General features: G+C 64.3%; 49 protein-coding genes. 17 read left to right on the top strand and 32 right to left on the bottom strand.

Annotation, left to right across the window (positions count from 1 at the left end):
* The 8 genes from Q8Q83_RS05470 to Q8Q83_RS05435 all read right to left on the bottom strand — a co-directional run.
* A partial coding sequence (locus Q8Q83_RS05470) for an ABC transporter permease subunit (RefSeq protein ID WP_305621832.1) occupies window positions 1-557 on the bottom strand: 557 nt, incomplete at its 3' end.
* 82 nt (window positions 558-639) lie between these two features.
* On the bottom strand, window positions 640-1521 hold the full coding sequence (locus tag Q8Q83_RS05465) for an ABC transporter permease subunit (protein WP_305621834.1): 882 nt from the start codon (window positions 1519-1521) through the stop codon (window positions 640-642).
* Between the two features lie 26 nt (window positions 1522-1547).
* Window positions 1548-2690 (bottom strand): polyamine ABC transporter ATP-binding protein, encoded by a 1143-nt coding sequence (potA, locus tag Q8Q83_RS05460; RefSeq protein WP_305621830.1) that lies wholly within the window; start codon window positions 2688-2690, stop codon window positions 1548-1550.
* 53 nt (window positions 2691-2743) lie between these two features.
* On the bottom strand, window positions 2744-3835 hold the full coding sequence (locus tag Q8Q83_RS05455; protein ID WP_305621828.1) for a polyamine ABC transporter substrate-binding protein: 1092 nt from the start codon (window positions 3833-3835) through the stop codon (window positions 2744-2746).
* A 73-nt stretch (window positions 3836-3908) separates the two neighbouring features.
* Complete coding sequence (locus tag Q8Q83_RS05450; RefSeq protein ID WP_305621827.1) at window positions 3909-5003, bottom strand: polyamine ABC transporter substrate-binding protein; 1095 nt, start codon at window positions 5001-5003, stop codon at window positions 3909-3911.
* Between the two features lie 163 nt (window positions 5004-5166).
* Window positions 5167-6540, bottom strand: a complete 1374-nt coding sequence (locus tag Q8Q83_RS05445; RefSeq protein WP_305621826.1) for an aspartate aminotransferase family protein — start codon at window positions 6538-6540, stop codon at window positions 5167-5169.
* A 62-nt stretch (window positions 6541-6602) separates the two neighbouring features.
* Window positions 6603-7961, bottom strand: coding sequence for a glutamine synthetase family protein (locus tag Q8Q83_RS05440; RefSeq protein ID WP_305621824.1), 1359 nt, complete (start codon window positions 7959-7961; stop codon window positions 6603-6605).
* A 43-nt stretch (window positions 7962-8004) separates the two neighbouring features.
* A complete protein-coding gene (locus Q8Q83_RS05435; protein ID WP_305621823.1) occupies window positions 8005-8757 on the bottom strand; it encodes a gamma-glutamyl-gamma-aminobutyrate hydrolase family protein in 753 nt (250 codons plus the stop codon).
* Window positions 8758-9033: 276 nt separating this feature from the next.
* Between Q8Q83_RS05435 and Q8Q83_RS05430 the strand changes: the two genes are divergently transcribed.
* Both Q8Q83_RS05430 and Q8Q83_RS05425 read left to right on the top strand, forming a co-directional pair.
* Window positions 9034-10410 carry a glutamine synthetase family protein gene (locus Q8Q83_RS05430; protein ID WP_305621821.1) on the top strand — a complete coding sequence of 459 codons (1377 nt, stop codon included), beginning with the start codon at window positions 9034-9036 and terminating at the stop codon, window positions 10408-10410.
* Between the two features lie 174 nt (window positions 10411-10584).
* Window positions 10585-11679 (top strand): extracellular solute-binding protein, encoded by a 1095-nt coding sequence (locus tag Q8Q83_RS05425; RefSeq protein WP_305621820.1) that lies wholly within the window; start codon window positions 10585-10587, stop codon window positions 11677-11679.
* A 52-nt stretch (window positions 11680-11731) separates the two neighbouring features.
* Here the strand turns inward: Q8Q83_RS05425 and Q8Q83_RS05420 are convergent, their stop codons facing one another.
* Window positions 11732-13096 (bottom strand): inorganic triphosphatase, encoded by a 1365-nt coding sequence (locus Q8Q83_RS05420; protein WP_305621818.1) that lies wholly within the window; start codon window positions 13094-13096, stop codon window positions 11732-11734.
* Window positions 13097-13208: 112 nt separating this feature from the next.
* Between Q8Q83_RS05420 and Q8Q83_RS05415 the strand changes: the two genes are divergently transcribed.
* From Q8Q83_RS05415 to argA, 4 genes are all read left to right on the top strand, one after another.
* Window positions 13209-13886, top strand: coding sequence for a TIGR00153 family protein (locus Q8Q83_RS05415; RefSeq protein ID WP_305621816.1), 678 nt, complete (start codon window positions 13209-13211; stop codon window positions 13884-13886).
* 39 nt (window positions 13887-13925) lie between these two features.
* Window positions 13926-15191: an inorganic phosphate transporter gene (locus tag Q8Q83_RS05410; RefSeq protein ID WP_305621814.1), complete on the top strand. Its 1266-nt coding sequence runs from the start codon at window positions 13926-13928 to the stop codon at window positions 15189-15191.
* Window positions 15192-15263: 72 nt separating this feature from the next.
* Window positions 15264-16415: an acetylornithine deacetylase gene (gene argE / locus Q8Q83_RS05405; protein WP_305621812.1), complete on the top strand. Its 1152-nt coding sequence runs from the start codon at window positions 15264-15266 to the stop codon at window positions 16413-16415.
* A 139-nt stretch (window positions 16416-16554) separates the two neighbouring features.
* Window positions 16555-17853: an amino-acid N-acetyltransferase gene (gene argA, locus Q8Q83_RS05400; RefSeq protein ID WP_305621810.1), complete on the top strand. Its 1299-nt coding sequence runs from the start codon at window positions 16555-16557 to the stop codon at window positions 17851-17853.
* Between the two features lie 189 nt (window positions 17854-18042).
* Here the strand turns inward: argA and Q8Q83_RS05395 are convergent, their stop codons facing one another.
* The 3 genes from Q8Q83_RS05395 to trpB form a co-directional block, all read right to left on the bottom strand.
* The gene (locus Q8Q83_RS05395; RefSeq protein WP_305621808.1) at window positions 18043-18675 is read right to left on the bottom strand and encodes a TetR/AcrR family transcriptional regulator; all 633 of its coding nucleotides are present in this window, start codon (window positions 18673-18675) and stop codon (window positions 18043-18045) included.
* 179 nt (window positions 18676-18854) lie between these two features.
* Window positions 18855-19664 carry a tryptophan synthase subunit alpha gene (gene trpA, locus Q8Q83_RS05390; RefSeq protein ID WP_305621806.1) on the bottom strand — a complete coding sequence of 270 codons (810 nt, stop codon included), beginning with the start codon at window positions 19662-19664 and terminating at the stop codon, window positions 18855-18857.
* Entirely contained in the window at window positions 19661-20887 is a 1227-nt protein-coding gene (gene trpB / locus Q8Q83_RS05385) for a tryptophan synthase subunit beta (RefSeq protein ID WP_305621805.1), read from the bottom strand. Before trpB ends, trpA begins: the two co-directional genes overlap by 4 nt.
* A 107-nt stretch (window positions 20888-20994) precedes the next feature.
* Here trpB and Q8Q83_RS05380 point away from each other — a divergent pair, with 107 nt between their 5' ends.
* The 3 genes from Q8Q83_RS05380 to Q8Q83_RS05370 all read left to right on the top strand — a co-directional run bounded on the left by Q8Q83_RS05380 (window position 20995) and on the right by Q8Q83_RS05370 (window position 23564).
* On the top strand, window positions 20995-21885 hold the full coding sequence (locus tag Q8Q83_RS05380; RefSeq protein WP_305621803.1) for a LysR family transcriptional regulator: 891 nt from the start codon (window positions 20995-20997) through the stop codon (window positions 21883-21885).
* Window positions 21886-22009: 124 nt separating this feature from the next.
* Complete coding sequence (locus Q8Q83_RS05375) at window positions 22010-22225, top strand: dodecin (RefSeq protein WP_305621801.1); 216 nt, start codon at window positions 22010-22012, stop codon at window positions 22223-22225.
* Between the two features lie 343 nt (window positions 22226-22568).
* Entirely contained in the window at window positions 22569-23564 is a 996-nt protein-coding gene (locus tag Q8Q83_RS05370) for an LLM class flavin-dependent oxidoreductase (protein WP_305621799.1), read from the top strand.
* 22 nt (window positions 23565-23586) lie between these two features.
* On the opposite strand, the gene Q8Q83_RS05365 is transcribed toward Q8Q83_RS05370, so the two are convergent.
* Window positions 23587-24006: a hypothetical protein gene (locus Q8Q83_RS05365; protein WP_305621797.1), complete on the bottom strand. Its 420-nt coding sequence runs from the start codon at window positions 24004-24006 to the stop codon at window positions 23587-23589.
* A gap of 86 nt (window positions 24007-24092) precedes the next feature.
* Between Q8Q83_RS05365 and Q8Q83_RS05360 the strand changes: the two genes are divergently transcribed.
* The gene (locus tag Q8Q83_RS05360) at window positions 24093-25238 is read left to right on the top strand and encodes an aminopeptidase (protein ID WP_305621795.1); all 1146 of its coding nucleotides are present in this window, start codon (window positions 24093-24095) and stop codon (window positions 25236-25238) included.
* Window positions 25231-25461 carry a DUF1161 domain-containing protein gene (locus Q8Q83_RS05355; RefSeq protein ID WP_305621793.1) on the top strand — a complete coding sequence of 77 codons (231 nt, stop codon included), beginning with the start codon at window positions 25231-25233 and terminating at the stop codon, window positions 25459-25461. The genes Q8Q83_RS05360 and Q8Q83_RS05355 overlap by 8 nt, the downstream gene beginning before the upstream one ends.
* A gap of 83 nt (window positions 25462-25544) precedes the next feature.
* Here the strand turns inward: Q8Q83_RS05355 and Q8Q83_RS05350 are convergent, their stop codons facing one another.
* Window positions 25545-26522 carry an NADPH:quinone reductase gene (locus tag Q8Q83_RS05350; RefSeq protein ID WP_305621791.1) on the bottom strand — a complete coding sequence of 326 codons (978 nt, stop codon included), beginning with the start codon at window positions 26520-26522 and terminating at the stop codon, window positions 25545-25547.
* Window positions 26523-26739: 217 nt separating this feature from the next.
* Between Q8Q83_RS05350 and hemF the strand changes: the two genes are divergently transcribed.
* The 4 genes from hemF to Q8Q83_RS05330 all read left to right on the top strand — a co-directional run bounded on the left by hemF (window position 26740) and on the right by Q8Q83_RS05330 (window position 30139).
* Window positions 26740-27654 carry an oxygen-dependent coproporphyrinogen oxidase gene (gene hemF, locus Q8Q83_RS05345; RefSeq protein ID WP_305621789.1) on the top strand — a complete coding sequence of 305 codons (915 nt, stop codon included), beginning with the start codon at window positions 26740-26742 and terminating at the stop codon, window positions 27652-27654.
* Between the two features lie 155 nt (window positions 27655-27809).
* Window positions 27810-28634, top strand: a complete 825-nt coding sequence (gene aroE, locus Q8Q83_RS05340) for a shikimate dehydrogenase (RefSeq protein ID WP_305621788.1) — start codon at window positions 27810-27812, stop codon at window positions 28632-28634.
* A 5-nt stretch (window positions 28635-28639) separates the two neighbouring features.
* Entirely contained in the window at window positions 28640-29266 is a 627-nt protein-coding gene (locus Q8Q83_RS05335) for a bifunctional 2-polyprenyl-6-hydroxyphenol methylase/3-demethylubiquinol 3-O-methyltransferase UbiG (RefSeq protein ID WP_305621786.1), read from the top strand.
* A 129-nt stretch (window positions 29267-29395) separates the two neighbouring features.
* On the top strand, window positions 29396-30139 hold the full coding sequence (locus Q8Q83_RS05330) for a hypothetical protein (RefSeq protein WP_305621784.1): 744 nt from the start codon (window positions 29396-29398) through the stop codon (window positions 30137-30139).
* Between the two features lie 249 nt (window positions 30140-30388).
* Here Q8Q83_RS05330 and Q8Q83_RS05325 read toward each other — a convergent pair whose 3' ends face one another.
* The 3 genes from Q8Q83_RS05325 to Q8Q83_RS05315 all read right to left on the bottom strand — a co-directional run bounded on the left by Q8Q83_RS05325 (window position 30389) and on the right by Q8Q83_RS05315 (window position 32864).
* Window positions 30389-31297 carry an alpha/beta fold hydrolase gene (locus tag Q8Q83_RS05325; RefSeq protein WP_305621783.1) on the bottom strand — a complete coding sequence of 303 codons (909 nt, stop codon included), beginning with the start codon at window positions 31295-31297 and terminating at the stop codon, window positions 30389-30391.
* 119 nt (window positions 31298-31416) lie between these two features.
* Window positions 31417-32055, bottom strand: coding sequence for an NAD(P)-dependent oxidoreductase (locus tag Q8Q83_RS05320; RefSeq protein WP_305621781.1), 639 nt, complete (start codon window positions 32053-32055; stop codon window positions 31417-31419).
* Between the two features lie 284 nt (window positions 32056-32339).
* Window positions 32340-32864 (bottom strand): DUF962 domain-containing protein, encoded by a 525-nt coding sequence (locus Q8Q83_RS05315; protein ID WP_305621779.1) that lies wholly within the window; start codon window positions 32862-32864, stop codon window positions 32340-32342.
* 90 nt (window positions 32865-32954) lie between these two features.
* On the opposite strand from Q8Q83_RS05315, the gene Q8Q83_RS05310 reads away from it, so the two are divergent.
* Window positions 32955-33638, top strand: coding sequence for a Crp/Fnr family transcriptional regulator (locus Q8Q83_RS05310; protein ID WP_305621777.1), 684 nt, complete (start codon window positions 32955-32957; stop codon window positions 33636-33638).
* 160 nt (window positions 33639-33798) lie between these two features.
* On the opposite strand, the gene Q8Q83_RS05305 is transcribed toward Q8Q83_RS05310, so the two are convergent.
* From Q8Q83_RS05305 to speB, 11 genes are all read right to left on the bottom strand, one after another.
* A complete protein-coding gene (locus Q8Q83_RS05305) occupies window positions 33799-35112 on the bottom strand; it encodes an FAD-binding oxidoreductase (RefSeq protein ID WP_305621775.1) in 1314 nt (437 codons plus the stop codon).
* Window positions 35113-35205: 93 nt separating this feature from the next.
* Window positions 35206-36585 (bottom strand): glutamine synthetase family protein, encoded by a 1380-nt coding sequence (locus Q8Q83_RS05300; protein WP_305621773.1) that lies wholly within the window; start codon window positions 36583-36585, stop codon window positions 35206-35208.
* Window positions 36586-36956: 371 nt separating this feature from the next.
* Window positions 36957-37973: a hypothetical protein gene (locus Q8Q83_RS05295; RefSeq protein WP_305621771.1), complete on the bottom strand. Its 1017-nt coding sequence runs from the start codon at window positions 37971-37973 to the stop codon at window positions 36957-36959.
* A 199-nt stretch (window positions 37974-38172) separates the two neighbouring features.
* Window positions 38173-39678, bottom strand: a complete 1506-nt coding sequence (locus tag Q8Q83_RS05290; RefSeq protein ID WP_371132364.1) for a methyl-accepting chemotaxis protein — start codon at window positions 39676-39678, stop codon at window positions 38173-38175.
* 405 nt (window positions 39679-40083) lie between these two features.
* Window positions 40084-41157, bottom strand: coding sequence for an FAD-dependent oxidoreductase (locus Q8Q83_RS05285; protein WP_305621768.1), 1074 nt, complete (start codon window positions 41155-41157; stop codon window positions 40084-40086).
* Between the two features lie 122 nt (window positions 41158-41279).
* Window positions 41280-42011: an amino acid ABC transporter ATP-binding protein gene (locus tag Q8Q83_RS05280; RefSeq protein ID WP_305621766.1), complete on the bottom strand. Its 732-nt coding sequence runs from the start codon at window positions 42009-42011 to the stop codon at window positions 41280-41282.
* A gap of 9 nt (window positions 42012-42020) precedes the next feature.
* Window positions 42021-42755, bottom strand: coding sequence for an amino acid ABC transporter permease (locus tag Q8Q83_RS05275; RefSeq protein ID WP_305621764.1), 735 nt, complete (start codon window positions 42753-42755; stop codon window positions 42021-42023).
* A gap of 141 nt (window positions 42756-42896) precedes the next feature.
* Window positions 42897-43721 (bottom strand): transporter substrate-binding domain-containing protein, encoded by an 825-nt coding sequence (locus Q8Q83_RS05270; RefSeq protein WP_305621762.1) that lies wholly within the window; start codon window positions 43719-43721, stop codon window positions 42897-42899.
* Window positions 43722-43782: 61 nt separating this feature from the next.
* Window positions 43783-45306, bottom strand: a complete 1524-nt coding sequence (locus tag Q8Q83_RS05265) for a cytosine permease (protein WP_305621760.1) — start codon at window positions 45304-45306, stop codon at window positions 43783-43785.
* A gap of 35 nt (window positions 45307-45341) precedes the next feature.
* Window positions 45342-45737 carry a nuclear transport factor 2 family protein gene (locus tag Q8Q83_RS05260; RefSeq protein WP_305621758.1) on the bottom strand — a complete coding sequence of 132 codons (396 nt, stop codon included), beginning with the start codon at window positions 45735-45737 and terminating at the stop codon, window positions 45342-45344.
* Window positions 45734-46693, bottom strand: coding sequence for an agmatinase (speB, locus tag Q8Q83_RS05255; RefSeq protein ID WP_305621756.1), 960 nt, complete (start codon window positions 46691-46693; stop codon window positions 45734-45736). Before speB ends, Q8Q83_RS05260 begins: the two co-directional genes overlap by 4 nt.
* A gap of 304 nt (window positions 46694-46997) precedes the next feature.
* On the opposite strand from speB, the gene Q8Q83_RS05250 reads away from it, so the two are divergent.
* Window positions 46998-47891, top strand: coding sequence for a LysR family transcriptional regulator (locus Q8Q83_RS05250; RefSeq protein ID WP_305621754.1), 894 nt, complete (start codon window positions 46998-47000; stop codon window positions 47889-47891).
* Between the two features lie 176 nt (window positions 47892-48067).
* On the opposite strand, the gene Q8Q83_RS05245 is transcribed toward Q8Q83_RS05250, so the two are convergent.
* The 4 genes from Q8Q83_RS05245 to Q8Q83_RS05230 all read right to left on the bottom strand — a co-directional run.
* On the bottom strand, window positions 48068-48781 hold the full coding sequence (locus Q8Q83_RS05245; protein WP_305621752.1) for a DUF3047 domain-containing protein: 714 nt from the start codon (window positions 48779-48781) through the stop codon (window positions 48068-48070).
* 73 nt (window positions 48782-48854) lie between these two features.
* Entirely contained in the window at window positions 48855-50996 is a 2142-nt protein-coding gene (locus tag Q8Q83_RS05240; RefSeq protein WP_305621750.1) for an FAD-dependent oxidoreductase, read from the bottom strand.
* On the bottom strand, window positions 50989-51954 hold the full coding sequence (locus Q8Q83_RS05235) for a hypothetical protein (RefSeq protein WP_305621748.1): 966 nt from the start codon (window positions 51952-51954) through the stop codon (window positions 50989-50991). Before Q8Q83_RS05235 ends, Q8Q83_RS05240 begins: the two co-directional genes overlap by 8 nt.
* A gap of 75 nt (window positions 51955-52029) precedes the next feature.
* The coding region (locus Q8Q83_RS05230) for a DUF3641 domain-containing protein (RefSeq protein ID WP_305621747.1) at window positions 52030-52224 on the bottom strand (195 nt) is incomplete at its 5' end.

The raw sequence follows: 52224 nt of genomic DNA, 5'->3' as shown, positions 1-52224 counted from the left end.
GGGATGGTGATCAGGAAGAACACCTTCCAGGGTTTCGCGCCCAGGTCCATGGCCGCTTCCTCGATGGACATATCCAGCTCACGCAGACGCGACGACACCACCACCGCCACATAGGCGGAACAGAAGGTGGTGTGGGCGATCCAGATGGTCAGAATGCCACGCTCGGCTGGCCAGCCGATCAGTTGCGCCATGGCCACGAACAGCAGCAGCAGCGACAGACCGGTGATCACTTCGGGCATCACCAGCGGCGCGGTGACCAGGCCGCCGAACAGGGTGCGGCCCTTGAAGTGGGTGACCCGGGTCAGCACGAAGGCGGCCATGGTGCCCAGGATCACCGCGGCAATCGCGGTGTAGCAGGCGATTTCCAGGGAGCGCATCACCGAGCCCATCAGCTGGCTGTTGTCGAGCAGGCCGGCGTACCACTTGAACGACCAGCCGCCCCATACCGTTACCAGGCGCGAAGCGTTGAACGAGTAGATCACCAGGATCAGCATCGGCAGGTAGATAAAGCCCAGGCCGGCCCACAGCATAAAGTTGGAGAAACTAAAACGCTTCATGGACGGTTCTCCATCTCTTTCGCTCGGCTCTGGGTTATAAGCCGGTCAAACAGAATGATCGGCTTCATCTGGGGGAACTGCTTCATGGCCGACCCTCCATTTCCTTCGCTTGGTTACGGTTAAACAGAATGATCGGGATGATCAGGATCGCCAGCATCACCACCGCCAGGGCGGACGCCACCGGCCAGTCGCGGTTGTTGAAGAACTCCTGCCACAGCACCTTGCCGATCATCAGGGTTTCCGGGCCACCGAGCAGCTCAGGAATCACGAACTCGCCGACCACCGGGATAAACACCAGCATGCAGCCGGCGATGATGCCGTTTTTGGCCAGCGGCACGGTGATCTTCCAGAAGCTGTTGTAGGTGCTCGAACCCAGGTCGGCTGCGGCCTCCAGCAGGCTCGGGTCGTGCTTGACCAGGTTGGCGAACAGCGGCAGCACCATAAACGGCAGGTAGGAGTACACCACCCCTATATAGACCGCGATGTTGGTGTTGAGGATCTGCAGCGGCTCGTCGATCAGGCCGATGCCTTGCAGCACGCTGTTGAGCAGGCCGTTGTTGCTGAGAATGCCCATCCAGGCATACACGCGGATCAGGATCGCCGTCCAGGTCGGCATCATGATCAGCAGCAGCAAGACCATCTGCTTTTCCTTGTCGGCCCGGGCAATCGCATAGGCCATGGGGAAACCGACCACCAGGCAGATCAGCGTGCTGACGGTGGCCATCTTCAAGGAGCCGAGGTAGGCGGCCAGGTACAGCGCATCCTCACTGAGGAAGATGTAGTTGCTCAGGTTGATAAAGATCGCCAGCTTGTTTTCCGCCCAGGTGTACACGTCGGTGTACGGCGGGATGGCAACATCGGCTTCGGCGAAGCTGATCTTCAACACGATGATGAAGGGCAGCAGAAAGAACATAAACAGCCACAGGAAGGGCACGCCGATCACGACGTGACGGCCCCTGGGCAGGCGGCGATTGAGGCTTTGGAGAATGTTCATGAGCGCAATGCCACCCCGCTATCGTCCTCCCACCAGACGTAGACCTGGTCATCCCAGGTCGGCCGCGTGCCCCGCCGCTCGGCGTTGGCGACGAAGGACTGGACGATCTTGCCGCTGGGTAGCTCGACGTGGAACACCGAGTGGCCGCCCAGGTAGGCGATGTCGTGCACGGTGCCGCGCGACCAGTTGTAGTCGCAGGTCGGCTGCTCGGTGGTGACCAGGAGTTTTTCCGGGCGGATGGCGTAGGTGATGCTCTTGTCCTGCACCGAGGTGGTGACGCCGTGGCCGACGAAGATATTGCGCTCCAGGTCCGGGCTGTCGATCACCGCGTGGCCTTCGGCGTCATCCACCACCTGGCCGTCGAACAGGTTGACGTTGCCGATAAACTCGCAGACCAGGCGGCTGGTCGGGGTTTCATAGATGTCCACCGGGCTGCCTATCTGGGCGATCCAGCCCAGGTGCATGATGGCGATGCGCTGGGCCATGGTCATGGCCTCTTCCTGGTCGTGGGTCACCATGACGCAGGTCACGCCGACGCGCTCGATGATCTGTACCAGTTCCAGTTGCATCTCCGAACGCAGTTTCTTGTCCAATGCGCCCATGGGTTCATCGAGCAACAGCAGTTTCGGCCGCTTGGCCAGGGAGCGGGCCAGGGCCACGCGCTGACGCTGGCCACCGGAGAGCTGGTGCGGCTTGCGCTTGGCGTACTGGGTCATATGCACCAGCTTGAGCATCTCGGCCACTCGCGCATCGATGTCAGCGGCAGACATCTTGTCCTGCTTGAGGCCGAAGGCGATGTTCTGCGCCACGGTCATGTGCGGGAACAGGGCGTAGGACTGGAACATCATGTTGATCGGCCGCTCGTAGGGCGGCAGGTCGGTGATGTCCTCACCATCGAGCAGGATGCGCCCTTCGGTCGGCCGCTCGAACCCGGCGAGCATGCGCAGCAGGGTGGACTTGCCCGAACCGGAACCACCGAGCAGGGCGAAAATCTCACCCTTGTTGATGGTCAGGGAAACATCATCGACCGCGATGGTTTCATCGAACTTCTTCGTAACGCGCTCGATTTTGACCAGCACCTCTTTCGGTTGCTGATCACCCTCAAGGACCTTTTTATAGGCACTAGAAGCAACTGCCATTACCAAAACTCCCGCAAAAGTAGCGCCCGACCACAACGGCCTGGCGTTTGAAATTACTGGCCTGACTTGACCTTGGTCCAGCTTCGGGTCATCAGGCGTTGAACCTTTACCGGCAACTCCGCCGAGATAAACAGCTTGTCCAGAACCGCTTGCGGTGGGTAAACCGCATCGTCGTGGCGTATGCCCTGATCCATCAACTCACCAGCCTTTAGGTTGGGATTGGCATAGCCGACATAATCACTGACCCCGGCGATAGTGGCCGGCTCCAGCAGATAATTGATAAAGGCGTGGGCTTCCTGGGGGTTACTGGCATCGGCCGGAATGGCCAGCATGTCGAACCACAGGTTGCCGCCTTCTTTGGGGATGGCATAGGCGATTTCGACGCCCTTGCCGGCCTCTGCGGCGCGGTCGGCGGCTTGCAGCACGTCGCCGGAGAAACCGGCGGCCACGCAGATATTGCCGTTGGCCAGATCGCCGATGTACTTGGAGCTGTGGAAGTAACTCACGTAGGGACGCACGGCCAGCAGCTTGGCTTCGGCCTTGGCGTAATCCTCGGGGTGCTTGCTATTGGGGTCGAGGCCCAGGTAGGTGAGTACCGAGGGAATCATCTCGTCGCCCGAATCGAGAAAGCTCACGCCGCAGGTGGCGAGCTTTTTCATGTTTTCCGGTTCGAACAGCACGGCCCAGGAGTCGATCGAGTCGACGCCCAGCACCGCCTTGACCTTCTCGACGTTGTAGCCGATGCCGTTGGTGCCCCACAGGTAAGGCACGGCGTACTGGTTGCCCGGGTCGTTGGCTTCGAGCTGCTTGAGCAGCGCCGGGTCGAGGTTTGGCCAGTTCGGCAGCTGACTGCGGTCGAGCTTCTGGAACGCCCCCGCCTTGATCTGCTTGCCGAGAAAATGGTTGGACGGCACCACCAGGTCATAGCCGCTACGGCCAGCCAGCATCTTGCCTTCCAGGGTTTCGTTGGAATCGAAAACGTCGTAGACAACCTCGATGGCACTGGTTTTCTCGAACTTGGCCAAGGTGTCCGTGGCGATATAGTCCGACCAGTTGTAGACCTTGAGCGTGCGCTCAAGAGCCTGGGCTGTGGATAGAGCGCTAGCGGCAGCGAGCACGCCGGCCAGCACGGTGATACGACGCATAAAGCCTTCCTTATTATTGTGTGGTGTGGCGTGTGCCGGACCGGCCGGCACACGCCTGGTACTGCTTTAGAACTTAACGACCCGACTTGACCTTGGTCCAGCTGCGGGTGATGGCACGTTGTACCGACGGGCTCAGCTCGGAGAAGGTGTAGAGCTTCTTGCTGGCCTCCTCGGTCGGGTAGATGCCCGGGTTGTTGCGGATGGCCTCGTCCACCAGCGGCGTGGCGGCCGCGTTGCCGTTCGGGTAGGCGACGTAGTTGGAGATAGGCGCTATCACTTCCGGGGTCAGGATGTAGTTGAGGAACATGTGCGCGGCCTCGACGTTTTTGGCATCGGCCGGAATCGCCATCATGTCGAAGAAGGACGCGGCGCCTTCTTTCGGAATGGCGTAGGCCACCGGTACGTTGTTCTTGGCCTCCTCGGCACGCGCCTGCGCCTGGAAGATGTCGCCGGACCAGCCCAGGGCTACGCAGATGTCACCGTTGGCCAGGTCGGAGATGTACTTGGAGGAGTGGAAGTAGGTGATGTGAGGACGCACCTTCATCAGCAACTCTTCGGCCTTCTTCACGTCTTCGGCGCTTTTCGCATTCGGTGGCAGGCCTTGGTAATGCAAGGCGGCGGCATAGATCTCATCCGGTGCGTCGAGCATGGACACGCCGCAGGCTTTGAGCTTCGCCATGTTTTCTGGCTTGAAGATCACGTCCCAGGAGTCGATGGTGTCGACGCCCAGCGCGGCTTTGACTTTCGCCGGGTTGTAACCGATGCCGGTGGTGCCCCACAGGTAGGGGAAGGCGTACTGGTTGCCCGGGTCGGCGTTGTCCAGCGCCTTCATCAGGTCCGGGTTGAGGTTTTTCCAATTCGGCAACTTGGCCTTGTCGAGCTTCTGAAACACGCCCGCCTTGATCTGCTTGGCGAGGAACTGGTTGGACGGCACGACTATGTCGTAGCCCGAACCACCGGACAGGAGTTTGGCTTCCAGGGTTTCGTTGCTGTCGAAGACGTCGTAAACCACCTTGATGCCGGTTTCTTTCTCGAAGTTGGCGATGGTGTCTTCGGCGATATAGTCCGACCAGTTGTAAACGTGCAGCACTTTTTCCTCGGCCTGGGCCACGCCAATGAAGGCGCCTGCCAGGGACAACGCGAGAAGGGTTTTGCCGAATGTTTTCATGCTTACAGCTCCTGTTGTCGTAATGGTTTTCCAGCGGGTGGCGCAGCCCATCTGCAGCACCTTCCGGCGAGCCTGGCTAGCGCACTGGCGCAGTCTGGCAAGGACAGATCACTCTTTACAACTTTCCGACGTTACAACTTAAAGCCTTTAAACCCTGCCTGGCTCAGCCCAAGACCTCCTGGGCGGTCAAGTCCAGGCAGTGCCGCGCCTTGCTGATCAACTCGTCGATCTCCGCCTGGCTGATGACCAGGGGCGGGGCAATGATCATGGTGTCGCCCACCGCGCGCATGATCAGGCCGTTACTGAAACAGTGACTGCGGCAGATCATGCCCACGCCCACATCGCCGGGGAAACGCTCGCGGCTGGCCTTGTTCTGCACCAGTTCGATCGCACCGAGCAGGCCGACGCCGCGTACTTCGCCCACCAGCGGATGGTCCGCCAACTCGCGCAGACGCTTTTGCAAGTAGGGTGCCGTTTCTGCCTTGACCCGTTCGACAATCTTTTCTTCGCGCAAGATGCGCAGGTTTTCCAAGGCCACCGCCGCCGCTACCGGGTGCCCGGAGTAGGTGAAGCCGTGGTTGAAATCGCCGCCCTGGTTGAGCACTTCGACCACTTCGTCGCGCACTATCAGGCCCCCCATGGGGATATAGCCCGAGGTCAGGCCCTTGGCGATGGTCATCATGTCCGGCCGGAGGCCGTAGTAATCGCTGCCGAACCATTCGCCGGTGCGGCCGAAACCGCAGATCACTTCATCGGCGACAAACAGGATGTCGTACTTGGCGAGGATCTCGCGGATCTTCGGCCAGTAGCTGTCGGGCGGAATGATCACGCCGCCGGCGCCCTGGATCGGCTCGGCAATAAAGGCGGCGACATTGGCTTCGCCGACTTCGAGAATTTTCGCTTCCAACTGCTCCGCCGCCCAGATGCCAAAGGCTTCCGGGGTCATCTCGCCACCTTCACCGAACCAATATGGCTGGGGAATATGCACGATGCCGGGAATCGGCAGGTCGCCCTGTTCATGCATGTACTTCATGCCGCCCAGGCTGGCGCCGGCGACGGTGGAGCCGTGGTAGCCGTTGACCCGGCTGATGATCACCTTCTTGGCAGGCTGCCCCTTGATCGCCCAGTAATGGCGCACCATGCGCAGCATGGTGTCGTTGCCTTCCGAACCGGAACCGGTGAAGAACACGTGGTTCATGCCTTCCGGGGCCAGCTCGGCAATCGCCTTGGCCAGTTCCAACGGTGGTGGCGTGGCGGTCTGGAAGAACATGTTGTAGTAGGGCAGTTCCTGCATCTGCTTGAACGCCGCGTCAGCCAGCTCTTTGCGGCCGTAACCGACGGCGACGCACCAGAGACCCGCCATGCCATCGAGAATCTTGTTGCCTTCGCTGTCCCACAGGTAGACGCCGTCGGCCTTGGTAATAATGCGCGGCCCGGTTTCCGCCAGCTGCTTGAAGTCGCTGAACGGCGCAAGGTGATGGTCGCGGCTCATGGCCTGCCACTCGCGGGTTTTCGGGTTTTGCACGGGCTTACTCATATCCACCTCAACGGGGCACAATTGTCGGGTGCCGGGCGCATCGCGCGCCGGCACCCCTTGCATCAAACGGACAGCAGCAGGAACTCGCGTTCCCAGGAACTGATCACACGCTTGTAGTTCTCGTGCTCGGCGCGTTTCACCGCGACATAGCCACGGATAAACTTCTCGCCCAGGTACTTCTCCGCGTCCTTGCAGGCTTCCATGCGCTCCAGCGCGTGCTCGATGGTGATCGGCAGACGCAGGTTGCGCCGTTCATAGCCACGCCCCTTGACCGGTGCGCTGGGCTTGAGGTCCTCGACCATGCCCATATAGCCGCACAGCAGCGAGGCCGCCAGCACCAGGTAGGGGTTGGCATCGGCACCGGCCAGGCGGTTTTCCACGCGGCGGTTCTGCGGGTTGGCTTCCGGCACGCGCAGGCCCACGGTGCGGTTCTCTTCGCCCCACTCGACGTTCACCGGCGCCGAGGTATCCGGCAGGAAGCGGCGGAACGAGTTGACGTTGGGGGCGAACAGCGGCAACAGCTCGGGGATGTACTTCTGCAGGCCACCGATATGGTTGAGGAACAGCTGGCTCATGCTGCCATCGGCATTGGAGAACAGGTTCTTGCCGGTCTTGATGTCCACCACGCTCTGGTGGATGTGCATGGCGCTGCCCGGCTGATCGGTGATCGGCTTGGCCATAAAGGTCGCCGCCACATCGTGCTTGAGCGCCGCTTCGCGCATGGTGCGCTTGAACACTGTGATCTGGTCGGCCAGGTGCAGGGCCTCGCCATGCCGGAAGTTGATTTCCATCTGCGCCGGGCCGTCTTCGTGGATCAGCGTATCGAGGTCCAGGCCCTGGACTTCACACCAGTCGTAGACGTCTTCGAACAGCGGGTCGAATTCGTTGGCGGCGTCGATGGAGAACGACTGACGACCGACTTCCGGGCGACCGGAACGGCCCATGGGCGCGACCAGCGGGAAGTCCGGATCGCTGCAACGTTTGGTCAGGTAGAACTCCATTTCCGGCGCGACGATTGGCTTCCAACCCTTGTCGGCATACAGCTTGAGGATGTTCTTGAGGATGTTGCGCGGCGACAGCTCGATCGGGTTGCCCTGCTTGTCGAAGGTGTCGTGAATCACCATCGCGGTCGGCTCTACGGCCCAAGGCACCAGAAATACGGCGTTCTCGTCCGGGCGGCAGAACATGTCGATGTCCGCCTCGTCGAGCAGGTCGTAATAAATTTCGTCCTCGACGTAGTCGCCGGTCACGGTTTGCAGCAACACACTCTCGGGGAGGCGCATGCCTTTCTCGTCGAGGAACTTGTTGGTCGGCGAAATCTTACCGCGGGCAATCCCGGTAAGATCGCTGATCAGGCATTCAACTTCGGTGATTTTGCGTTCTTTCAGCCAGCTCGAAAGCTGGTCTAGTTTGGTGCTCATAGAGACCTCAGGGTTGGTAGAAGCCGCCTTATATATAGACGGCTCAGCGTTGCCCCGCCCTCTTCCTGCAAGCCTCACCAAAGGCCTGGAAGATGGCGAGATAATTCGGGTTGGATCTTACCTGCCACTCGGGATGCCATTGCACCCCCAGCGCGAAGCTTGGCACACCTTCGACGGAGAAGGCTTCGATCAACCCGTCAGGCGCCAGTGCTTCAACTCGAAGGCCCGGCGCCAGACGCTCAACGCCCTGGCCATGAATAGAATTGACTTGAATCTCGTCCGGCAAGCCGATGCCGGCGAGCAGCCCGCCCGGCTGCACATGCAGCGCGTGACGCAGGCCATATTGTTGCTGCGCGGGGGTGCCTTCGGGCTCGCGGTGATCCATATAACCCTCGAGCGCATGCACCTGCTGGTGCAGGGTGCCGCCGAAGGCCACATTCATTTCCTGAAAACCGCGGCAGATGCCGAGTACCGGCACGCCACTGGCAATAGCTGCTTTAATAAGAGGTAGGGTCGTGCTGTCACGCGCGGCATCATGGGCGGTGCCCGGCTCGCTGGCGACGCCACTATAATGATGGGGTTCGACATTCGACGGCGAGCCGGTGAAGACCAGCCCATCGAGCTGCTGCAGCAGGTAGGCCTGATCGACCTGAGCACCCAGCGCGGGAACGATCAACGGCATACCACCCGCGACATGCACTATGGCTTGCAGGTACTTGTCACCGGCGGTGTGGTAGATGTTGTGCCCGATCTGCTTGGTGCAGGCACTAACGCCGATTATCGGCTGGCGCGACATGAGACACCCGTTTTATTGCTGTTATGGGTTTGAGCCGAGCTTAGCCTTGTTCATTTTTTTTCACAATAGTCATGTAAAAAATTGAACACACCCCACTGAGCAGCCCGACAGCCAAGGGGTTCGGTAGCCTTATGCCGCCCCGTAACGCCCTAAAATTGGCCAAGAGCCCCCCTTTTAGGGCAATATGTCGTTCTCTTGACAGCACCGGGTGTTTAAGATTGACTCATACCTGTGCAGTTGCATGATTGATATTTTTAACAAAAAAGGTGTTGCATCATGTCGGTACCCCCGCGTGCCGTTCAGCTTAACGAAGCGAACGCGTTCCTTAAGGAACATCCTGAGGTCCTGTTCGTCGACCTTCTTATTGCAGATATGAATGGCGTGGTGCGCGGCAAGCGTATCGAGCGCGCAAGCCTCCACAAGGTTTACGAGCGCGGCATCAATCTGCCGGCTTCTCTATTCGCCCTGGATATCAACGGTGCGACGGTGGAAAGCACCGGCCTGGGTCTGGATATCGGCGATTCCGACCGGATCTGCTTCCCCATCCCCAACACCCTGAGCAATGAACCCTGGCAGAAGCGCCCGACCGCGCAACTGCTGATGACCATGCACGAAATGGAAGGCGAGCCCTTCTTCGCCGACCCGCGGGAAGTGCTGCGCCAGGTCGTGGCGAAGTTCGACGAGCTGGGCCTGACTATTTGCGCCGCTTTCGAGCTGGAGTTCTACCTGATCGACCAGGCCAACGTGAATGGCCGCCCGCAACCGCCGCTGTCGCCGCTGTCGGGCAAGCGTCCGATGTCGACCCAGGTGTACCTGATCGACGACCTCGACGAATATGCCGAGTGCCTGCAGGACATACTGGAAGGCGCCAAGGAGCAGGGCATCCCGGCCGACGCCATCGTCAAGGAAAGCGCCCCGGCGCAGTTCGAGGTCAACCTGCACCACGTCGCCGACCCGATCAAGGCTTGCGACTATGCCTTGCTGCTCAAGCGCCTGGTGAAGAACATCGCCTACGACCATGAGATGGACACCACCTTTATGGCCAAACCCTACCCGAACCAAGCGGGTAACGGTTTGCACGTGCACATCTCGATCCTCGACAAGCAGGGCAACAACATCTTCGCCTGCGACGACCCGGTACAGAACGACGCGCTGCGCCACGCCATTGGTGGCGTGCTGGAAACCATGCCGGCGTCGATGGCCTTCCTCTGCCCGAACGTCAACTCCTACCGCCGTTTCGGCGCGCAGTTCTATGTGCCGAACTCGCCGTGCTGGGGCATCGACAACCGCACCGTAGCGCTGCGCGTGCCGAATGACACCGCCGATGCCGTGCGCATCGAACACCGCGTCGCCGGCGCCGACGCCAACCCCTACCTGCTGCTCTCGGCAGTGCTGGCGGGTGTGCACCACGGCCTGACCAACAAGATCGAGCCGACCGCACCGGTGGAGGGCAACTCCTACGAGCAGAACGAGCAGAGCCTGCCGAACAACCTGCGTGACGCCTTGCGCGAGTTGGACGACAGCGAAGTACTGGCCCGTTATATCGATCCGAAGTACATCGATATCTTCGTTGCCTGTAAGGAAAGCGAGCTGGCCGAGTTCGAGAATTCAATCTCCGACCTCGAGTACAACTGGTACCTGCATACCGTTTGACGCAACCCCCGACGCCGGCCATGTGCCGGCGTCGTTTTATCCGGCACCTCGCGCACGACCCCTGCCCTGAGTCGCACCTTTTGCTTGCGCCGGGATACTGCTGTGCCGAATTCGCTGGCGACAACGCAAAACCGCGTCACGTGACAAGAAATCAACCAACGCCGGGAGTCACCCATGCCTCGCTTGTTTGCATCACTATTGTTCGCACTGACACCTTTGCTGGCCAGCGCCGACACGATTGAAACCGGCCCCAAGGTCGAGAAAACGGACGAGGTCATCCGCGTCTATAACTGGAACGACTATATCGCCCCCCAGGTGCTCAAGGACTTCGAGGCCGAGACCGGCATCCGCGTCGAATACCGCACCTTCAGCACCAGCGACGAGCTGAAGACCCTCCTCCACGGCGACGAAGCCATCGACATCGCCGTGCCGTCGCACAACGACCTGCCCGCCCTGATCAAGAGCGGCAGCATCCAACCCCTGGATTTCAGCCTGCTGCCCAACCGCCAGCATCTCGACAAACAGCTGCTCAGCACCCTGGCGGCCCTGGATCAGGGCAACCGCCACGCCGTGCCCTATCTGTGGGGCGCGGTCGGCCTGGCGATCAACGTGCCGCAAGCCGAAGCCGCCTTCGGCGGGCCGCTGCCCAATAGCTGGAGTCTGCTGTTCGATGCCGAGCAAAGCGCGCGCCTGGCCAGTTGCGGGATGAGCGTGCTGGATGCCCCCGAGGAAACCCTCGCGCTGCTGCTCAACTACCAGGGCCACAGCCTGGCGCGTAGCGGCACGAGCCGCATCCAACGCGCCAGCAAGGTGCTGGACGGGCTACGCCCCAACCTGCGCTATATCGACAGCCAGCGCTATATCGAGGACCTCGGCCAAGGCAAGCTGTGCGTGGCCATGGCCTGGGTCGGCGACGCGCTGGCGGCCGCCGATGCCGGGCAGCCGGTGCGCTTCGTGGTGCCCGATGAAGGTTCGACGCTGTTTATCGACAGCCTGGTAATTCCCAAGAGCGCCCGACGCGCCGATCTGGCCCACCGCTTTATCGACTACCTGATGCAGCCCAAGGTGGCCGCCCTGATCACCAGCGAGACGCTGTTCCCCAACGGCAACAGCGACTCCAAGGTGTTCCTCGATGAAGGCCTGCGCAATCAGCCGGGCCTCTACCCGGATCGCGACACCAAGCGCCGCCTGCATGCCCTGGACACCTTGCCGGAGAAGCATGAGGCGACCCTGGATGCGGTATGGACGCGCTTTCGCAACGGCGGCTAAGGACGGTGGCTAAGGGGAACTGGCGGCAGGGCGCCGCCAGCTTAGGCGGGCGTTATTTGACCAGCTGGCGCCAGGTCTTCAGGGAACCCAGTTTGAGCACCTGGGCCTGACGCGCCTGCAGCACCTCAGGGTCGATGGCCTGATGGGCCAGCTCGCCGAGCTTGTTCAGCTCACCGTACAGGCGGTCGACTTCCGCCACTTCCAACACAGTGCGCGCCAGGTGCAGCCAGACCAGCAGCCGCTCGATGCGCGGCAGCTGTTCGGCCAGGTCTTCCGGCTGCTGCTGATAACGCCGCAATTGCAGGGCCGCACCCTCCTCGGCGATCAGCGTCGGCAACCAGTTGCCCAGGGGCGCGGCGCCTTGGCGGTTGCCGCGGTTGTTGCGCTCGACCGTCCAGCTGCGTGCCAGCAACCAGCGCGAGGTATTCAGGGAGAACAGCCCCCAGCGCGTGCCTTGCAGTTCGGCGGCGAACTGCGCGAGGGCATTCTGCCGCGCGCTATCGTCCAGCTGACCGGCCTGCAGCCGTGGACGCCAGTCCTGCAACAGCGCGTCGAGCAACTGGCGCAACTCATGGCTGCTGGCCCGCGGCGCGGCCTGACCGAGGCTGCCGAGCAGGGCGCGCAGCCCCACCAGCTGCTCCAGCCACTCGCCGAGCAAGCGCCAGTGACCGTTGAAGCGGTATTGCTCGGCCAGGCGCTGGCTGCTGCCGAGCAGATGCCAGGCCAGGGCGGCGAAGGCGTCGTCCAGCGCCATTTCGGCATTCAGCTGTGGCACTGGCAGGCTTAGGTTGTAGCTGCCGGCGTCGAACAGGCGGTAACCACGCTCGGCCTTGCTGATATCGCAGGGCATCAGCGCCAGGTCGGCGGCCAACTCGGCGGCCAGCTCCAGCAGCGCGGCCGGGTCGCCTTCACGCAGTTCCAGCTCCAGCTCGCAGATTTCCTCTTCGCCTTCACCAGCGACGACCTTGCCCAGGTCCAGTGCGGCTTCGATCACCACGCGGGCCTTGCCGCGACCCCAGGCGATATCGGCCTTCTCGCGGACGAAGTCGGTACTGAAGATCGGCGCCAGCTGCTTCTTGTCCAGCTCGGCCAGGCTGGCCGGCCAGCACTCGGCAGAGAGCTTCTTGATGTCCAGCTTGGCCTTGGCCAGGGGCCAGTCCCACTCGTTGCGCTCGGACAGCCCGGCGACGCTGTGGCCGCGGGTCTTCAGGGTCTGGATAAATTGCTCACCGTCACGGCGCACGCGCAGGGCGACCTTGGCCTCGGCCAGATCGCGCTCGGGGGTATCGAAGTACTGGTTGAACAGCTCGTGCCGCTGCCAGCCAGTCTTGTTGCGCTTCTTCAGCAACGGATGATCGCGCAGGGCCTCAAGGGTTTCGCGACTGACCCGCAATTTGATTTCGGTTTCTTTGTTCATGATGGTGGGGTTCAACGCCTACTATGAAAATGTGACAGTCCGATTACCTGCGCTGGCGAGCCTGTGGACTGATCCGTATACTTGCCGCCTTCTTAACGCCGGGGCTCACCCTATGCCAGTCAATCCATTTGCCAGTCTGTTTGGCCGCTCACCCATCGGGCCGATGCAGAAACACTTCGCCAAAGCCCACGAGTGCGCGGCGAATCTGGTGCCCTTTTTCGAGGCCGTGATGGCTGAGGATTGGGTCAAGGTGGAACAAGTCCAGCAGGAAATGGCCAGCCTGGAACAGGAGGCCGACAAGCTCAAGAAGAGCGTGCGTCTGCACCTGCCCAAGAGCCTGTTTCTGCCCGTACCGCGCTCGGATCTGCTCGAGCTGCTGAGTGTACAGGACAAAGTCGCCAACCGCGCCAAGGACATCGCCGGCCTGATGCTAGGCCGCGAAATGGCCATTCCGCAGAGCCTGCAGCCGCTGATACGCACCTTTGTGCAGCGCACCGTGGATGCCAGCGCCCAGGCGCTGAAAGCCATGAACGAGCTGGATGAACTGCTGGAAACCGGCTTCGGTGGCCGCGAAGCGGCGCTGGTCGAATCCATGGTCATGGAGCTGGAGCAGATCGAACGCGACACCGACAAGCTGCAAATCGAAGTACGTCGTGCGCTGTTCAAACTGGAAAAGGACCTTCCTCCAGTCGATGTGATGTTTCTCTATCAGATCATCGAGTGGATCGGCGATGTCGCCGACCGTGCCGAACGAGTCGGCAACCGACTGGAACAACTGCTGGCGCGCTAGGCGCCAGTGTCCTTTCTGGAATCTACGGATTAATTATTTATGTCTCTGATTGCGGACTACGGCCTCGTATTGCTGCTGCTTGCCTGCCTCTTCGGCTTTTTCATGGCCTGGGGCGTGGGCGCCAACGACGTGGCCAACGCCATGGGCACTTCGGTGGGCTCGAAAGCCCTGACCATCAAACAGGCGATCTGTATCGCCATGGTCTTCGAATTCTGCGGCGCCTACCTGGCCGGCGGTGAAGTCACCGAAACCATCAAGAACGGCATAGTCGACGCCTCGGTGATCACCCCCGACCTGATGGTGCTGGGCATGATGTCGGCGCTGCTGGCAGCCGGCACCTGGCTACTGATCGCCACCAGCCGCGGCTGGCCGGTATCCACCACCCACTCCATCGTTGGCGCGGTAATTGGCTTCGCCGCAGTCGGCGTGTCCGTTGACGCGGTGCAGTGGTCGGCCGTCGGCCCGATCGTGGCCAGCTGGGTGGTGACTCCTGTGCTCTCGGGCCTGGTCGCCTTCGGCCTGTTTATGAGCGTGCAGAAGCTGATCATCAATACCGACAACCCCTTCCTCAATGCCAAGCGCTTCGTGCCGCTGTATATGTTCGCCACCGGTTTTATGGTGGCGATCATGACCCTGACCAAGGGCCTCAAGCATATCGGCCTGGAACTCAACAGCAACCAGAGCCTGCTGCTGGCCGCCGGTGTCGGCGCGCTGGTGATGCTGCTGGGCATCGCCCTGCTTAGCCGGATCAAGGTCGACGAAGAAGCGGACAAGGACTTCCACTACGCCAGCGTGGAGAAAGTCTTCGCCGTACTGATGGTCTTTACCGCCTGCTCCATGGCCTTCGCCCACGGTGCCAACGACGTGGCCAACGCGGTGGGTCCTCTGGCGGCCATTGTCGGGGTGATCCAGTCGGGCGGCGATCTGACCATAGGCGCCAAGTCTGCAGTTCCAGGCTGGGTGCTGCTGCTCGGCGCCGTGGGTATCGTGATCGGCCTGGCCACCTATGGCTACAAGGTGATCGCCACCATAGGCCGGGAAATCACCGAACTGACCCCGAGCCGCGGTTTCGCCGCCGAACTGGCCACCGCCACCACGGTAGTGGGCGCCTCGGCCATCGGCCTGCCGGTTTCCACCACCCACACCCTGGTCGGCGCGGTGCTGGGCATCGGTATCGCCCGTGGTATCGGCGCACTGAACCTAGGCGTGATCGGCTCGATCTTTATGTCCTGGATCATCACCCTACCCGCGGGTGCGGGCCTGTCGATTTTGTTCTTCTTTATCCTGCGCGGCATCTTCCTCTGAGTTAGCCCCACGGCGGTTTTATCCGCGGCAGCCTTGCCACTATGATGGCGAGACTGCCTGCGGAGACCGCCGATGCCCCTGCCTTCCCTTAAAGACCAATTCGCCGCGCTGATCGCCACGCCTTCGGTGAGTTGCACCCAAGCCCATTGGGATCAGTCCAACCGTGCGGTGATCGAGTTGCTGGCCGGCTGGCTCGGCGACCTCGGCTTTGCCTGCGAGATGCAGGAAATCACCCCTGGCAAATTTAATCTGCTCGCCAGCTACGGCAGCGGCCCGGGCGGCCTGGTGCTGGCCGGGCACAGCGACACCGTGCCCTTCGATGCGGCGCTGTGGCAGACCGACCCGCTCCAGCTCACCGAGGTCGACGGTCGCTGGGTGGGCCTGGGCAGCTGCGACATGAAGGGCTTCTTCGCCCTGATCATCGAGGCGGTGCAACCCCTGCTGGCACAGCGCTTCCAGCAGCCGCTGCTGATCCTCGCCACCTGCGATGAAGAAAGCTCGATGGCCGGCGCCCGAGCCCTGGCCGCCGCCGGCCGGCCACTGGGCCGCGCCGCGGTGATAGGCGAACCGACCGGCCTCAAGCCGATTCGCCTGCACAAGGGGGTGATGATGGAACGCATCGATATCCTCGGTCGCAGCGGCCACTCCTCCGACCCCAGCCTCGGTCATAGCGCCCTGGAGGCCATGCAGGATGTGATGGCTGAGCTGCGCGGCCTGCGTGCGCAGTGGCAGCGCGAGTTCAACAACCCGCAGTTCGGCGTGCCGCAGCCGACCCTGAACTTCGGCTGCATCCATGGCGGCGACAACCCCAACCGTATCTGCGGCCAATGCTCGCTGGAGTTCGACCTGCGCCCGCTGCCGGGCATGCAGCCGGAGATGCTGCGCGCGGCGATCCGCCAGAAGCTGCAACCCCTGGCCGCACAGCATCAGGTGCAGATCGATTTCGCCCCGCTGTTCCCCAGCGTGCCGCCCTTCGAGCAAAGCGCCGACGCCGAACTGGTGCGCCTGGCCGAGCGCCTGACCGGGCACAGCGCTGGCGCGGTGGCATTTGGCACCGAAGCGCCTTATCTTCAGCAGCTCGGTTGTGAAACCCTGGTACTCGGCCCCGGCGATATCGACTGCGCCCACCAGCCGGGCGAATACCTGGAAATGGCGCGCCTGCAGCCGACCGTGCAGCTACTGCGCGAGTTGATTAGTTATTACTGTTTGCAACCGGCATCCTGAGCCGAGTTCCTGTGTCATCTGGAGGAGAGAACGCGTGAAGCTGCCCCAACTGCGACGATAAATCCGCTCTCGGCTGCCTCGTCTGGCGCGCCCTGCGCCGTTTCCATGCGTTCCCTACTCGACACAGGTTATTCAAGCAATGCACGACCACGTTAACTGGCTACGTCACGCCTCGCCCTATATCAATGCCCACCGCGACTGCACCTTTGTGGTGATGCTGCCGGGCGAGGGCGTGGCCCATCCGAATTTCGGCAATATCGTTCACGACCTGGTGCTGTTGCACAGCCTCGGCGTACGCCTGGTGCTGGTGCACGGCTCGCGTCCGCAGATCGAAGCGCGCCTGGCCGAACGTGGCCTGACGCCGCGCTATCAGCACAACCTGCGGATCACCGACGGGCCGACCCTGGAGTGCGTGATCGACGCCGTCGGCCAGTTGCGCATCGCCATCGAGGCGCGCCTGTCGATGGACATGGCGCGCTCGCCCATGCAGGGCTCGCGCCTGCGCGTGACCGGCGGCAACTTCGTCACCGCGCGGCCGATCGGCGTGGTCGATGGCGTCGACTACCACCACACCGGCGAAGTGCGGCGCATCGACCGCAAGGGCATCAATCGCCTGCTGGATGAGCGCAGCATAGTGCTGCTGTCGCCCCTGGGTTATTCGCCGACCGGGGAGATCTTCAACCTGGCCTGCGAGGATGTCGCCACCAGCGCCGCCATCGACCTGGACGCCGACAAGCTGCTGCTGTTCGGCGCCGAATGCGGTTTGCTCGACGAGGCCGGCAAGCTGGTGCGCGAGTTGCGCCCGCAACAGGTGCCGGCGCACCTGCAACGCCTGGGCAGCAGCTACCAGGGCGAATTGCTGGACGCCGCCGCCCAGGCCTGCAGCGGCGGCGTGCGGCGCAGCCATATCGTCAGCTACGCGGAAGACGGCGCGCTGCTCAGCGAGCTGTTCACCCGCGCCGGCAACGGCACCCTGGTGGCCCAGGAACAATTCGAATCCCTGCGCGAGGCGACCATCGAGGACGTCGGCGGCCTGATCGAGCTGATCAGCCCGCTGGAAGACCAGGGCATCCTGGTGCGCCGCTCGCGCGAGGTGCTGGAGCGCGAGATCGAGCAGTTCAGCATAGTCGAGCGCGAAGGCCTGATCATCGCCTGCGCCGCCCTGTATCAGATCGCCGACTCGGATTTCGGCGAACTGGCCTGCCTGGCGGTGAACCCGGCCTACCGGCATGGCGGCCGCGGCGACGAACTGCTCGAACGCATCGAGGAACGCGCCCGCGCCCAGGGCCTGAAGACCCTGTTCGTGCTCACCACCCGCACCGCCCACTGGTTCCGCGAGCGCGGCTTCGTGCCCAGCAGCGTCGACCGCCTGCCCGCCGCCCGCGCCTCGCTATACAACTACCAGCGCAATTCCCAGGTATTTGAAAAGGCGCTGTAGGGTGGGTTAGCGGCACGTAGCGCACGACTCAAGGAAGGCGGCGGTGAGCGAGTGCCGCGCAACCCACCAAGCGGTATCAGCCCATTTGGTGGGTTACGGCGCAGCCAAATGCGCGTCAACCGTTAGCCATGCAATAAGCGCCTAACCCACCCTACGAATCTTGCCTGGCGCTAATCCGGTAGGCCGCTGCTACAGCATTCGTTTCGGCAGATGGGGCGGCAGGTACAAACTGAGATAGGCATCGAACACGCGCATGCCTTCCTCGGCCATACGCGGGGTGATTTCGCCGTGCAGTTGCACCGAGCGCGCATAGACGCGGTCGCCCAGCTCCATGGCCAGGGCGAACACATCCACATCAGCCGGCAGTTGCGGCAAGGGGAAGTGACGGTCGAACAGCAGCTGCATCAGCTGCCCCAGTTCGATGTCGTGCTGGCGGTCGGCCTGGGTCACTTCGGCCAGCCCGTGCTGGGCCAGAATCAACTGCCGCGCCGCCGCATCGGCGGCATAGATCGCCAGCATGCGCTGCTCGACCAGCCGCGACAGGTCACGCCAGTCGCGTAGCTGCGCGTGTTCCACCGGCTGCTGCAGGCAGGCGCGAAAGGCCGCGTGAATATCCGCGGTCAGCCCCTCGAGCAGGGCCGGCACGCTGGCGAAGAAGTGATACACCGAGGACGGCGGAATACCCGCGCGCTCGGCCACGCTGTAGATCGACAGGCTGGCCACGCCCTGCTCGGCCAGCAATTCGCGGGCCGCCGTCAGGATCACGGCAATCCGGGTCTGGCTGCTGGCGCGGGGTTTGCGGACGGTGGTCGGACGCGACATGGCGACGCTCTCGGCTATGGACGCGCTATTGGACGGGAAGACGCCGCAAGCTACAAGCGGCAAGCATGCGCAAAAGAGTTCGTAGGGCGGACATGCCGCCAGGCTTGTCCGCCATCCAGGCCGCACGAGGCGGACAAAGCTTCGGCATGTCCGCCCTACGCCAGCGGGCCGGCTGCTTATTAAGCGCGGGCGCCGCGCACGCCTTGCGCCAGCTGGCGACACAGGCTGAGCACACCGTCCACGGCCTGCTGATCGTTCTGCGCATTGGCGATCTGGTCGACCAGGGCCGAGCCGACCACCACGCCGTCGGCCAGACGGGCGATGGTCGCCGCGTGTTCCGGAGTGCGGATGCCGAAGCCGATGCTGATCGGCAGCTCGGTATGCCGGCGCAGGCGGGTCACGGCTTCCTGCACGTGCTCCAGGGTGGCCGCACCGGCGCCGGTAACGCCGGCCACCGAGACGTAATAGACGAAGCCCGAGCTGCCGTTGAGCACGGTGGGCAGGCGCGCATCGTCGGTGGTCGGGGTGGTCAGGCGGATAAAGTCCAGGCCGGCGGCCTGGGCCGGGTCGCACAGGTCGGCGTTATGTTCCGGCGGCAGGTCGACCACTATCAGGCCGTCGACGCCGGCTGCCTTGGCGTCGGCGATAAAACGCGGCACGCCGTAGTAGTGGATAGGGTTGAAGTAGCCCATCAGCACCAGCGGCGTGTCCTGGTTGTCGGCGCGGAACTCGCGGACCATCTGCAGGGTCTTGGCCAGGTTCTGCTTGGCACCCAGGGCACGGATATTGGCCAGTTGAATGGCCGGGCCGTCGGCCATCGGATCGGTGAAGGGCATGCCCAGTTCGATCACATCGGCGCCGGCAGCCGGCAAGCCCTTGAGGATCGCCAGGGAGGCGTCGTAGCCCGGGTCGCCGGCGGTGACGAAGGTCACCAGGGCCGCGCGGTTCTGTTGTTTCAGCTCGGCAAAGCGTGTCTGCAGGCGGCTCATGCGTGCTTCTCCTGCTCTTGTTCTACTTGTGGGCTCATATGGTGCATCACGGTCTGCATATCCTTGTCGCCACGGCCGGACAGGTTGACCACCATCAGGTGATCCTTGGGCAGCTTGGGCGCGCGTTTGAACACTTCGGCCAAGGCGTGGGACGACTCCAGGGCCGGGATAATGCCTTCCAGGCGACAGCACTTGTGGAAGGCGTCCAGGGCTTCGTTATCGGTGATGGAGCAGTACTCGACCCGACCGATCTCATGCAACCAGGCGTGCTCCGGGCCGATGCCTGGATAGTCGAGGCCGGCGGAGATGGAATGCGCATCGATGATCTGGCCATCGTCGTCCTGCAGCAGGAAGGTGCGGTTGCCGTGCAGTACGCCCGGTACGCCGCCGTTGAGGCTGGCGGCGTGCATGCCGGTCTCGATGCCGTGGCCGGCCGCTTCGACGCCGATCATCTTGACGCTGGCGTCATCGAGGAATGGATGGAACAGGCCCATGGCATTGGAGCCGCCGCCGATGCAGGCGACCAGCGAATCGGGCAGACGACCTTCCTGGGCTTGCAGTTGCTCGCGGGTTTCCCGGCCTATCACCGCCTGGAAGTCGCGGACCATGGCCGGGTAGGGGTGCGGGCCGGCGACTGTGCCGATCAGGTAGAAGGTGTTGTGCACATTGGTCACCCAGTCGCGCAGCGCCTCGTTCATCGCGTCTTTCAGGGTGCCGGTGCCGGCGACCACCGGGATCACGGTGGCACCCAGCAGCTTCATGCGGAACACGTTGGCCTGCTGGCGATCGATGTCGGTGGTGCCCATATAGATCACGCACTCCAGGCCGAAACGCGCGGCGACTGTGGCGGTGGCCACGCCGTGCATGCCGGCGCCGGTCTCGGCGATGATGCGTTGCTTGCCCATGCGCCGGGCCAGGAGTATCTGGCCGATGCAGTTGTTGATTTTGTGCGCGCCTGTGTGGTTCAGCTCTTCGCGCTTGAGGTAGATCTTGGCGCCGCCGCAGAACTCGGTCAGGCGTTCGGCGAAGTACAGCGGGCTGGGACGGCCGACGTAGTCGCGCTGGAAGTAGGCCAGCTCCTTGGCAAACTCGGGATCGAGCTTGGCCTTCTCGTATTCGGCGGCCAGGTCGTGAATCAGCGGCATCAGGGTTTCGGCGACGTACTGGCCGCCGAATTGGCCGAACAGGCCGGTGGCGTCGGGGCCGTTGCGCAAGGAAGTCATGGCGTTCTCCTGGAAGGTCGGGCATGTAGGCAATGCATAGAGGATAAGGCTGTGGGCCTCGCGGCAAAAGCGATAAGATCGCCGTAACCTGTCAGGAAAACTCACAGATGAGCCAGGACCTACCGCCGCTCAATGCCCTGCGCGCCTTCGAAGCCGCCGCCCGTCTGCACAGCGTCAGCCTGGCGGCCGACGAGCTACACGTGACCCATGGCGCGGTCAGCCGGCAGCTGCGGGCCTTGGAAGAACACCTGGGGCTGGCGCTGTTCGCCAAGGACGGACGCGGCCTTAAACTCACAGATGCAGGCATGCGCCTGCGCGAGGTCAGCGGCGAGGCCTTCGAACGCCTGCGCACTGTCTGCGCCGAGTTGCAGCAGGGGCAGGCCGAGGCGCCTTTCGTCCTGGCCTGCCCCGGCAGCCTGCTGGCGCGCTGGTTTATTCCGCGTCTGGATCGGCTCAATCGCGAGCTGCCGGAACTGCGCCTGCAGCTCTCGGCCAGCGAAGGCGAGCTGGACCCACGCCGAGCCGGCGTGGACGCCACCCTGTGCTTCGCCGAGCCGCCCTGGCCGGCGGATATGCAGGTCTATGAACTGGCCGCCGAGCGCATCGGCCCGGTGCTAAGCCCACGCTACCAGGGCCATGACCGACTGATCCAGGCCCCGCCCGCGGCACTGCTGGGCGAGCCGCTGCTGCACACCAGCTCGCGCCCCCAGGCCTGGCCGAGCTGGGCGGCGGGTAATGGCCTGGATAGCCGCGCCCTGCGCTACGGCCAGGGCTTTGAGCATCTGTATTACCTGCTGGAAGCCGCCGCTGCCGGCCTGGGCGTGGCCATCGCACCGCAGCAACTGGTGGCCGACGACCTGGCCGCGGGTCGCCTGGTGGCGCCCTGGGGCTTCGTCGAAACCTCGGCGCGGCTGGCGTTGTGGCGGCCGCTGCGCAGCCGCGACAACCGCGCCGAGCGCCTGGCCCGCTGGCTGGCCACCGAACTGGGCAGCGCATAAGTCCTGGTGATAAGCCGCGACGCAGTGATGCGTTTCCTTGTGCTTTCTGCGGGCTTGGCTAGCGTGAAGCTAAGGCAACTCTTGCCGTTAGCCGTATGCCACGCCAAATCCAAGGAGCAACGCCATGTCCGATCATCATGTGTACAAGAAAATCGAAATAGTCGGCTCATCCAAGATCAGCATCGAAAACGCCATCGAAAACGCCCTGGCCGAGTGCGCCAAGTCGGTACGCAATATGGACTGGTTCGAGGTGGCGGAAACCCGCGGGCATATCGAGAACGGCAAGGTCGGCCATTACCAGGTCACCCTGAAAATCGGCTTTCGCCTCAGCACGAGCTAAGCGGCCAGCTACTGCATAGGGTGGACAGGGCGACGCCATGTCCACTCCGCTACGCACAAATCCCATTCAGGGCAATGATCAGCCTTGGAATCCATAGAAAAAGCCCCACTCTCTAACCTAGAACCTGTTCACGCTCTCGCGAGCGAAGGTCAGGCAAGGCGCTACGTTAGTAACAGCCTCCGGCTGGTCAAAACAGGCGAAGAAGCGGAGTTTACGCATTGTAAATGAGCATTCTGAGCCTGTTTTTAACGCAGCATCACCGATGCGCAGCAGAGCGTGAGCAGGTTCTCAGGCATTGCCGCAATTAGGCGGCGCTGACACTGGGTAACCACAGGTAGGGCCGATGAACGCGTTAGCAGGCAGCAAGTTTTCCACCCTCGATCTCGCCCCGATCCGCGCTGACGGCGGGCCGGCACAGGCGCTGCACAACTCGCTGGCGCTGGCCCAGCATGTCGAACGCCTGGGCTTCACCCGCTTCTGGGTGGCCGAGCACCACAATATGGACGGCATCGCCAGCTCGGCCACCGCCGTGCTGCTCGGCTATCTGGCCGCCGGCACCTCACGCATTCGCCTCGGTGCGGGCGGGGTGATGCTGCCCAATCACGCGCCGCTGGTGATCGCCGAGCAGTTCGGCACCCTCGCCACCCTCTATCCGGGACGCATCGATCTGGGCCTGGGCCGCGCCCCCGGCGCCGATCAGTTCACCGCCCAGGCGCTGCGCCGCGACCGAATCGGCAGCGCCGATGATTTCCCCGCCGATGTCGAGGAGCTGCAGCGCTACCTGGGGCCGCGCACACCGGATCAGCGAGTGATCGCCATGCCCGGCACCGGCACCAACGTCCCCATCTGGCTGCTCGGCTCCAGCCTGTTCAGCGCCCAGCTGGCCGGCGAGAAGGGCCTGCCCTATGCCTTCGCCTCGCACTTCGCGCCGCGCTATATGCATGAGGCGATTCGCATCTACCGCAACCACTTCAAACCCTCGGCGGAGTTCGACAAGCCCTATGTGATGCTCGGTGTGCCCTTGATCGCCGCGGACAGCGACGAGCAGGCCGAATACCTGGCGACCTCGGCCTACCAGCGCATCCTCGCCCTGATCCGCGGTCACAGCCTGGTGCAAAAGCCGCCAGTGGCGAGCATGCAGGGCCTGTGGTTGCCTCACGAGAAAGAGGCGGTCGGCAGTTTCCTCGGCATGGCGATGATCGGCGGCCCAGAGAAGATCCGCGCGCGCCTGGAAGTGTTACTGGAGCAAACCGGTGCCGATGAGCTGATCTTCACCTGCGACCTGTATGACTTCGCCGACCGTTTGCACGCCTTCGAGCTGCTCGCTCAGCTGCGCTGAATGGCGCGCCTAGGCAGGCCTGCTAGAAGGTGCCGCAGCGCAGCACCTTACCGCGCGCCAGCAGGTTGCGCTGGCCGTCGTACAGCCAGGCCTGGGCCTTCATCACCAGGGGCCGGGCTTCCAGGCGATAGTGCTGGCCGGCCACGAAGTCGGCATAGCGAACGCGGATCTCGCAGGTAATCTGCCGCGGCTCGTACACGCCGTCCAGGCCACCGCCACTGCTCACCTCGAACTGGAAGCGCGCCTGCAACTCATGGGCGCCGGGCGTCACCTGGAAGTAGCGACCATCGTTGAGGCGCTGGCCATCGAGCCTATCCGCCATCAACAGGGTGCCGGCGCTGGCATGCAGTGCGACCCAGGCCTGGTCGGGATCGCGCGCGGGTATCGGCGAGACGCAGGCGCCGAGGAAAGACGCACCGAGGATCAGGGCAAGGTAACGCATAGCGATCTCCGCAATAGGCATGCTGCAATCAGCCTACGCCGATCCTGCACTGGAGGCAGCACCGGCAATGCGCTAGCGTGGCGGGCATGCGCATTCAACCTAGCAATCACCTATTCGACGCCCGACCTTGGCGCTGGGCTCCCCTGGCCGCGCTGCTGTGGCTGAGCGGCTGCGGCAGCCTGGATTACTACAGCCAGCTGGCACAGGGGCAGTTGCAACTGCTGCAGGCCCGCACCCCGATCGCCGAGCTGCTCGACGACCCGACGCTTGACCCCGCACTCAGACCGCGCCTGGCCATGGCCCTGCAGGCACGGCGCTTCGCCAGCGCCGCGCTGGGCCTGCCGGATAATCGCAGCTACCGGCTGTACGCCGATATCCAGCGGCCCTTTGTACTGTGGAACCTGTTCGCCACCGCGGAATTCTCCCTCGCGCCTGAACTGCACTGCTTTCCCATCGCCGGCTGCGTGGCCTATCGCGGCTTCTACAGCCAGAGTCGGGCCCGGGGCGCGGCGGCGTTGCGCCAGCAACAGGGGCTGGATACCTACCTGGGCGGAGTAGAGGCCTACTCCACCCTCGGCTGGTTCGACGACCCTATCCTCAACACCATGCTGCGCTGGAGCGACGAACGCCTGGTGGCGGTGATCTTCCACGAGTTGGCGCACCAGCAGCTGTATGTGGCGAACGACACCGCCTTCAACGAATCCTTCGCCACCTTTGTCGAACGCCAGGGCTTGCGCCAGTGGCGTGCCGCACGCGGCCTGGCGCCCGCCGATCCGCAGGGCGAGCGGCAACGCGAACAGTTCACCGCCTTGGTATTGGCGAGCAGAACGCGCCTGCAGCAGCTATACAACACAGGCTTGCCGGCCGCGCAGATGCGCGCCGGCAAGCAGGCCGAGTTCGCCCGCCTGCGCGCCGAGTACCGCAGCCTGCGTGACCGCGAATGGGGCGGGCAGGGGCGCTATGACGGCTGGATAGCCGCGCCGCTGAACAACGCCAAGCTGCTGCCGTTCGGCCTCTACGATCGATGGGTGCCGGCCTTTGCCGCCCTGTTCCAACAGGCCGAAGGCGATTGGCCGCGCTTCTACCGAGAGGCCGAGGCGCTCGGCAGGCTCCCGGCGGCTCAACGTAAGCAGGTGCTGACAAGGCTAATCGCCAAGGCTGAGAACTTGCCTAACCCAGCACCAGTCCAACCTACTAACCCCCGTGCAATAAAGGAGCACCAAGATGACTAAATGGACCCTGGCCCTGCTGTTGGGCTTGCTCAGCGGCGCCGCACTGGCGGCACCCAAGCCCTGCGAAGAGCTGAAGAAGGAAATCGAAGTGAAGATCCAGGCCTCAGGTGTCAGCACCTACACCCTGGAAATAGTGCCCAATGCCGAAGCCAAAGACCCCAATATGGTGGTCGGCAGCTGCGAGGGCGGCAGCAAGAAGATCATCTACCAGAAAAACGCCTGACCGCCGCAAAGCCATCAACACCCTCTTCCCCCAACCGCATCGGTACGTGGCATTTAATGCCACGTACCGATAGCGGCGCTGGGTTAGGGCAGCAGAATGCTCGCCCCCATGGTCTGCCGGGCGCTCAGCGCCGCCTGCGCGGCGGCGGCGTCCTTGAGCGCATAGCGGTGGCTGATCTCGACCTTGAGCTGGCCGCTGGCGATCATGGCGAACAGCTCGTCGGCCATCATTTGTAGGCGCGCCGGGGTATCGGCGTAACTGGCCAGGGTCGGGCGGGTGACGAACAACGAGCCCTTCTGCGCCAGGATGCCCAGGTTGACCCCGCTCACCGCGCCTGAGGCATTGCCGAAGCTGACCAGCAGGCCGCGGGGAGCCACGCAGTCCAGGGAGGTTTCCCAGGTGTCCTTGCCGACGCCGTCATACACCACCGGGCACTTCTTGCCCTCGGTCAGCTCCAGCACGCGCTGCGCCACGTTCTCCTGGCTGTAGTCGATGGTCGCCCAGGCGCCCTGCTCCTTGGCCCGCGCGGCTTTCTCGGCGGAGCTGACGGTGCCGATCAGCTGCACGCCCAGGGCCTTGGCCCACTGGCAGGCGAAGGAGCCGACACCGCCAGCGGCGGCGTGGAACAGGATGGTTTCACCGCCCTTGAGCGGGAAGGTCTGGCGCAGCAGGTACTGCACGGTCAGGCCCTTGAGCATGACTGCGGCGGCCTGCTCGAAGCTGATCGTGTCCGGCAGTTTGACCAGTTTGTCGGCGGGCAACACATGCAGCTCGCTATAGGCGCCCAGGGGCCCGGTGGCGTAGGCCACGCGGTCGCCTACCTGGAACTGGCTGACGGCCGAGCCCAGCGCTTCGACTATGCCCGCGCCTTCACTACCCAGGCCAGAGGGCAGGGACGCCGGCGGATAGAGGCCGCTGCGAAAATAGGTGTCGATAAAATTCAGACCTATCGCCCGGTTTTCCACCCGCACCTCGTTGGGGCCGGGGGTGGCGGGCTGGTAGTCGAGGTAGTCGAGTACTTCCGGGCCACCGTGGCGGCTGAACTGGATACGCTTGGCCATCTTGGGCTCCGCAGGCTAGGGATAGACGGTGCTATCCAATCCTCTCCATTGACCGGCGTCAACTGCGAGGGACTAGGGTCTGTTGCCGTTTCATCGCGAGCCGCGTTGCCGCGAGTGGAACGGCAACAGACCCTAAAGCAAATGTTATGCTGGCTGCCGATTTCGCCGCTCAGCCCCTGCGCTGCTGACTGGCCTTACCCGTTTTCAAGGTGCCGCCGTGAGTGACCGTACTGAGGCCGTCAAAGCCTACCTGCTGGATCTGCAAGACCGTATCTGTGCCGCCCTGCAAGCCGAGGATGGCGGCGCCGAGTTCTTCGAGGATGCCTGGCAGCGTCCGGCGGGCGGTGGCGGCCGTACCCGGGTGATAGAGAACGGCGCGCTGATCGAGAAAGGCGGGGTGAATTTCTCCCATGTGTTTGGCGATAGCCTGCCGCCCTCGGCCAGCGCCCACCGTCCGGAACTGGCCGGGCGCGGCTTCGAAGCCCTCGGCGTGTCCCTGGTGGTCCACCCGGAAAACCCCTACGTGCCGACCGCCCACGCCAATGTGCGTTTCTTCAGCGCCGAGAAGGCAGGCGAGGAGCCGGTCTGGTGGTTCGGCGGCGGCTTCGACCTGACCCCCTACTACGCCTTCGAGGAAGACTGCGTGCACTGGCACCAGGTAGCCCATGACGCCTGCGCGCCCTTCGGCGCCGAAGTCTACCCCAGGTTCAAGGAGTGGTGCGACCGCTACTTCCACCTCAAGCACCGCGACGAGCCGCGCGGCATCGGCGGGCTGTTCTTCGATGACCTCAACCAGTGGGACTTCGACACCAGCTTCGCCTTTGTGCGGGCCATCGGCGACGCCTATCTGGCGGCCTACATGCCCATAGTGCAGCGGCGCAAGCTGACCCCCTATGGTGAACGCGAGCGCGAATTCCAGGCGTTTCGCCGTGGCCGTTATGTCGAGTTCAACCTGGTATTCGACCGCGGCACCCTATTCGGCCTGCAGTCCGGTGGGCGTACCGAATCGATCCTGATGTCGCTGCCGCCCCACGTGCGCTGGGGTTACGACTGGAAGCCCGAGCCGGGCAGCGAAGAAGCGCGCCTGACCGAATATTTCCTGACCGATCGCGACTGGCTGGCAAAAACGTAGGGTGGGTTAGCCGCGCAGCGGCGTAACCCACCATTGCGTTGCGCCTGCCGACGCTATGTTGGGTTACGCGGCGGCTTGTATCGTCGTCGTTCTGTAATGGGTATGCGCCGCTAACCCAACCTACGAATGTGCTCTGCAACAGGAAAGGAATTTTTATGGACCGCTACGCTGTATTCGGCAACCCCATAGGCCACAGCAAGTCGCCGCTGATCCATCGCCTGTTCGCCGCGCAGACCGGCCAGCAGCTGAGCTATGAAGCGTTGTTGGCGCCGCTGGAGGATTTCCCGGGTTTTGCCCGGGCCTTCTTTGCCGAGGGCCTGGGCGGCAATGTCACCGTGCCGTTCAAGGAGCAGGCCTTCCAGCTGGCCGACAGCCTGACGCCCCGGGCCCGGCGCGCTGGCGCGGTCAATACATTGAAGAAGCTGGAAGACGGCAGCCTGCTCGGCGATAACACCGACGGCGCCGGGCTGGTGCGCGACCTCAAGGTCAATGCCGGTTTCGACTTCAAGGGCAAACGCATCCTTCTGCTGGGGGCCGGCGGCGCGGTGCGCGGGGTGCTGGAGCCCTTGCTGGCCGAGCAACCGGCGGCCCTGGTGATAGCCAACCGCACGGTGGCGAAAGCCGAGCAGCTGGTGCACGAATTCGCCGATCTGGGCCCGCTGGCGGCCAGCGGTTTCGACTGGCTGGACGCGCCGGTGGATCTGATCATCAACGGCACCTCGGCCAGCCTGGCCGGCGAGCTGCCACCCATTGCGCCGAGCCTGATCCAGCCCGGTCATACGCTGTGCTACGACATGATGTACGGCAAGGAGCCGACCGCCTTCAGCCGCTGGGCCTTTGATCAGGGTGCAGCGCGTACTTTGGACGGTCTGGGCATGCTGGTGGAACAGGCCGCCGAAGCCTTCTACCTGTGGCGCGGCGTGCGCCCGGACAGCGCACCGGTGCTGGCCGAACTGCGCCGCCTGTTGGCCGAGGGCTGAGGCCCATGCCGTTAAGCGCGGACGAACTGGCGCGGATCAGCGCCCTGACCCTGGGGCATTATCAGGACTGCGCCGAGGACTTTCGCCAAGGCACCCGCGAGCATGACGTCAGCCAGAATATCGCCGCCCTGCTCACGCATATCCAGGCGCAGGCGCCCTACCAGATCCTCGATTTCGGCTGCGGCCCGGGCCGCGACCTGCGCACCTTTAGCGCCCTGGGCCATGTGGCCGTCGGCCTGGATGGCTGCCTGCGCTTTATCGAGATGGCCCGCGCCGACAGTGGCTGCGAAGCCTGGCTGCAGGACTTCCTCGCCCTGGATCTGCCGGATCAGCGCTTCGACGGCATCTTCGCCAACGCCGTGCTGTTTCATATCCCCAGCCAGGAGCTGCCGCGGGTGCTGCGCCAGTTGCATGCGGCGCTGAAGCCGGGCGGTGTGCTATTTAGCTCCAACCCGCGGGGCGACAACCAGGAAGGTTGGCAGGGCGAGCGCTACGGCGCCTATTACGATTGGGCCAACTGGCGCACCCTGCTGGCGGCCGCCGGCTTTAGCGAGCTGGAACATTACTACCGCCCGGCGGGCCTGCCGCGCGAGCAGCAACCCTGGCTGGCCAGCGTCTGGCGCAGGGGGTAGAGGCAGCCGACGAAATCACTCTAAAGGCTACTTTCAGCGGGTCGCCGGCCTGGTACCCTAGGCCCGGTATAGCGATGGACCCAGCCGCCATCGGCACTGCTCACAACAATAATAAGGAGCACCCCCTGAATGCGTTTTAAGTCGTTGTTTCGCCCTCTAGTTATCTGGACCCTCGGGCTGTTTGCCGGCCTTCTGCCGCTGGCCTTCGCCGAGGCCGCCACTCCCCAGGAGCAGGTGCAGGTGCAGGCCAGCCGGGTCACCAGTAGCCTGATGCTGTTACGCGGTGAAGGTTTCCAAAAGAAACATCAGGAGGCCCTGGAGACCGATCTGCAAGCCCTGGCGGGCGCCGTGCAAAGCCTGCCGCAAGGCTCGGATACGCTGCGCAGCGCGCATCAGGAGCTGGTGGTGCAGATCCGTCGCGGCGTGGCCTTCGGTCCCGGCGAAGAGGATATGCCCTGGCGCTACCCGGAAGAGCTGAGCAAGGCCTTGCTCGGGGTGCTGGATCAAGCCCGCAAGCTGGCGGCGGCCGGCGACAGCGAACTGGCGGCCAAGCTGGAATACCTCTCGGTGCAGTACCTCAGCCGTTCCTATTTCGGCAACTTCGAAATCGCCCGCGAGCAGACCGACACCTACCTCGGCCAGGATGAGCGCAAGCTGGTGCCGGCTGTGGATAGCGAACTGGCGGCCCTGGACCCCAAGGCGCATGCCGAGCTGGGCAAGCTGAAAACCCGCTGGGAATACCTCAAGGCCGCGCTAAACGACCTGAACAGCCAGAGCAGCGCCCTGCAAAGCGCCTCCGGCCGTCCCTTCGCGCCCATCACCGTGTACCGCCACACCCGCGCCTTTACCGAGCAGTGGATGACGATGTTCTAAGAACCTGGGCACGCTCTGCTGCAAGACGTCGACAGCAATACAGTGTTGCAGGCCAGTGCAAACGGAAGTAGACGGAAATACAAACGGGGCGCTACGGCGCCCCGTTTGCTATCCACGTACGCACGCTCTCACTCGCGCTGGCTACGGCAATCGAGCCGATGCTTTCGCCGCTGAACTGAATTTAATCGATATTGCAATTCGACCTTGATTCCGTCGGTTTCGAGAGCAACAGGATCTTTTGCCGTTATTTCAACCGGCAACGTTCTGCTGCAGAAAGTTCGCGATTAACGGCGCAATCTGCGGCAGCTTTTCTTCCAAGGCGAAATGCCCGGTATCCAACACGTGCAGCGCAGCGGAGGGCAAGTCGCGCAAATAGGCGTGAGCGCCAGCCTCGGGAAAGAAGGCATCGTTGCGACCCCAGACGATCAATGTAGGTGGCTGATGTTGGCGTAACCAAGCTTGCCATTCTGGATACAGCGCAACATTGCGGTGATAGTCGAGCGCCAGGTCGATCTGAATGGCTTTGCGGCCGGGCTGATCCAGAAAATGCTGATCCAGTGTCCAGCCTTCTGGCGCGACCAATTCTGCTTGCGTGGTGCCGCCGAGATACTGCATTTGCGTTATCGGCAGCGTCAGAATATCGGCAATTTTGGCCTCGGCGTCGGCAACACCGGGACGCAGGCTGATCATGCCTTTTGCCAACTCACTGAGCCCTTCTACATAGGCGTTGCCATTTTGGATGATCAGGCCGGCAATCCACTCTGGATGCCGCGTGGCCAAGCGAAATCCAACCGGCGCACCGAAGTCGAACAGGTAGAGCGAGAAGCGCTGCAGCTGCAATTGCTGGCAGAATTTTTCCATCACATCGGCCAGCAGATCGAAACTGTAGTGGAGCGTGCCGCCCTCGCGTGCTGACGCCGGCGCATCGCTGTGGCCAAAACCAGGGTAATCCGGCGCGATCAGATGAAAGTGCTGGCCGAGCGCATCGAACAGCCGGCGAAATTGGTGCGACGCGGAGGGGAAGCCGTGCAGCAGCAGTAAGGTCGGCGCATCGATCGGGCCGGTCTCGCGATAGAAAATGCGCAAGCCATCGATGTCGAGATGGCGGTGGGCAATATCTGGAAGGTGAAAAGCCTTAGGAAGTTGAAAAGCGGTCATCTGGCTGTCCTTGCAAATGGGCTTTCGGGGTCTGGCTATGGCGTCGGGGTGTTTAGCGAGCGGACTTGCGTGGTTGACAGTCCGCTCGCAGTGGCGAGCCTGTGTGCAAAACCAGTGGCTCAGTAGCCAACCGTGAAGCGCTGCCGGCGGTGCGCTGGGCGCTCCAGTTCATCGATCATGGCGAGCGCGTAATCGGCCAGCGAAATGCGACTTTCACCCTTGGCATCGGCCAGTAATTGATCACCGCCAAGGCGGAATTTGGCGCTGCGCGCACCCGGCTCCAGATGCGCGGAGGGGCTCAGCATGGTCCAATCCAAGGCTATTTCGTCTTGCAGTAAACGCAGCGCCTGACGGGCACCCTCGGCAGTCGCTTTCCATTGCGCCGGGAATTGTGGCGTGTCGACCAATTGCAGGCCAGGCGCGACCAGCAGGCTGCCGGCACCGCCAACCATCAGCAAACGTGGCACCGCCGCTTGTTTGGTCGCGGCGACTATGGACTGGAAACCGTTCAGGTAATAGCTGAGCACATCGCTGTGCGCATGGCCGCTGAAGGCGCTGATCACCGCCTCGTGACCGCGCAAGCTGGCGCTCAGGCTCTCGGTGTTCAGGGCATCGGCCTTGACTACGCTTAGGCCTTCGTGGGTCGCTAGCTTGTCGGGGTTGGATACCAACGCGGTGACGCTATGGCCGCGGGCCAGGGCTTCGTTTAGCAAGGCTGAGCCGACATAGCCGCTGGCGCCGATGATGGCGATTTTCATGGGGTTGCTCCTGTGGTGACTCAGTGGGCTTGGGTGTGTTTGGGGCGGGAGCCATCATCCCGGTCGCGATTGCATGAATAAACGGCGATAAACAGGATAGACCGCTAAGCATTTCTAAACTGATTGCCGTGTCTCTAACCGCGATCGAACCCATAACCGAACCCATGAGCGGGACAAAGTTGGACCTCAATGCCCTGCTGGTGTTTGCCGCCGTCGCCGAAGGCTGTTGCTACCTAGCGCCTTGTCTCGCTCTAGCCCACGAGATCAGAAACAGCTTCTAGGCCTTAGCTGCTGACGCGCTTGTCGCGGATGCAGGTCGGTCCGGCGCGCTCGATCACCGCCTGTTCCACCTCGTGGCGCAGGCCGAGCAGAAAGGCCGCCTCGGCGGCGACGAACAGCGGGCCTATGACCAGGCCCATAAGGTCGTCGACAAAAGCCGGCTTGCGCCCCTCGTAGTAATGGCCGACAAACTGGATCACCCAGCCGAGCACAAACAGGCCCAGCCCCCCGCTAAGCCAGACCGCGGTGGTCTGCGTCGCCAGGGCCGCGCCGGCCCATAGGCACAGGCCCAGCAGCGCGCTCATCAGCAGGCCGAAACGCAGGTCCAGGCGCAGATAGAAAATTCCCGCCGCCAGCGCGGTCAGCAGCGCCGGCGACAGCCATAGACTCAGCAGTTCGAAACCGGGGCGCGACAGCAGCACGGCCACCGCCAGCACGATCAGCGGAATGCCGATAAAGTGGCTGGCGATATTGCGCCGGTCGCGGTGATAGGCGGCGTATTGGCTCAGATGCTCGACTAGGGTTTTCATTATTTTGTTCCTCACGCAGGCTGATGGGCAGAGCTTGCACTCGGCGCACCGCGCCGCTCTGTCAGCTAGCCGACAAACCGGGAGAAGCCCATGCACGCCGCCAGCGCCTACCAAGCCCGCCTCAGTGAAGGTCACTGGTTCAGCGCCCTGCCCGCCGCCTTGCAGCAGGCCTTGCTGGCTGCCGCCTTGGTGCAGCGCCTGGACGCCGGGCAGGCGCTGTTTCGCCGTGGCGATAAGCCCAGCGGCCTGTATGCCGTGGTCGAGGGCGCCATGCGCATCGGCGCGGTCAGCGCCAGCGGCAAGGAGGCGCTGCTGACCCTGGTCGAGCCGCCCTACTGGTTCGGCGAAATCTCCCTGTTCGATGGCCAGCCGCGTACCCACGACGCCTTCGCCGAAGGTCCCTGCACCCTGCTGCAGGTGCCCCAGGCCAGCCTGTTGGCGCTGCTCGAACGGCAGCCGCAGTACTGGCGCGACTTCGCCCTGTTGATGAGCCAGAAACTGCGCCTGGCCTTTATCGCCCTGGAAGAGATGAGCCTGCTGCCCGCCGCCCCGCGTCTGGCCAGGCGCCTGTTGCTGATGGCGGAGAACTACGGCGAGGGCGAGCCGCGCCGGCTGCTGCAACTGCCCCAGGAGCAGCTGGCCTTGATGTTGGCGATTTCCCGGCAGACCACCAACCAGATCCTCCAGGAACTGCAGGCCCAGGGCATAGTCCGCCTGACCTATGGCGAGATCGAAATCCTCGACCTCGCCCGCCTGCGTCAAACCGCGCAATAAGACCGCCACCGGGCATTTTTGTAGCCCGGATAAAATCCGGGGAAATTTAGCGGCGTACACCCGCTCCCGGATTGCATCCGGGCTACGCGCTGCGCAATAAGGCCGTTGGCCTGCGCGGCGGACAAGCCTGCGGCATGTCCGCCCTACGAGGGTGTCGCGCTTAACGCAGCTTTTCCAGCATCTGGTAGTACCACATGCCGGCGGCCAGCATCGGGTTGCCGAACACATCGCCCAGCGGCACCTTGATATGTTTGCAGGCCGCGAAAGTGTCGTAGTGGCCGAGGGTGCCGGTCAGGGCGTTGGCCATGATCTCGCCCATGATATGGGTGGTAGCGATGCCGTGGCCGGAGTAGCCCTGGCAGTACCAGACGTTGTCCGACAGCTTGCCCAGCTGCGGGATGCGGTTGATCACGATGCCCATGGCGCAGCTCCACTGAAAATCAATGGCGACGCCCTTGAGCTGCGGGAAGGTCTGCTCGATGCCGGGGCGCAGTTCGGCGGCGATATCCCGCGAATCACGCCCGGAGTAGTTGCAGCCGCCGCCGAACAGCAGGCGGCCGTCGGCGGTCATGCGGTAGTAGTCGAGGACGAAGCGGCAGTCGTACACGGCCAGGTCCTGCGGGTTGATTTCCTTCGCCAGCTCGCCCAGCGGCGCGGTGGTGACGATGCCGCCCATGGCCGGGAAGATCATGCCCTTGAGCTTCTTCGGCTCCAGCTTGTGGTACACGTCGCCGGCCAGCAGCACCTGCTTGGCATTGATCCGCCCTTCGGCAGTAACCACCGCCGGGTTGGCGCCGTGGATGATGTCGAGTACGGGCGAATGCTCGAAGATCAGCGCGCCCAGGCTGGCGGCGGCGCGGGCTTCGCCTATGCACAGGTTGAGCGGATGCAGGTGCATATTGCGGCTGTTCTTCAGCGCGCCGCAGTACAGGTCGCTGGCCAGGTGGCTCTGCACCCCGGCGCGGTCGAGCAGGGTCACGTCACCCGCCATGCCGCGGCGCACCGCTTCGGCGTAGGAGGCTTCCAGTTCCTGCATATGCACCGGTTTCATCGCCGCGTGCAGGTGGCCATGCTTGAGGTCGCACTGGATGCCGTATTTCTCCACCCGGCTCTTGATGATCTGGTGGCCGCGCCAGCGCAGGTGCCAGATAAAGTCGTCGACTTCCTCGCCCAGGCTGTTGCGCATCTGCTTGCGCATGGCCTCGTCGCCCGACAGGCTGCCGGTGACCTGGCCGCCGTTGCGCCCGGTGGCGCCCCAGCCGATCTTATGCGCCTCGACTATGGCCACCTTGAGGCCGCGCTCGGCCAGCTCCACGGCGCTGGCCACGCCGGTAAAGCCGCCGCCGATAATCACCACATCGACGCTGATCTCACCCTGCAGGGTCGGGTAGTGGGTTTCCTCGTTGAGGGTGGCGCTGTAGTAGGACGGGCAGCGTTCGGCGGCGGGCGTCACGGGTTTTATCGCGGCGTTCATCGTGGTTTTCCTCTGTGGCCGGCCCCATTCGGGCAGGCTGTTCTTATTCGGTTTCGGTCGTAGCCCGGAGTGCATCCGGGTTGGGGAAATCGCTCAGGCCTGGGTTAGATACCAGCGCCAGTCCTGCTCGCCGACTTCGGCCATAAACTGGCGGTATTCGGCGCGTTTGATCGCCAGATAGACATCGAGAAATGCCTGACCCAGGGCGTCGCGGGCCCAGGCGGAGTGCTCCAGGGCTTGCAGCGCGGTCAGCCAGTCGGTGGGCAGCAAGGCCTTGGCCTGGGCATAACCGTTACCTTCGATCGGCGCGCCCGGGTCGATCTGCTCGCGAATGCCGCGCTGGATGCCGGCGAGAATCGCCGCGGCGGCCAGATAGGGGTTGGCGTCGGCGCCGCAGATGCGGTGTTCGACATGTCGGGTAGGCGCCGGGCCGCCCGGTATGCGCAAGGATACGGTGCGGTTGTCGATGCCCCAGCTCAACGCCAGTGGGGCGTAGCTGTTGGCCTGGAAGCGCCGGTAGGAGTTGGCGTTGGGGCAGAACAGCAGCAGGGAATCGTGCAGGCTGGCCAGCATGCCGCCGACCGCCTGGCGCAGCAGCGGGGTGCCCGCACCGCTCTTGAGATCTGAGAGCTCACTGGCGAACAGGTTATTGCCCTGCTCGTCGGCCAGGCTGACATGCATATGCATGCCGGTGCCGGCCAGGTGGTCGAAGGGCTTGGCCATAAAGCAGGCCTGCATCCCGTGCTGGTGCGCCACGCCCTTGACCAGGCGCTTGTAGCGTACCGCCTGGTCCATGGCCGCCAGTGCGCCGCCATGCTCCAGGGTGATTTCCACCTGGCCGGGGGCGTATTCGGAAATCGCCGTGCGCGCCGGAATGCCCTGGGCCTTGCAGGCGGCATACAGGTCCTTGAGGAAGGGTTCGATCTGCTCCAGCTCGCGCAGGCCATACACCTGGGTGCTGCGCGGGCGGCCGCCGTCGCGGTCCAGGGCCGGTTGCGGCTGGCCGTTGGCGTCGCGTTTCTGGTCCAGCAGGTAGAACTCCAGCTCGCAGGCCATCACCGGGTGATAACCCTCGGCCTTGAGCCGATCTATCACCTTGACCAGCAGCTGGCGTGGGTCGGCGACCGTGGCCGGCAGGCCTTCGCTGGGGTGCATGCTGACCTGCACCGCGGCGCTGGGGATCTGCCGCCAGGGCAGGCGCACCAGGCTGCCGGCCAGCGGGTAGGCGCGGCAGTCGATATCGCCCACTTCCCAGACCAGCCCGGAGTTCTCCACGTCATCGCCGTTGATGCTCAGGCCGAGAATGGTGCTGGGCAGTGGCCGCCCGCTCCGGTAGACGGCCAGCAGTTCGTCGCGATGCAGCAGCTTGCCGCGCGGCACGCCGTTGGCGTCGAGGATAAACAGCTCGAACAGTTCGATATCGGGGTTTTGCGCGAGGAAGGCCTCGGCGTGCTGCACGGGGGCGAATGACATGGGGCTCTCGTTAGCGCCATAGCGGCGCATATCCAGCCGCACGCAGGGCGGGCGTTACGCTGGAACACAATCAACAGTAAGGCTGCGTCAGCTGCAGCCGATGTACTCAGTTGAGAACGAGAGCAGTATCCGGTGGGCGCGCATGGCGGCAATGCCACAGGGCCCAGAAGGCGAGGATTTCAGGCAGGCGGGAATTGGCCCGAGCGGCGCCGAGGCAGTGCCGCTCACGCAGACGCGGAGAAAACGACGGGGCGGGAAACAACGACAAGGGCGAACTCATGGGGCTGAGACTCGCATGCCGGCAACCCGGGGTTAAATAGGATTTTTTACATATTCAGTTATGGCCTGGCTAAACAATAGCCGGGTTGGCCCTAGTCGCTGCCGCCGCCCCAGAGTGGCTGCCCAGGCGCCGTTGGTTCGAAGCGGACCGGTGCAGACCAGACCAGGCCACCCTCTATCTGTCCGGACAGCTGGTGGACCCCGGCCAGCACGCCCCGCTCGGGACTGCGCACCAGCTCCTGCCACTCCTGGTCGAAGGCGGCATTCAGGTTCTTACGCAGCTGCGCCTCGGTATCCGGCCGCTCGTCCGCCCGCGCTATGGCGGTGAACAGCGCCACGCCCAGGGAAAGCGTCATGCCGGCCGCTCGCCCGACCATGGCCGATACTGCGCTGGCGGCGCCGCTGGTGGTGAGTTCGCCCACCAGCCTTTTGCTGGTGCGTTGCGCCACCGAGGAGATGCCGGGGTTCGTCGACCAGTCGCCCGCGCCTCCGGGGGTGGAGCTGATGCGCTCGAGCAGGGCCTTGTAGGCCGGCAGCTTGTCCGGCGGGTCGGCGTGCAGCAACTGGTAGAGCGAGGCGCCGGGGGCCAGGGTGATGGCCGGAATATCCTTGAGGCGCTGGTCGAACTGTTCCGCAGGGATGCCATGGCGCTGGCCAATGCCGGGCACGTGGTGCTGGAGTTGACGCACGTAGAGCCGGGTGCTGCCCTCCATGATCTGCTTCGGCTCGATCTTCTCGGCGACCGGCTCCAGCACTATCTCCTGGTACTGCTCCTGCAGATAGAGGGCCAGGCGGTTGACGGTCGGGTCCTGCTCGTCCCCGGCGCTCAGCTTGTACCAGGACACCTTGATGCTCAGCCATTGCTGGGTCCAGTAGCTGGAAAACCAGGGGATAAATTCCTCGTCGGTTTCCCGGTAGACCAGCGTCATCCAGCGCTGCATGGCCGTCAGGGCATGCTCGCGAGCCTGTGCCGAGGCGGTTCGGGAGGCCGCGGCTATGTCGCTGTCGACCTGGCGCCAGGTGCTCGCGCTAATCTGTACCGGCGGATCGCTGGCGCACCCCGCCAGCGCCGCCAGGCAGACGAACATAAGCATGCGCAGACTCGACATCGCAGGCCTCCGCCGGAGCAGTGCAAGCGCCACACTAGGCTCCCGGCAACCTACAGATGGCGCGCTGTATGGGTGCCAGCCCCTACTCCAACGGAGGGCTCAATTCGCTCCCCCGATGCGCTCAGTATAGGCGCCGAGCAGGCGCGCTTGGCCGGCAGCGGACGGCAGGTATAGGTGCATGGATAGGCGTGAGCCTGACTCAAGGTTGCGGCTTATAGCCCAGGCGTAGACCACCCCAATGCCGGCCCTGCACCCAGATCGGCACCGACAGGTCGTGCATCAGCTCGCCGGTATCGCGGCTATAGGTCTGCAGCAGCAGGGGCTGCTGGTGGCTGCCGCAACGGATGCCGGTGCGGTCGTTAAACAGGCGCTTGCTGCGGCTGTGCAGGGTATCCCGAGCGTGATCGCCGCTGGGCGGATGGTTAAAGGCGTTGTTGTGGGTCGGCACATAGCCTTCGGCGGTGCTGGCGATGGCGAATACCAGGCCTTCGTGCTGGCTCAGCAGGGGTTCCTGGATGGCCGGCAGCACCTGGTCGGCGTAGCTGTCGAAGCGGGTCTTGAACCTGGCCGGGACGCTACCCGCAATCGGCTGATAATGCCGATCGAACAGGTCGCCGAGGCTGATGCGCCCGGCCTGGATATCCGCCTCGAACTGCGCGGCTATCTGCGCGGCGCCCTGGCGGGCCAGGTCGTAGATGCGCTGGTGATAGTCGTCCAGGCCGACCGCGGCGAGCTGCTCGCTGACGCTTTCCGCCTGGCCCACCAGCTGCTCGGCGGCACCGCCCAGTTGGCGGGTCTGGCCTTCACTGGCGCCCAGATCGCCGCGCAACTGGCCGACCGCCACCGAGAGTTCGGCCAGGCGCTGGTGGTTGTGCGCGGTGCCGTTGTTGATCTGCTCAACCTGCTGTTCCACATCCAGCGCCAGCCCGGCTATGCCTTGCAGCTGCTCGCCGCTGTGGGCGATCTGCTGCGCGGCCTGCTCCAGCTGGTCGGCCTGTTGCTGGATATGGCTCACCACCGCCGCGCTCTGCTGGCGGATATCGGCGACCATCTGTCCGACTTCCGCGGTGGCGCTGCTGGTGCGCCCGGCCAGGTTGCGCACCTCGTCGGCCACCACGGCGAAACCGCGGCCCAGGTCGCCGGCGCGGGCCGCTTCGATGGCGGCATTCAGGGCCAGCAGATTGGTCTGGCTGGCGATCGACTGGATCACCTGGGTGACTTTCTCGATCTGCTCGGTGCGGCTGCTCAGGCCGGCGATCAGTTCGCGGCTGGCAGCGGCCTGGGCGCTGAGCTGCTGCATTGCATCGATAGCCGCATGCAGTTCCTGCTGACCACTGGCGCTGCTGTGGCGCACGCCTTGCGCCGCGCCCAATGTCTGCTCGGCGCGCCGGGCGTTGTCCTGCTCGGTATGGGTGATGGCGGCGGCGGCCTGGCTGATCTGCTCCAGCGCGCTCAGCTGCCCGTGCAGCTTGCCGGCCAGTTGCTGCACCCCGTGGGACACCTGGGCGGCGGCCAGGGCGTTGTGGCAGGTATGCCGCGACAGGCTCTGGCTCAGGGCGCTAAATGGCTCGTCCTGGGGGTTGCTGGTGGCGGGCGGCTCCGCATGCTGGCGCTGCCAGGGGCCGAGCCAGGGCCACAGCGCCAACAGCAGAAAGGACGGAATGCTGACGAACCAGGGCAGCTGGGTCTGCTGGTACGCCGCCATCAGCCCGGCCAGGCCCAGGGCGTGCAACAGGCAGGCCTTGGGGTAGCTAATAAACGCGGAGCGCATAAGCAGCCTCATTATTTTTATTCTGATCCCGGCATCGCCAGTGACAGAAGCTGGCGCGCAGGACTGGCTCAGGGTATGGCGGGATAACAGCTAAACCTGCGCAGTCCATCGGCCATTGTCGGCGAATCTGTAGACCATAGCGAGTAAGGCCATTGGGGCCAACCATCATTGATGGTCCTGATTCGAGCATCCCTGGCGGCGCCAGGCCATGGCACTTTGCGCACGGCTCTCGTAGCCCGGATGGAATCCGGGGATGCCATCAGAACCTTCCCGGATTGCATCCGGGCTACGCGCTTGTCTCGGCTGCATCGGCAACATTTTTCAGCGGTCTATTTAGCCCTAAAGACGGTGACGCTGGATAAAGCCGCGGTCCAGATAGTCCTTCCAGCGCCCATAGAACTGTCCGCCGGCGCTGTAGCCGTGCCAGTCGAGCAGGGCGCCGCCGTCGCCGGTGGCGAGCAGGGCCAGGCTCTGCCGTTGCGGGTGGTAGCGTTTAAGCGGCAGGCCGCGCAGGGCGGCGTTCAGGTTGGCCGCCAGCACCGGCGCCTGGCGCACCGCATAGACCCCGCTCTTGCGCGCGCCGGGCAGGCTGGCGCAGTCGCCGACGGCGAAGATAGTCGGATGGCCATAGCTCTGCAGGGTCGGCGCGATCAGCACGAAGCCCTGTTCGTCGCAGCCCAGGCCGCTGTGCGCCAGCCAGGGCAGGGCCTGGGCGCCGCTGGCGAGAAGCAGGCGCTGGCCGCGCCAGACCGGCGTCGCGCCACTGAGCAGGCAGTCGCCCTCGATGCGTTCGATCGGGCAATACTCGCGCACCAGCACGCCGCGCTGGCGCAGATGGCCGAGGGCGCGCAGGCGCACCCCGGCGGACAGGCCGTCGAGCAGCGGGCCGGCGCAGAACAGCGCCAGTTGCGGCACCTGCCCGGCCAGAGCCAGGGCCAGCTCGACCCCGGCCGCGCCGCCGCCGAGAATCGCCAGGGGCTGCGGCTCGGCCTGCCACTGCTGCCAACGGTTGAGAAAGGCGTCGAAGGGTTTGACCGCCAGCAGCTGCATGGCCTCGCCTTGCTGGGGCGGGCAGGCCACCCGGGCGCCGACATTCAGCGACAGCCAGCTGGCGCTCAGGCTGCGGCCGTCTTCCAGTTGCACCCGCTGCTGCGGCGCCGACAGACTGGCCACTGGGCTGACGATCAGCTCGACCTTGGCCGCGCGGCACAGCGGTTGCAATTCCACCTGGCAATCCGCCGGGTTGTGCCGCCCGGCCAGCAGGCCCGGTAGCATCCCCGAATACCAGGCCGCCGGCCCGGCGCTGAGCAGGGCAATGCGCCCCGGCGGCCGCTCCAGCAGCGCCCAGCGGCGCAGCACACCGAGGTGCGCGTGGCCGGCACCGATCAATAGCAGGTCATAGTGATTAGGCACGCCAAGGCTTCCATTAATTCACGGCTAAAGCAGTGCGTGCATGGTAAAGCCTGGGGCGTCTCGCTTTGTCGGGATTTTTCCGCGAGTGCCAGCCGGCGCAGATGGGCTGCGCCGGCAGGTTCTTAGTGACGAATCTGCGAGAGAAAGGCCCGTGTGCGCGGGTGCTGCGGGTTGTCGAAGAACTCCGCAGGGCTGGCGGTCTCGACTATCTGCCCGGCGTCCATAAACACCACGCGGTCGGCCACCTTGCGCGCGAAACCCATCTCGTGGGTGACGCAGAGCATGGTCATGCCGTCCTGGGCCAGCTCGGCCATCACCTCCAGCACCTCGCCGACCATTTCCGGGTCCAGCGCCGAAGTGGGTTCGTCGAATAGCATCACCTTGGGGTTCATGCACAGCGCGCGGGCGATGGCCACCCGCTGCTGCTGGCCGCCGGACAGCTGGCCGGGCTTCTTGTAGGCCTGGGCGCCAATATGCACGCGGTTGAGGTAACGCAGGGCCAGTTCCTCGGCCTCCTGGCGCGACAGGCCGCGCACCTTCATCGGCGCCAGGGTGCAGTTGTCCAGCACGCTGAGGTGGGGGAACAGGTTGAAGTTCTGGAACACCATGCCCACCTCACGGCGCACATGGTCGCTACCACTCTTGCTCGACACGTCCTGGCCTTCCACCGTGATGGTGCCCGTGTCGTGGGGGTTGAGGCGGTTGATGCAGCGGATCAGGGTCGATTTGCCGGAGCCCGAGGGGCCGCAGATAACGATCTTCTCGCCCTGCTCGACCGACAGGTTGATGCCCTGCAGCACCTGGAAGCTCTCGTAGCTTTTGCTGACGTTGTGCAAACGGATAATTTCGCTCATGACGGCTCCTCAGATACGGCGCATACGCGCGAGGGTGCGTTGCACCAGGCTGGCGGGGGCGGCGGCCACGGCGTCCCAGGACAGCCGGCGCTCCAGGCCGCCCTGCAGCCAGGTCAGGGTGTAGACCATGGCCAGGTAGTAGACCAGGGCGACGGCGTAGTACTCGGAGAACTGGAAGGTGCTGGACACCGTCTGCGAGGTCACGGCCATCAGTTCCTGCAGGGAGATCACCGAGGCCAGCGAGGTGATCTTCAGCAGGGTGATAAATTCGTTGGCGGTCGGCGGAATGGCGATCCGCGCGGCCTGCGGCAGGATCACGTAGCGGAAGATCTGCAGGCGCGACAGGCCGAGGGCGTGGCCGGCGGCGTACTGGCCGCGGTCCACGGATTTCAGCGCGGCGCGGTTGATCTCCACCTGATAGGCGGTCTCGTTGAGGCTGAGGGCGATCCAGGCGGCGAAGAAGGGGGTGAACCATTCCTCGCGAAAAATCGGGAAGAACTGCGGCAGGGCGTTCCACACGAACAGCAGCTGCAGCAGGGTCGGCGCGCCACGGAACACGCTGAGCACGCCGCGCAGGCTGGCGCGCGCCGGGTTGTTGGGGCCGTCCAGGGCCAGGGCCGCGGGAATAGACAGGAGAATCCCCACCGAATGCGCGAGCAGGGCCAGCACCAGGGTGATGCAGGCGCCCCTGAAGAAGTGGTAGGACGCCAGGGCATCCCAGAAGACGGCGACATCGAAATTCATCTGCGTGTCCTTGGTGAGTGGAAGCGAGCGCCCATTAGGCGCGTTCACGGTCAGGCCGGTCGTAGGGTGGATCGCGCTTCAGCGATCCACCGCGCGAGGTGGCGGTGGATGAAAAGAGCGTCATCCACCCTACGGCTGCGCTTACTGCGCAGCGGTATTTAGGTTGGCCGGGTCGAGCTTCCATTTCTCGGCTATGGCTTGCAGCGTGCCGTCGGCCTTCAGCGCTTCCACGGCCGCCTGCACGGCGGCCTGGTCCTGCGGGTTGGGGCGCATATAGGCGCCGAAGATGTCCTTTTCCGGGAAGCTGTAGAGGGTCTTGAACTGACCCGGGTTCTGCAATTCACGGTAGGCCAGTTCGGTGTCCTGGGACAGCCCGGCGGCGGCGCGGCCGACCAGCACCTGCTGGGCCACGTCGCTGCCCTTGGGGTAGGTCTGCAGCACGGCCGGGATCTTGCCGGCGGCCGTCAGGTCGGCGTTGAGCTTCTCCATGATGGCCACGTAGCGGGTGCCGGATTGCACCGCCACCACCTTGCCGGACAGGTCGTCCAGGCTGTTCAGCTTGAGCTCGCTCTTGCCGCTGCCGAACACCGTGGTGGCGCTGGCCAGATAGGCCACGGCGTTGAGCTTCTGGGTGCGTTCCGGGGTGATCAGGGTGCCGCTGATCACCGCGTCGCAGCGCTTGGAATCCAGGCCCGGCAGCAGGCCGGTGAACTCGGTGACGATAAAGCGCGGCTGCACGCCCCAGTGTTTGGCCAGGGCGCGAATCAGGTCGGTGTCGAAGCCGCTGGGCTCGCGGTCGCCGGTCTTCTCGAAGAACTCCAGCGGCGGGAAGGTTGGATCGGAGCAGACCTGGAAGCTGCCCGACTCGACGAAGGACGGCTTGGCATCGGCGGCCTGCAGGCCGCTACTCAGGGTGGCAGCCAGCAGGGTGAGAGCGGCGGTCAGGTGCAGTGGACGTGGGTTCATCGGTGACTCCTGTGCAGGCTAGGTGCATGGTTTATTGGCAGTAGGGGAAAGCCATTTGTTGTTATGCAGCCTCAGGGGTTTCCTGAGTGATGGGTTGCGCGCCGGCCCGGCCCGCCTTGATCCAACGTGGACCTTGGGGGCCGTAGACCTCGGCCGGTTCCGGGAACAGCACGAGCAGAATCAGGTACAGCGCCGCGGCCAGGCCCAGGGTTACCGGCAGGCTGATGTCGATGCCGCCGGCCAGTTCGCCGAGGGGGCCGACGAACTGCCCCGGCAGGTTGACGAAGCCCAGGCCGACCAGCGCGCTGGGTATCCAGGCGCCCATGCCGCGCCAGTTCCAGCCATTGTGGAACCAGTAGGCGCCGCCACGTTGGCCGCGGGTGAACACCTGCAGGTCGTCGGCGCGGTAGAAGCCGCGGCGGATCAGCAGGCCGAGCAGCATGATGACCATCCACGGGCTGGTGCAGGTGATGATCAGCACGGCGAAGGTCGACACGCTCTGCACCAGGTTGAAGGCGAAGCGGCCGATAAAGATAAAGGCGATCGACAGCAGGCCGATCAGCAGGGTGGCTTGCACCCGGCTAAGCAGGCGCGGCAGCACGCTGGACATGTCCAGGCCGGTGCCATACAGCGCGGTGGTGCCGGTGGACATGCCGCCGATCACCGCCAGCAGGCACACCGGCAGGAAGAACCAGCTCGGCGACACCGCCAGCAGGCCGCCGACGTAGTTGTAGTTGGCGATATAGTCCGGCGCTTGCAGGGCGACTATGGTCGCGGTGGTGAGGCCGAAGAAGAACGGAATCAGGGTGGCGATCTGCGCGCCTATCACCGCCAGCAGGATGCGCTTCTGCGAAGTCTGCCGCGGGATATAGCGCGACCAGTCGCCGAGGAAGGCGCCGAACGACACCGGGTTGCTCATGGCCAGCAGCGCGGCGCCGATAAAGGCCGCCCAGAAACCCGCCTGCCCTTGCTGCACGCTGCCGGCGTAGGCCGCGTCGAAGGGCCCGGCAAAGGCGAACAGGCCGAGCAGAAACAGCAGGCTGGCGGCCCATACGGCGATCTTGTTGACCCACAGCATAAAGCGGAAGCCGTAGATGCAGACGATCAGCACCAGCGTGGCGAACAGGCCGTAAGCCAGGCCCAGGCTGAGGTCGGTTTCCGGCAGGCCGACCAGGCGCTTGGCGCCGCCGACCAGGGCATCGCCCGAGCTCCACACCGACAGCGAGAAGAAGGCGATGGCGGTGAGCAGGGAAAGGAAGGAGCCGACTATGCGCCCGTGCACGCCGAAGTGGGCGCCGGACGACACCGCGTTATTGGTGCCGTTAAGCGCGCCGAACAGGCCCATGGGCGCGAGGATCAGCGAGCCGACCAGCACGCCGAGCAGGATGGCCCAGGCGCCGGCCTGGAACGACAGGCCGAAGATCACCGGGAAGCTGCCCAGCACCGCGGTGGAGAAGGTGTTGGCGCCGCCGAAGATCAGGCGGAACAGGTCGAGCGGCTTGGCCTGGCGCTCGTTATCCGGAATCTGTTCGATGCCGAAGGTTTCGATCTGGGTGATGCTCTGCTGCTTATTGTTGTTATGCATGCTGTCTCTCCAGGGGGCTAGGGTCTGTTGAGGGGCTACTGCTCCGGCATGGCCGAAAGATGCTCGTGGCAGGCCAACCAACGGCCTTGTTCTGGGTGCTGGCGGAAGACTATGGTTTCGCGCTCCAGATTGAGGCTTTCCTCGCCCTGGATGCGTAGCCGGGTGGCGACGTCGTGGATAAAGATCGCGACATCACCGTGCAGGCTGACCTGCGCCTGGCTCGAGTTGCACTCGAGCACCTCGAAGCCGTCGCGCTGCCATTGCTCCCACAGCGCGCGGTAGGCCGCGCGGTTGGGCAGCGGCTGCGGGCAGCTGTGGAAGACGAAGCTGGCGTCTGCAGTGAAGGCGTTGAAATAGGCCTCGCTGTCGTTGCTGGCGAAGGCCGCCACCAGGGCGCGGGCGGCTTCCAGCACCTGTTCGCGGGCGCTCATCGCTGTTGCACACCGGGCAGCACGCAGAGCATTTCGTAGAGCAGGTTGGCGCCCAGCAGCGAGGTGTTGCCGGTGGTGTCGTAGGGTGGCGAGACCTCCACCAGGTCGCCGCCTATGATGTCCAGGCCCTGGCAGCCACGGATGATTTCCATCGCCTGGATGGTGGTCAGGCCGCCGATTTCCGGGGTGCCGGTGCCGGGCGCCCAGGCCGGGTCGATGCCGTCGATATCGAAGGAGAGGTACACCGGACCGCCGCCGACCTTCTCGCGCACTTCGGCCATCAGCGGCGCCAGCGACTGGTGCCAGCATTCCTCGGCCTGCACCACGCGAAAGCCCTGCTTGCGGCTCCAGTTGAAGTCCTCGGCGGTATAGCCCTGGGCACGCAGGCCGATCTGCACCACACGGTCGCAGTCCAGCAGGTCTTCTTCCACCGCGCGGCGGAAGGTGGTGCCGTGGGCGATCTTCTCGCCGAACATATGGTCGTTGACGTCGGCGTGGGCGTCGATATGCACCAGGCCGACCTTGCCGTGCTTCTTCTTCAGCGCGCGCAGGATCGGCAGGGTGACGGTGTGGTCGCCGCCTAGGGTCAGGGGGATGATGCCCAGTTCGAGTATCTCGTCGTAGGCCTCCTCGATGATGCGCACGGCGTCCAGCAGGTTGAAGGTGTTGATCGCCACGTCGCCGATATCGGCCACGTTCAGCGAGTCGAAGGGGGCGGCGCCGGTGGCCATATTGTAGGGACGGATCATCACCGACTGGGCGCGGATCTCGCGCGGGCCGAAGCGGGTTCCGGAGCGCAGCGAAGTGCCGATATCCAGGGGAATGCCGACGAAGCCGACATCCAGCTGGCGTTTCTCTTCGGTCTTCTGGATATGCGGCAGGCGCATCATGGTGGCGATGCCACCGAAGCGCGGCATCTCGTTGCCGCCCAGGGGCTGGTGCAGAATCTTGTCCATGGCAGGCCTCAGCATGGTTGTGGTTATGAGTGGGGCCGATTCTTGGGCAGGCCGCGCCTGCGACAAATCGCTGCAGGCAAAAACTTAGTTCAGAAATTTCTAAACTATTAGCCGCGTCTGTAGGATGGGTTAGCGGCGCCGGACCGCGTGACAACAGCCGCCGCGAACGTGCCGCGCCGCGTAACCCATCGAGGCAATACTCCGACATATGCCGATGATGGGTTAAGCCCAGCGCTATCCATGACACCGCCGTGATGGGTTACGCCGCTGTGCGGCTAACCCATCCTACGAGGAGCCCGCGCCGATGAGCCAAGCCCTGCCTGACCTTAAGCTGCTGCGCATCTTCGCCTGCGTGGTGCGCCATCAGGGTTTCGCCGCGGCGCAGCAGGAGCTGAACCTGTCGACCTCGGCGATCAGCACCTATATGAGCCAGCTGGAAAGCCAGCTCGGCATCAGCCTGTGTCATCGCGGTCGCGGCGGCTTTAGCCTGACCAGCAAGGGCGAGCTGTTCCACCAGGAATGCTTGCGCCTGTTCGGCGAGCTGGAAGGCTTCGAGCGCTACTCGGCGGCGCTCAAGGGCGAGCTGCGCGGCACCCTCAATCTCGGCGTGCTGGACTCCACCGTGAGCGATCCGGCCCTGCCCCTGGCCGAGGTGATAGGCGCCTACAGCCAGGAGCATCCGGCCGTGCATCTGCACCTGTCAGTGGCCAGCCCTTACGAGCTGCAGTTGGCGGTGCTGGATAACCGCCTGGACCTGGCCATAGGCGCGTTTTCCACGCGGATGAACGGCCTGGTCTACCAGCCGCTGTACCGCGAGCAGCACTGGCTGTATTGCAGCGAGCGGCATTCGTTGTTTAGCGAGCGGCGCATTCCGGCGGAGGTGATCGCCCAGCAGCGCATGGTTGGGCGTGGCTACTGGAGCCAGGCCGAGCTGGCCCGACACGGCTTCAAGCACAGCGCGGCGACCGTGGAGTCGATGGAGGCGCAGCTGATTCTGGTGCTGTCCGGCGCCTATATCGGCTACCTGCCCGAGCACTACGCCCAGCCCTGGGTCGACCAGGGCCGCCTGCGCGTGCTGCTGCCGGCGACCTTCGGCTACCAGGCGCCCTTCTCGCTGATCCTGCGTCGCGGCCGTTCGCGGGAAGCGCTGATCCAGACCTTTCGCGATCTACTAAAGGCCCAGCTTAATCCGGGTTAGCAGGTGCCTTGTTTAAGGCTCTGTACCCGTTAACGGTTGCATGCAATGGGTAGGTTGGCGCTGAGCGCAGCGAAGCCCAACAGGCATTGGCATGTCTCGTTGGGCTTTGTCGCTTTGCTCCTCAACCCAACCTACGTCTGGTCGTCTCGCAACACGCAATTGGGACATAGCCTTGATTAAGGTGCCTCGCGCCGCAACTGCGGCGCGGCGAAATAGCTGGTGACCGACTCGCCGGTATTGTCGCTGTCGGCGGCAAACACCACCCCGAGTATCTTGCGTGGCGCGCTGCCGAAGGCGGCGATGGCATCCGCGCGCAGATCGCGGGACTCCGTTAGCCACTGCCCCAGCGCGGCTTCGGGGCCACGCAGCACCCGCATTTCCACCGTCTCGGTATAGGCGCTGCGGGCATGGGTGCCGGGGGCGGCGCGGTTGTCCCAGACATAGCTCAGGGTCGCTGCCGGCAGGTCCGGGTCGAAGAAGGCGCGGGCCAGGCGCAGCTTCTGCCGGGTAAAGAAGGACAGGCTGTCCAGCGGGTAATCCAGCAGCACATAGACCCGCGCGGCGTAGTCGTCGCCGGCGCGGGTGGCGAAGCGCGCCTGCTGCAGTTTTTGCTCGGTGCGCCATTGCCAGCTCAGTTGCCAGGCTTTATCCCCCGGCAGATCCAGCGGATGCAGCAGGCCACCGGCGGCGGAATCGGCCTCGATCCGCAGCACCAGCTGGTCGTCCTGCTCCTGCAGCGTGCGTGTGGAGGGCTTAAGTTTGGGGATATTGGCTTCGCGCCAGGGCGCCGACCATTCGCCTGTCGGCGGGCCGGAAGTCCAGGGCGTCAGCTGATTCTCGGCCTGCGCCAGCGGAGCCAGCGCCAGCAGCGCGATCAATAACCCGCGCATTAGCTGCGCCGCCAGGCGTGCAAGAGCAGGGCCCGGCGCAGCAGGGCTTGCTGGGCCATAAGTAGGCCGCGCATCAGTTTCGTCGCCAGTTATGAAAACGCTCGACCAGCCGCAGCAGCCCTTGCGGCGCATGCGCCCGCTTCCACTCGCCGGCCGCGTACTTGTTGGCCTCGGCCAGGGTCGGGTAGCTGTGGATGGTGCCGAGAATCTTATTGAGACCGAGGTTGTGTTTTATCGCCAGCACATATTCGGCCAGCAGTTCGCCGGCATGTTCGCCGGCTATGCACACGCCGAGGATGCGGTCCTTGCCCGGCTCGGTCAGTACCTTGACATAGCCATGGGCGGCTTCGTCGGCAATCGCCCGGTCGAGGTCGTCAAGACAAAAGCGGGTCACCTCATAGGCGATGCCCTGGGCTGTCGCTTCGCCTTCGCTGAGGCCGACCCGCGCCACTTCCGGGTCGGTAAAGGTGCAGTAGGGGATCACCCGGTAGTCCACCTTGAAACGCTTGAAGGGACTGAACAGCGCATTGACCGCGGCGTACCAGGCCTGGTGCGCGGCGACGTGGGTGAACTGGTAGGGGCCGGTGACATCGCCCACCGCGTAGATATTGGGCAGGCGGGTGGCCAGGTACTCATCGGTTTCCAGGGTGCCGTTGGGGCGCACCACCAGGCCCAGTTCCTCGACGCCGTAACCCGTGACATTGGCCACCCGGCCCAGGGCCAGCAGCAGGCAGTCGAAGGCGATGCACACCTCCTCGCCGGTATCCAGGCGGCGGGCGATCATGCGTTGCTCGCCATCCACCAGTTCGAAGCGCTCGGCGCGGTGTTGCAGGCGCACGTCCACGCCATCGGCGCGCAGGCTGGCCAGCAGCAGTTCGCTGGCATCGGCGTCCTCCCGCGGCAGCAGGCGCTCGGCCAGTTCCACCTGGATCACCTGGCTACCGAGGCGCTGAAAGGCCTGGGCCAGTTCGCAGCCGATCGGCCCGCCGCCCAGCACCAGCAGCCAGCGCGGCTGTTCGCGCAGGCCCCAGATATTGTCCGAGGTATAGGTCTGCACCTGCTCCAGGCCGGGAATCTTCGGCACCAGCGGCCGCGCGCCGGCGGCGATAATCAGGTTGCGGCTGGTCAGGGTCTGGCCGTTCACCTGCACCGCCCAGGGCGAAAGGATCTTCGCCTCGCCCTGGATCACCTCGACGCCCAGGCCGGTATAACGCTGCACCGAATCATGGGGTTCGATGTCGGCTATCACCCGCTGGATACGCTGCATCACCGCGGGAAAGTCCACCGTGCCGCCGACGTTGTTGAAGCCCAGCGCCGCACCCTTCTTTAGTTCATTGGCCAGCCTGGCCGAGCGCAGCAGCGCCTTGGACGGCACGCAGCCGGTGTTCAGGCAGTCGCCGCCCATCCGGTGCTTCTCGATCAGGCTGACCTTGGCCTTTACCGCCGCGGCGATATAGGCGCTGACCAGGCCGCCGGCGCCGGCGCCTATCACCACCAGGTTGCGCTCGAAGGCCTTGGGCCTGTGCCAACCGGCATACACCCGGCGCGCCTGGAGCATATCCAGCAGCTTGCGCGCGAGCAGCGGGAACAGCCCGAGCAGCACGAAGGCCCCAAGCAGCCCCGGCGAGAGAATGCCGGCCAATGAGTCCAGCCGGCCCAGCTCGCGCCCGGCATTCACGTAGACCAATGTGCCGGGCAGCATGCCCAGTTGGCTGACCCACCAGTAGGTACGCAGGGGCAGGCGGGTCAGGCCCATGGCCAGGTTGATCAGAAAGAAGGGGAACAGCGGCACCAGGCGCAGGGCGAACAGGTAGAAGGCGCCCTCCCGTTCGATGCCGGCGTCGATGCCGGCCAGGCGCTGGCCGAAGCGTGCCTGCACCCAGTCGCGCAGCAGAAAGCGGCTGCTGAGCATGGCCAGGCTGGCGCCCAGGGTCGAGGCGAAGGACACCAGCACAAAGCCCTCCAGCAGGCCGAATAGCGCGCCGGCCAGCAGGGTCATCAGCGCCGCGCCGGGCAACGACAGGGCGGTGACCGCCACATAGGCGAGAAAGAACAGCCCGGCGGCCAGCCAGGGTTGCGCCACCACCTGGGCGTTTAGCGCCGCCTGCTGCGCCTTAAGCGCGTCGAGGCTGAGGTAGTGGCCAATATCGAAGACAAAGAAGCTGCCCAGCAGGGCGAGGATCAGGCCCAGCAAGGCGAGTTTGCGACTATTCATCGGTCAGCGCCTCCAGGGCGCAGAGGCTTTGGCACAGGCTAAAGCCGGCCAGCAGGGCCTGCTGCGGTGGTTCCGCAACAGCGCCGAGAATGCGTGGGCGATAGGACAGCGCCGCCGGGCTATGGGCTGGCCACTGGCGGTCGAAGTCGGCGAGAAAGGCGGCGTGGTCGTAGTTCAGCGGCAATGCCTCGATAAACAGCCCGTCGCGCTGGCAGCGATACAGCGCCGCCGGGTGCGGCGTGCTGGCGATGCGGCTGAGCAGGCCGTAGCGGCCACCGGCAAAATTGGGCATGCCGGCCGCACCGTTATTGATCAGCGCGCCCTGCTCAAGGCTTAACGCCGCCGCCGCGCAGCTATGGCTGGTGGCTAGAACCCGTACGTTCTGTGCGGCGAACCAGTGATCAAGTTGCTGCTGGCGAACCGGCTCACTTAGGGATTCGCGTGAGCAACCCCAGCCGGCCAGGGATAGCTCGTCGCCAGGACTGATCGCCACGCGCTGACCGGCGACCCTGACCAGCGCCGTGCTGGGCCGCGCGGCCAGGCGCTCGGCCATTCCCGGCAAGCCTTGCACGGTATTTTTGAGTTCGGCCTGGATGGTATTGGAGCGCTCGACCACCGCCTTATCCACTGTTATTGGGTAGGCGCAGCCGCCGGCGCCGCTGTCCGTAGCCCGGCCCAGCTCGGTTTCCAGATGGCCGCGCAGGGCTAGATGGGCGCTTAGGCCCAGCTCTATCTGCTGGAAAATCTCGGGGTCGCGGTCGAACCCGTGCGCAGCGCCGTTAAACACCAGCCGCGCGCCCGGCTCGGCGGCCAGACGTTTTTGCAGCGCGGCCAGGGCCTGGCGGTTGCCATACAGGCCGCCGACCACATAGAGGCTCTGGCAATCGAATAGCGGCGCGCCGGCAAAGGCGTCGCTCGCCAGGCGGTAGTCCGGCGGGCAATCGTGGCCGGCGCGCATCAACGCCTACCCCGCAGCCAGCCCGGTAGCAGAAAGCCCCAGAACAACAGGCTAGTGGCTTGCATGGAACAATCCTTAGGCAATCAGCGCGCCGCCACAGCTGGAACCCTGTCCGGCGGTGCAGGCATAGCAATGGTCGCGGGTGACTATGGGGTTGCCGTCCAGCTCGGCCGTCAGCAGGTCACGCAGATGGGGGCGTTGGCGGCCGATCAGCTGGCCTGGCAGTTCAAGCGGCAGGTCGAGCATCTGGTTGAAGTCGCAGTCGTACAG

This window comes from Pseudomonas sp. (assembly GCF_030696055.1).
Taxonomy (GTDB): domain Bacteria; phylum Pseudomonadota; class Gammaproteobacteria; order Pseudomonadales; family Pseudomonadaceae; genus Aquipseudomonas.
This window is presented reverse-complemented; position numbering and strand designations above follow the sequence as displayed.

What these genes read in the sequence shown, in the direction of transcription:
- Q8Q83_RS05260 (WP_305621758.1), bottom strand. Translation starts at nt 45,737, where the DNA reads ATGAGCGCCCGCGAACAGGTGCTGGAAGCCGCCCGCGCCCTGGTGGCG.
- aroE (WP_305621788.1), top strand. Translation starts at nt 27,810, where the DNA reads ATGGACCGCTACGCTGTATTCGGCAACCCCATAGGCCACAGCAAGTCG.
- Q8Q83_RS05370 (WP_305621799.1), top strand. Translation starts at nt 22,569, where the DNA reads ATGAACGCGTTAGCAGGCAGCAAGTTTTCCACCCTCGATCTCGCCCCG.
- Q8Q83_RS05350 (WP_305621791.1), bottom strand. Translation starts at nt 26,522, where the DNA reads ATGGCCAAGCGTATCCAGTTCAGCCGCCACGGTGGCCCGGAAGTACTC.
- Q8Q83_RS05450 (WP_305621827.1), bottom strand. Translation starts at nt 5,003, where the DNA reads ATGAAAACATTCGGCAAAACCCTTCTCGCGTTGTCCCTGGCAGGCGCC.
- Q8Q83_RS05365 (WP_305621797.1), bottom strand. Translation starts at nt 24,006, where the DNA reads ATGCGTTACCTTGCCCTGATCCTCGGTGCGTCTTTCCTCGGCGCCTGC.
- Q8Q83_RS05245 (WP_305621752.1), bottom strand. Translation starts at nt 48,781, where the DNA reads ATGCGCGGGTTATTGATCGCGCTGCTGGCGCTGGCTCCGCTGGCGCAG.
- Q8Q83_RS05410 (WP_305621814.1), top strand. Translation starts at nt 13,926, where the DNA reads ATGTCTCTGATTGCGGACTACGGCCTCGTATTGCTGCTGCTTGCCTGC.
- Q8Q83_RS05330 (WP_305621784.1), top strand. Translation starts at nt 29,396, where the DNA reads ATGCGTTTTAAGTCGTTGTTTCGCCCTCTAGTTATCTGGACCCTCGGG.
- Q8Q83_RS05425 (WP_305621820.1), top strand. Translation starts at nt 10,585, where the DNA reads ATGCCTCGCTTGTTTGCATCACTATTGTTCGCACTGACACCTTTGCTG.
- Q8Q83_RS05355 (WP_305621793.1), top strand. Translation starts at nt 25,231, where the DNA reads ATGACTAAATGGACCCTGGCCCTGCTGTTGGGCTTGCTCAGCGGCGCC.
- Q8Q83_RS05445 (WP_305621826.1), bottom strand. Translation starts at nt 6,540, where the DNA reads ATGAGTAAGCCCGTGCAAAACCCGAAAACCCGCGAGTGGCAGGCCATG.
- Q8Q83_RS05380 (WP_305621803.1), top strand. Translation starts at nt 20,995, where the DNA reads ATGAGCCAGGACCTACCGCCGCTCAATGCCCTGCGCGCCTTCGAAGCC.
- Q8Q83_RS05305 (WP_305621775.1), bottom strand. Translation starts at nt 35,112, where the DNA reads ATGAACGCCGCGATAAAACCCGTGACGCCCGCCGCCGAACGCTGCCCG.
- Q8Q83_RS05280 (WP_305621766.1), bottom strand. Translation starts at nt 42,011, where the DNA reads ATGAGCGAAATTATCCGTTTGCACAACGTCAGCAAAAGCTACGAGAGC.
- Q8Q83_RS05375 (WP_305621801.1), top strand. Translation starts at nt 22,010, where the DNA reads ATGTCCGATCATCATGTGTACAAGAAAATCGAAATAGTCGGCTCATCC.
- Q8Q83_RS05325 (WP_305621783.1), bottom strand. Translation starts at nt 31,297, where the DNA reads ATGACCGCTTTTCAACTTCCTAAGGCTTTTCACCTTCCAGATATTGCC.
- Q8Q83_RS05300 (WP_305621773.1), bottom strand. Translation starts at nt 36,585, where the DNA reads ATGTCATTCGCCCCCGTGCAGCACGCCGAGGCCTTCCTCGCGCAAAAC.
- Q8Q83_RS05265 (WP_305621760.1), bottom strand. Translation starts at nt 45,306, where the DNA reads ATGCATAACAACAATAAGCAGCAGAGCATCACCCAGATCGAAACCTTC.
- Q8Q83_RS05335 (WP_305621786.1), top strand. Translation starts at nt 28,640, where the DNA reads ATGCCGTTAAGCGCGGACGAACTGGCGCGGATCAGCGCCCTGACCCTG.
- trpB (WP_305621805.1), bottom strand. Translation starts at nt 20,887, where the DNA reads ATGACTTCCTTGCGCAACGGCCCCGACGCCACCGGCCTGTTCGGCCAA.
- Q8Q83_RS05430 (WP_305621821.1), top strand. Translation starts at nt 9,034, where the DNA reads ATGTCGGTACCCCCGCGTGCCGTTCAGCTTAACGAAGCGAACGCGTTC.
- Q8Q83_RS05395 (WP_305621808.1), bottom strand. Translation starts at nt 18,675, where the DNA reads ATGTCGCGTCCGACCACCGTCCGCAAACCCCGCGCCAGCAGCCAGACC.
- Q8Q83_RS05455 (WP_305621828.1), bottom strand. Translation starts at nt 3,835, where the DNA reads ATGCGTCGTATCACCGTGCTGGCCGGCGTGCTCGCTGCCGCTAGCGCT.
- Q8Q83_RS05320 (WP_305621781.1), bottom strand. Translation starts at nt 32,055, where the DNA reads ATGAAAATCGCCATCATCGGCGCCAGCGGCTATGTCGGCTCAGCCTTG.
- Q8Q83_RS05440 (WP_305621824.1), bottom strand. Translation starts at nt 7,961, where the DNA reads ATGAGCACCAAACTAGACCAGCTTTCGAGCTGGCTGAAAGAACGCAAA.
- argA (WP_305621810.1), top strand. Translation starts at nt 16,555, where the DNA reads ATGCACGACCACGTTAACTGGCTACGTCACGCCTCGCCCTATATCAAT.
- trpA (WP_305621806.1), bottom strand. Translation starts at nt 19,664, where the DNA reads ATGAGCCGCCTGCAGACACGCTTTGCCGAGCTGAAACAACAGAACCGC.
- Q8Q83_RS05360 (WP_305621795.1), top strand. Translation starts at nt 24,093, where the DNA reads ATGCGCATTCAACCTAGCAATCACCTATTCGACGCCCGACCTTGGCGC.
- Q8Q83_RS05290 (WP_371132364.1), bottom strand. Translation starts at nt 39,678, where the DNA reads ATGGCGGCGTACCAGCAGACCCAGCTGCCCTGGTTCGTCAGCATTCCG.
- Q8Q83_RS05275 (WP_305621764.1), bottom strand. Translation starts at nt 42,755, where the DNA reads ATGAATTTCGATGTCGCCGTCTTCTGGGATGCCCTGGCGTCCTACCAC.
- Q8Q83_RS05235 (WP_305621748.1), bottom strand. Translation starts at nt 51,954, where the DNA reads ATGCGCGCCGGCCACGATTGCCCGCCGGACTACCGCCTGGCGAGCGAC.
- Q8Q83_RS05435 (WP_305621823.1), bottom strand. Translation starts at nt 8,757, where the DNA reads ATGTCGCGCCAGCCGATAATCGGCGTTAGTGCCTGCACCAAGCAGATC.
- Q8Q83_RS05310 (WP_305621777.1), top strand. Translation starts at nt 32,955, where the DNA reads ATGCACGCCGCCAGCGCCTACCAAGCCCGCCTCAGTGAAGGTCACTGG.
- speB (WP_305621756.1), bottom strand. Translation starts at nt 46,693, where the DNA reads ATGGACAAGATTCTGCACCAGCCCCTGGGCGGCAACGAGATGCCGCGC.
- Q8Q83_RS05240 (WP_305621750.1), bottom strand. Translation starts at nt 50,996, where the DNA reads ATGAATAGTCGCAAACTCGCCTTGCTGGGCCTGATCCTCGCCCTGCTG.
- potA (WP_305621830.1), bottom strand. Translation starts at nt 2,690, where the DNA reads ATGGCAGTTGCTTCTAGTGCCTATAAAAAGGTCCTTGAGGGTGATCAG.
- Q8Q83_RS05250 (WP_305621754.1), top strand. Translation starts at nt 46,998, where the DNA reads ATGAGCCAAGCCCTGCCTGACCTTAAGCTGCTGCGCATCTTCGCCTGC.
- argE (WP_305621812.1), top strand. Translation starts at nt 15,264, where the DNA reads ATGCCCCTGCCTTCCCTTAAAGACCAATTCGCCGCGCTGATCGCCACG.
- Q8Q83_RS05270 (WP_305621762.1), bottom strand. Translation starts at nt 43,721, where the DNA reads ATGAACCCACGTCCACTGCACCTGACCGCCGCTCTCACCCTGCTGGCT.
- Q8Q83_RS05315 (WP_305621779.1), bottom strand. Translation starts at nt 32,864, where the DNA reads ATGAAAACCCTAGTCGAGCATCTGAGCCAATACGCCGCCTATCACCGC.
- Q8Q83_RS05415 (WP_305621816.1), top strand. Translation starts at nt 13,209, where the DNA reads ATGCCAGTCAATCCATTTGCCAGTCTGTTTGGCCGCTCACCCATCGGG.
- Q8Q83_RS05420 (WP_305621818.1), bottom strand. Translation starts at nt 13,096, where the DNA reads ATGAACAAAGAAACCGAAATCAAATTGCGGGTCAGTCGCGAAACCCTT.
- Q8Q83_RS05295 (WP_305621771.1), bottom strand. Translation starts at nt 37,973, where the DNA reads ATGTCGAGTCTGCGCATGCTTATGTTCGTCTGCCTGGCGGCGCTGGCG.